The sequence below is a fragment of the Rosettibacter primus genome (assembly GCF_036860675.1).
Taxonomy (GTDB): domain Bacteria; phylum Bacteroidota; class Ignavibacteria; order Ignavibacteriales; family Melioribacteraceae; genus Rosettibacter; species Rosettibacter primus.
The window spans coordinates 1-57671 of record NZ_JAYKGK010000010.1 but is presented as its reverse complement, the minus strand read 5'-3'; the positions used below and the strand labels follow the sequence as shown (position 1 = coordinate 57671).

The window sequence follows — 57671 nt, the reverse complement described above, 5'->3', positions numbered from 1 at the left end:
GATATTAATTCCTGTTGGCATGTGGGTAAAAGTTAGAAGGGAAAGATTAAATATTCAAAAGGATAAAAAAGAATGGCCTGTAATTGATTTTAATGATATACGACATAGAAATGCATTTGTAATTTTTTCTGTTGGCACCTCAATTTTTCTCCTTGCTTCTGCAGTAGGAAGTTATGAAGCATTTCATTTTACCGAGTCAGTTGAATTTTGTGGTAAATTGTGCCACTCTGTAATGAAACCCGAATATACTGCATATCAGAATTCACCACATGCAAGAGTTGCATGCGTTGAATGTCATGTCGGCACAGGTGCAAGCTGGTATGTTCGTTCTAAATTGTCCGGATTATATCAGGTTTATGCAGTAACTCTCGGAACAGTACCCAAACCAATTGAAACACCAATAAAAAATTTAAGACCGGCAAGAGAAACATGTGAAGAATGTCATTGGCCTCAAAAGTTTTATTCAAGAAAGCTGAGAGTTGAAAAGCATTATTTGAATGATAAGAACAATACTGAATGGGATATAACATTGACAATGAAAATTGGTTCTCAGGTTAGTGCTCTTGGTCTGGAAGAAGGTATTCACTGGCATATCAATCCAAATATTAAAATCGAATATAAAGCACTTGATTCTAAACGCGAAAAAATTCCATGGGTAAAATATACTAATCTTAAAACAGGAGAAGTTTTTGTTTATGAAGATGGAAAAGGAAAAATTGATAAAAGAATTTTAGATTCATTAGAAACAAGAGTGATGGATTGCATGGACTGCCATAATCGCCCATCACATAATTATAAACCACCAGCAATTTTTATAAATGATGCAATTACAGCTAATGTTATTCCACGTGAACTTCCTCAAATAAAATTTGCTGCTATGGATGTTTTGAGTAATAATTTTTCTTCGACAGATTCCGCAATGAAAGAAATATCACATTATATTAATACATTTTATAAAGATAATTATCCGGAAATATATACAACAAAAAAAGAAATGATAGATAAAGCAATTAAAGGAATACAGGAAGGGTTTAAGAAAAATATTTTTCCTGAAATGAAAGTTAGATGGGATGTCTATCCAAATAACATTGGTCATCTTGAATTTATTGGTTGCTTTAGATGTCACAATGATAATCATAAGTCAAGTGAGGGGAAAGTAATTAAAAAGGATTGTAATTTATGTCATACAATTAATTCACAGGGACCCTCAAATAATTTGCAGATTGCTTCTATAAATTCAGAACTTGAGTTTAGACATCCTGGAAATGATGTTGGCGATAAATGGAAAAAAATGCTGTGCGTTGAATGTCACACAGGATTGAACCCTTAAGAAATTGATAAAATCAAATTGTATTAATTTTTTATATCACATAAATAAACTTATATGAAGTATTAAGAATAAACTAATAAATTTGTTTTTGTAAAAAGCAATCTTAGTTTTAGATATGAATATGGAGTTGTTTACGGGACTATTATTTTTCTATAAGATTATTTATTATCACTTCGAGAAATTTTCATCCTTTGGATAAAGTGAGACCTGAATTATTAAATATTATTTTGATTCTTCTGGCTTTTGTATTTACATCTTGTTCGTCAAGGTCAATTTTTGAAAGAATAAATTCTCCTGTAGCAGATGGCAGATACGACAGTGAATTCCCTTACACAAATGCATCTAAACAGCTCGAAGAGATTAGTGATTGCATCAGATTAATTAACAGCATAGCTTTTTATACAAGTTATGTTTTTGATTCAAGTTCTTTTATAACTGTTGAAGAATTAAAAAAAATTGATATCGAAAGAAAAGCCGTTCAAAAAGTTTATTTCAATAGAACAGCTTCTGGAACTGCAACTTTAATTTATAAAGGTCAGGATAAAATACTTTTTCTTACAGTAGCTCATGTGGTTTCATTTGAAGATACATTAATTTCTTATTTCATTAATCAGGATGGAAGCACTTCAAATTTTGTTCAAAGTATTTCGATTAAAACTCGTCAAACTAATTATATTCCTGATTTGCCATCGGGTAGTGAACTTGAAATTGTATTGATAGACAAAAATATTGATGTGGCTCTGCTGGGCAAAAAAATATTGCAAACAGAATTACTGAATGTTTCTGTATTTAATTATCCATGGGGAAAATCTTCGGAGCTTGAATGGGGAAATTTTGTTTATGTTTTTAGTTATCCAATGAATTTAAAGATGGTTACAAAAGCTCTGGTAAGTATTTCAAGCAAAGAAAAAAATACATTTTTGATTGATGCAGTATTTAACAGAGGTTCAAGCGGTGGAATTGTATTAGCCATTCGTGATGGTGCTCCAAACTTTGAACTTGTTGGTCTCGTTAAATCTGTACCAGCAGATTTTCAATATACTGTTCATCCTTTGACTAAAGATAGAAATCTCGACTTTAATCCAATGATGCCATATAAAGGAGAACTTTATGTTGAAAGAGAACAAATATTAAGAACTGGTATTACAAAAGTAATTTGTATTGAAGCAATAAAAGATTTAATAGAAATACATAAATCTTATCTTGCAAGTAAAGGATATTTTTTGCCTAAGTTTTAATTTTCGGCTAAATGAAATTTAAAAGGAGGTCAAGAAATTATGAAGCCTGATACAAATGAATATCCGACTTATTATAAGCAATATGTAGATTTAATTGATTCTGAAAATATTTTAGAAATACTGGAAACACAATTACAGGAAGTAGAAAATCTTTTCAATTCAATTGACGAAGAAAAATCTAATTTTCGATACGCAGAAAAGAAATGGAGCATAAAAGAAGTGCTTGGTCATCTTATTGATAGTGAAAGAATTTATTCATGCAGAATATTAAGAGTATCTCGAAACGACCCAAATCAACTTGTTACATTTGATGAAAATTTATTTATAGAAGAATCAAATTATTCCTCTCTTAAATTAAAAGATATTCTTAATGAATTTATACTTTTGAGAAAATCTACAATTTTGATGTTGAAAGGAATGAAAGAAGAAATGTATTCGAGAACAGGAATTATTAACGGGCAAAATATTACAGTGAGAGCATTAGCTTATATAATTGCCGGACATGCACTTCATCATTGTAATGTAATTAAAGAAAGATATCTTATATAAAAATGTCACTTTTAGTATTAGCATTTCCCGGGATTGATCAAAAAGATTATAAATGGATTCAATCCATTAGAGAAAAATATGATGAACGATATTATAATATTGTCGAACCGCATTTTACATTAGTCTTTCCATTGTTAGGTATTTCTGCAGATGAACTGAGCAGGCACGTAAAAACGGTCTCGAAAAAATTTGGGGTGTTTTATTTCGTAATACGATGTGCCCAAATAGTGAAAGATTCATTCAGTGATTATACAGATGTGTTTTTAATTCCAGAAGAAGGTTATAGAATTTTTGTAAAACTCCACGATGCACTTTATACAGGCCCAATTGAAAAACATCTTCGACTTGACATACCTTTCATTCCTCATATCGGAATAGCAAATAATATTGATGCAAAATTCTGTAAAAAAATTGCTGATGAAATAAATTCAAGAAATCTTGAAATAGTAGGCGAGATTAATAAACTGAGCATAGTAAATTATGATAATGTGAAAGTTGATGTAATTGAAAATATCTATTTGAGGAAATAAAATTATTTACTTGTGTGAATAAAAAATATTCACACAAAACGAAATTCAATTTAAAACGACTAATGTGGCAAACAATTAATACTGTAGTTAAATGAATAATAAACTATTTCTGAAAGATTGTATAAGAAAAATTGAGTGGGAAGGAATATTCTGGTTATCTGGACTCATATATTTAATATTTATAAATCCATATAAAGAACAACATTTTACACTATGCCCATTTCATAATATCGGTATTAATTTTTGTCCTGGTTGTGGTTTGGGAAAATCGATTTCATTTATTTATCATCTGGATTTCATAAATTCATTACATACTCACCCGCTTGGAATATCAGCTTTAATATTAATATCATACAGAATAATTATTTTAATTAAAAGAACAATTAATAATTTTAATCAAAAGGAGAATTTATGCCGAACGTATATGAATTAATGCCTGAAATAATGGGTGAAGAACAAATTTACATTGCTAACCTAATTAAAAATTATGACGACAAAGAGGCACAGCAATTCGCAAATATTTATCGTGCAAGAAGAAGAGATCCACAAACAATTTTACTTGTAACACTTGTAGGTTTTCTTGGGATTGCAGGAGTTCAAAGATTTCTTACTGACCAGATAGGTATGGGAATTTTGTATTTACTTACTGGGGGTATATGTTTAATTGGAACTATAATTGACCTTATCAATTACAAACGAATTGCATTTGAATATAATCAAAAACAGGCAGCACAAATTGCCTTTATGCTTAAAGGGACTCAATAAACACTCAAAGATTTTTTTGTTTTACAAATTTTATTTATTAACTTAGCAGTGTAGAGCAGATGCTCTGATATATTTTTTGCCGGGGGCAATAAAATCTATTTGAGTGTTCTGCTTTGCAGCAGTATCAGTAACATTTTTAAAGGAGTTTTACAAATGGCAGAGCGTGAAAACGGAACCGTAAAGTGGTTTAATGCTGCAAAGGGTTACGGTTTTATTGAGCGCAGTCAAGGCGGTGATGTATTCGTTCATTTCTCTTCAATTCAAGCTGAAGGATACAAAAGCCTTGAGAAGGGTCAAAAGGTTGAATTTACTGTTGGAGAAGGACCAAAAGGACCCCAGGCTCAAGATGTAAAAGTTGTCAAATAATAAAGATTTATTTGCTACAACTGAGCGGCTTTAATTGAGCCGCTTTTTTTATTTTTTCAATGTTGAACTTTTTTTATTAGAAATGCATTTTTGCATATGCAATTAAGAAAATTTTCTAAGATGAAAATTCTTTTATTAAACACTAACAATACCATCTCAGATACTTCATATCATCATAGCTGCATCTGTTGCTTCTTATTACTATATTGTTGCTGATTTCATTATCAGCCTTCAATTCTTTTTTAATAATTTTTTAATTTTTTAAGAGGAATGAAAATGGGAACTTTAAACAGGAATAATCTAATTAGTTTTGCTGAAGAACTGTTAACAAAAAGGCAAACACATTTTTGCACTGCGTCGTTAAAGACAGAAGCAATAGAGTATCTTAATGGATTAATTGATTTTTTATTCCCTCACTTTTCAAATAAAGTTTATTACACAGAAGAAGATATTATTTCAAAACTTCAACTTCTAAAGAGAGATTTAATTCAATTGATTAAGTTATTGAATGGGTTAGCCCCTGAAAATGTCGAAGAAGCAGCAGAAAAATTCATTTTAAAACTTCCTAATATACATAGTATGCTCTGGGCAGATGCAGAATTTATTTACCAGGGAGACCCAGCTGCAGAAAGTGTTGATGAAGTAATATTAGCTTATCCTGGTTTTATGGCAATTGTAATTTATAGAATTGCTCATGAACTCTATTTATTAAAAGTTCCTATTATACCTAGAATTTTGACCGAACATGCGCATCAAATTACTGGAATTGATATACACCCAGGAGCAACTATTGATTCACCATTTTTCATTGATCACGGAACTGGAATAGTAATTGGGGAAACTACAGTAATTGGAAAAAATGTTAAACTTTATCAAGGTGTTACTCTTGGTGCATTAAGTGTCGATAAAAGTTTAGCTCAAACAAAACGTCATCCTACAATTGAAGATGATGTTGTAATTTATTCTCAAGCAGTAATTCTGGGTGGCAATACAGTTATAGGCAGTAACAGCATAATTGGTGGAAATTCATGGATAACTCAAAGTATTCCACCTAATTCAATTGTCTATAACAAAAGTGAAGTGCGAGTAAGAAGAACAAAAGAATTTGAAAATACATTAGACTTTGTCATTTAATAAAAACAGGAGAAATATAATGAAAGCACAAAATGTTCTTGAATTAATTGGAAATACGCCTCACCTTAGAATAAATAAACTTTTTGGTAATAAACATGAGGTATGGGTCAAATTGGAGAGATCTAATCCTGGAGCGAGTATTAAGGATAGAATTGCTCTTTCAATGATTGAAGATGCAGAAATGAAAGGAATCTTAAAACCCGACAGTATAATTGTAGAACCTACATCTGGAAATACTGGAATTGGACTGGCAATGGTTGCTGCTGTAAAAGGTTACAAGTTAATTCTTGTTATGCCAGAATCAATGTCAATTGAAAGAAGAAAAATTATGGCAGCATTTGGAGCTGAATTTGAATTAACACCACGAGAACTTGGGATGAAAGGTGCAATTGCAAAAGCTCAGGAAATTGCTGCTAATAATCCAAAAGTATGGATACCACAACAATTTGAGAACCCTTCTAATGTTGATATTCATATTAAAACAACTGCTCAGGAAATTTTAAATGATTTCCCCGATGGTTTTGATTATTTAATTACTGGAGTTGGTACGGGTGGACATATTACAGGAGTAGCAAAAGTACTAAAGGAAAAATTTCCGCACATTAAAGTTTTTGCAGTCGAACCAGCAGCTTCGCCTGTTATTTCCGGAGGACAACCCGGTCCGCATCCAATTCAGGGTATTGGAGCCGGTTTTATCCCTAAAATATTTGATACATCGTTGATAGATGGAGTAATTCAAATTACAAAAGAAGAAGCATTCGAATTTGCACGCCGCGCAGCAAAAGATGAAGGATTATTTGTAGGAATTTCTTCAGGTGCATCTCTTGCCGCTGTAAATAAAAAATTAAGTGAGATACCAGAAGGAAAAAGAATACTGACTTTCAATTACGATACAGGCGAAAGATATTTGTCAATTGATGATTTATTTTAATCTTTTTTAAGAATTGCTCTTGCTTTAATTTAAGAAGCAAGAGCAATTTGTTATCATTAAAATCATTTGGCTTTATTATGTTTTGAACTTTTTTAATTATTCGCAAAATTTGATTTGGATTTTTTTTAATAAAATGCTATGTATTGCAGTGCTTTTTTTAGAAATTTTTTGAATAAGGACAAATTATGGAACAAATACAGGAAAAAAAGAAACTTCATGATTTTGCATTTTACTTTTTAATGGGAATCTTAGGTATTAGTGTGTTATACATTCTTGGTTATCTGGTTTACGATATGATTTTTGGATAATATTCGGAAGTTGTAAAACTTCATAATAACAGTGACTTTCATAGAATCATCAAAAAATAATACAGATACAGAAGGTAACTCTTGTATTTTATTATGTTACCACAGGCTTAATCAAACCACAATCTTGAAGGGGACTATAACCCTTCTTCCCCAAAAACAACATTTATAATTTTGTTAAGAATTGAAACGATGAACATGTTTATTAGTTTATTAATGAACTTTATTTTGATTGCAACATTCATTTATTTGATAAGAAAGAAAAATCTACTTTCATTTTTTGAAGGAGGCAAGTGGTGGCTTACCTGGCTTGCTGTAGGTATAATAACTTTGATGGATGAATTGACTTCAATTTATTATGCTCCATTTGAAGCATTCAGATTTATTGGAATGAAAGCTATCGTTTATATTGCTCTTACTTCTTTGTTAATAAGATTCCTTTCAACGAGGATGGTTGAAATTTCAGAGATACTTGAAAAACATGGTATGAGAGGAGGCGGAGTATTTTCTTTTTCTTATTTATCGCTTGGTCCTACGGTATCTTTTGTTGCCATTTCTTCTATTCTAGTTGATTATACACTTACTGCAACAATTTCTACTGTTAGCGCTGTAGAGAATGGTACTACATTTTTAGGATTTGGCTATGAAGTAAAATATATAATCATGTTTTTTGTTGTTTGGTTTATCGCAGCTATTAACATATTAGGAATTCGAGAGAATGCCAAATTTACTTTTGGAATTTTTATCTTTGCAGCTTTTGTTTTAATTAATTTACTTTTGGGAGGTTTATTCAACTTTGATAATACATCACTCGAAACTTTGAGAAATGGACTTAAACAATTTACGGGAGATTTTACAAGCGGCAGTATTTTTCATTCATACTCAAATCTTATAATAGGTGTTGGTAGTTGTATTCTTGCATATTCAGGAATCGAATCGGTTCTTCAAACTGCTTCTTTAGTCAAAAGCTGGCATGACATCAGAAAAGCTTATTTGTTTCTTGCCTTTACAGTAGGTATTGTTACTCCTCTAATTGCTCTCTTTGCATTAACATCTAAAGTTCCAGTTTTAAAGCACGAAACAGATTTAATTCCAACTTTTGCAAGTATAACAAATGGTCACTTTTTTGGTGTGGTTGTAAGTATTATGGCCTCAGTAACTCTTATAATGGCAGTAAATACGGCTATGGTAGCTTCGGCAGAATTAATTGAAAAGATTGCTGAAAAATATAATTATGCTTGGTTAATAAAATTAAACAAAAGACAAGCCTTGTATAGAATTCATATTATTAATGCTGCTTTTTATACTCTGATATTAATTGTTACAAGTGGAAGTCAAGCAATATTGGCAGAAATGTATGCTGTAGGTTTAGTTGCAAGTTTTTGTATCAATACTGGTTCATTACTGAAGTATCGCTATTCTTATGGCAGAAAAGAAATTACTGCACATACATCAAGATTGGGCACACTGATTTTATTTATTATTCTTCTCAGTACTTTTATATATATAGTTGTTCATCGTCCATATGGAACGTTGTTATGGCTTGTTATTTCAACATTTGTACTCTTAGCAGGAATAAAAATTTCAAAAACCCGCGCTCCAGAAATTCCTCGAAGAAGACTTTCAGATTCACCAATGGATATAGTATTTAGAATAGCTGAAATTCCAGAAGAAATTGTACATATTTATTTTAAACGCCCTCAAGAAGATAATAATGTAAACACATCACGAAATGAGCTAAGTATCTTTTTTTATTCGCCACGAACTGAAAAACCTGAAAATAAATACACAAGTAATTATTGGATTTCTTTACAAGACCGTACAAGTCTGATAGATATGATATATGGTTTACTCGAAACAATTTACTATGAACTTCATAACGAAAAACAAATACATATTCACTTCGGTTGGCCAATGTCGTCTTGGCTTGATAGAATTTCAATAGGAATTATGACATATAAATTAACCCGTTTGCCAAAGAAATTTCCAGACTTTCATTTCCATTTAGAATATAAACCAATAAAATAATTTAATAATGACATTATAGTTTAGAAATAAATTCTTGCTATTTTTATAAAGAGAAATATTATCATATAGTGAAAAATAATTCTGACAAGTTTAAAAATATCCTTGAGATATTAAAAGCAATGGGACTTGTATTTGGTGATATCGGTACAAGTCCAATTTATACTCTTACAGTAATTTTCCTTCTTACACCCCCAACATATCAAAATGTTTTGGGAATTCTATCTCTAGTTTTTTGGACTTTGATAGTGCTTGTAACAATTGAGTATACATTCCTCGCTATGAGTTTAAGTTCTAAAGGGGAAGGTGGTATAATTGTATTGAAAGAAATTCTTCGCAGCATTGTCAAAAAAGGAAGATCAATAATTTTTATTACTTTTCTTGGCTATATAGGTATTTCTCTTTTAATGGGAGATGGTGTAATTACACCTGCAATCAGTATTCTTTCTGCAGTAGAAGGTTTAGAATTGATTCCTGGAATTGGTCATATTGATCAAAATACTATAGTTCTAATTACAATTATCATTACAATAATTTTGTTTTCTGTTCAATCACGAGGGACAGATAAGGTTGCAATTTCATTTGGGCCAATAATGTTATTATGGTTTTTGTCTCTATTTACTTCAGGTATGATATCATTATTGCATAATCCTGTTGTAATTACAGCTATTAGCCCTCATTATGCAGTAGAATTCATGACACATAATGGTATAACGGGTTTTTTTGTATTATCAGAAGTAATATTGTGTGCAACAGGAGGCGAAGCAATTTATGCTGATATGGGACACTTAGGACGTGACCCTATTAGAAGAGCCTGGTATTTTGTATTTCTTGCTCTTGTGATAAATTATTTTGGTCAAGGGGCATTTTTGTTAAAACATAGTCATAATTACAATAATTTTAACATCCTTTTTACAATGATAAAATCTCAAGCACAAATTTTATACATACCATTTCTAATTCTTACATTAATGGCCACTATTATTGCTTCCCAGGCTATGATTTCTGCTATGTTTTCACTTGTATATCAAGGAATTCGTACTTACATCTTTCCTTTGATGCGTGTTAAATATACATCTACTCACTTGAGGTCTCAGATTTATATTGCTGCAGTAAACTGGGGATTATTATTTGCTGTAGTATTAATGATTTTAGTTTTTCGAAAATCGCAAAACCTTGCTGCAGCTTATGGATTTGCAGTAACAACCACAATGGCAATAAGCACATTCTTTATGATATGGATTTTCAAGCGGCAGCAAATTAGATTAAAAGTTTTAATAGCTTTATTTGTGTTTGTTGTAAATTTGCTCTTCTTACTTGCAGTATTTTATAAGATACCTCATGGTGGTTACTGGTCAATAATTATTGCAATGATACCTTTCTTAACTATAAGCATTTGGACAAAAGGCAATCGTGCTGTTCATAAATCTTTTCGTTCGCTGCCAATTGATACTTTTATTACAAGCTTTGATCAACTTTATTCAAAGGGAAATATTTTACCAGGCACTGCTTTGTTTTTTACTAAAGATTTAGATATGATTCCTCCTTACATGGTTCATTGTACAATTAGCAGCAATATTATTTATGAACATAATATTTTGATTTCAATTGCGACAATGGATAAACCATTTGGCACTCAAAAATTATTTGAACCCGAAATTACAGAAGGACTTTCAGGATTAGAAATTCAAATTGGATATCTTGAAAAAGTTGATGTAATGAAAATATTGAATGAATTACAAATTGACCCCAAAGTAATGTTTTATGGTGTAGATGATGTTCACACAAGAAAAGCCACTTTAAAAATTTTTTCATTAGTTAAAAGAATAACTCCTAATTTTGTTCAGTTCTTAGACCTGCCTTATCAAAAACTTCATGGTGTTATTACCCGCATCGAGATTTAAATTGGATTGAAGTTAATCCTAAAATGTTGTAAAATTTCATTGAGAATATATCGTTCTTTAACTTTTAGAGCTTTGGATTTTTGTCATTACTTTTTGATTGAGAATTTATTTTAATGAATAAATTTAACGAAGAGGTTGCTATGAAAAACGGATTAAGTTTTTTAGCAATTGTTCTCTTCTCCATTTCAACAACTATTTACTCACAGGATATTTCTCTCTGCCAATTAATTGGAAAAAATTCAAAAGAAGTAATTCAAAAATTTGGCAAGCCACTTCATCACGACAAATCAAATCCAGCAATGGAATGTATTTATTATCAAACAAAAAATTCAAGAATGGCTTTTATTGCCGATCAGGAAGGTGTTTATCAAATACAAGTTGATTTTATGTATGATTCAGAAAAAAATGCAAGAAATGCTATCGATAAATTTTTGTCTGAATGTGGGGCTAAGAGTCTGAAAGTTGATACTATTAATGTGAGTGATTTTAAAATCACTGGCTCTGGTGTTAAGGTGAGTCTATCATTATTTGAAAATACATATTCAAAAAAATACGAAGTTAAATTCAAGGCAGATCGTTCTACAATTAAATAATATTGTCTAAACCGGTCATTTTTGCACTGGTATGCCAGAATTGTATGAGAAGTTTTTTATCATAAGTTAATGGGTGAGAACGTTCTATTCTTTTATCAATGAAATATTCTCCACTTATATTTTTTACTTCGTTCGATAAGGCAAGATAGACAGATGTTTCTGCTCCTTTTTTTACCGATGCACCAGAAATATTAAATCCAGCTTTTAAAAGTTTTGTTGATATTACTCCAGGATGCAAAGCATTAACTGTTACATTTGTGTTGAACAACTTTTCTGCCAGCATTTTTGTAAATAAAATGTTTGCAAATTTGGATACTGCATAAGCATTATAAGGTGAAAAATATTTTTCACCGTTCAGATTTTCTAAATCAAAATCTGCACTTTGATGTGCTATTGAGCTTACATTGATTATTCTTCCTTGTTCAGATTTTTTGATTAGCTCAATTAAAAGATTTGTTAATAGAAAGTGAGATAGATGATTAATCTGAAAAGTTTTTTCAAAACCATCTTCTGTTAATATGCGTTCTTTCATATAAATGCCGGCATTGTTAATTAATACATCAAGGCATTCAAATTTATTTTTGATTTCATCGGTCATTTTTCTTACCTGCCTAAATGAGGAAAAATCTGCTAAAAAACTATCAATATTATTGTTGTTAGTTTGTCTTTTAATTTCTTCTACAGTCTTGTCAATTCTGTTTTTATCTTTTCCGTGAATAATTATTTTATGACCTAGATGTGCAAGCTCAATAGCAGTTTGTTTGCCAATCCCATCAGTTGACCCTGTAATTAAAATTGTTTTTCTTTCCATAAAATTCTTTATTTATGAATAAAAATATTTGGTTGCAAATCTAACCTTTAACTAATTATTCAGCAATTATAATTCTTTGCTTGAAGTAAATATTTTTTATTTATATCATAACAAGAAGATTTAATATTTACATTAGAAATAATGGGAATTCAACAATTACTTTTAATTGTATTGAGTATAATAGTTATTGGAATTACAGTTTATATCAGCTATAATCTTGTGATTTATTATCTCCAAACTTCAAACCGCGAACAATTAATAACTCAACTTAATAATTTATGTATAGCTGCCCAGCATTATTATAAAAAACCGAGAGAACAGGGAGGTGGCGGGGGGTCTTTTATTGGCTGGAATATTCCGCGGCAGTTTCTTAAAACTGAAGATGGAATTTTTAGAGCTGTAGTTAAAGATGATAAAATAAATTTTAATGCAATTGGCACTCATATTGGCTTGGATAATAAGAATGAAGTTTGTGTTGATGCAGTTGTTAATTCAAAAGAAATTAAAATAATTGTTGTTAATTAAATGAAAGTCGAAAACACTAACTATGTTAATTATCTAATTGAACTTTCGCAGAATGGAAGAAAGAGTGCATTTATTGATTTGTGTGAAATTAATCTTACTAATGTTTTTACTATTATTTATCGCTTAACAGCTGAATATGATTTAAGTAAAAAACTTACAGTTGTAACATTTCTTGAAGCATGGGAAAAAATTAAAAACTATGACTTCAAAATTTCTTTTGTATTATGGATTAAAAATATTGCCATAAGCCATGCACTTGAAAATTTAAATCGTCTTTCTATTTCAACACAGGATATTAATCCTACTGAAGACAGGCTAAAAAATCTTGAAAACATAATAATGAATCTGGATTATGAAAGAAGAATAATTTTTGTTTTGCATGACCTCGAAGGATATACATATGAAGAAATAGCTAATTTTTTGCATTCTGATTTCATAGATGAAATAAAAACAAAATTAATCGAAATAAGGAATTATTTAATAAATAAAATATGTAAATGAATTGTGAAGAAGTAAAAATACTTATACATGATTTTGTCGATGAGCTGCTTAATGATGAAGTAAAAAAACTTGTTTATGGTCATATTCAAAAATGTAATAAGTGCAGAGAAGAATATATAAAGTTAACGAGATTTTTTGACCTGCTTAAAGATATGCCATATCAGGTTAATCCTCCTCAAGATATTATCGAAACTCTGTCGAATGAACTTCTAAAGAAATCTTTGAAAGAAGTGACTGGTATTACCGAAAAATCAAAAGCAAAAGAAATAAAATTAAAACGCGAACAACAAAAACAGGATAGAAAATTAAAGACTGCTCGCGGACCAATTAGAAAAAGTGTTGTAACTCGCTCAATAGCTCCATCATTAAGTAAAGAAGTGGTATTTAAAGGAAGTTTTCAATGGATAAAATTGTTAGTGATTTTACTTCCGCTTTTTATCTTTGCTGTTGGGTATATTGTTTATGATTTTTCTTTAATTAATTCTCCATGGAAAATTAGAATACTTGAAGGCAGTTATTTAATTAACGGCCAAAAAGATTATGCGGGTCTCTGGAATAAAAATTCCATTTTAACAACCGGAGAGAATTCAACAGTAGTTGTAAATGTGCCAAATTCTTGCAGGTTGGAAATTTATTCTAATTCTAAGTTAATTTTATTAAAAGCAAAAAATAATGATAACAGAGTCAAGCTTGAGAACGGAGAAATAAAAATATCCAATTCAGTTTTAATTCCTCACTTCTCAATTGTCACAAATAAATCAAAAATAATTTATAAAGGTGGAATACTAAATCTAAAGGTTGATGATGATATGTTAAAAATATTTGTTGAATCAGGCATTTGCGAAGTTGAAGAAGAAGGAAGTAAGTTATTCGTAGATGAAGGATATGTGTGCGAACTTAGAAAAAATTTTAATATTGGTACGCCATATCGTATTGATGCTGACGATTCATTGAAAACAGAAATAGAAAAGTTTGATTATGAGCGAGGTGGAGAAAGTTCAATTGAAAGAATTATAAAATTATCGAGAGCTGAAGATGCATTGACACTCTTAGCATTAATTCCAAAAGTATCAGCTTCGTATAGAGCAGTTTTATTTCAGAAAATTGCAAATCATTATCCACCGCCAAGTAATGTAACTTATGAAGGAATAATAAAACTCAATGATGAAATGCTAAAAAGATGGTGGAGAGAAATTGAATGGCAGCTTTAATTATAAGTTAAAGTAGGAATGCTTAAAGACCTGAAAATTTTCCAGCCTTCGTTTTTATCTTTCTTAAGAATTTTAATACTTCTTTCTGAATAAATTGGGTTCATTCTTTTTTCAATAGGATCAGGCATAAGAAATGAGCCGTAAATGATGGCATAAGCTAAGTCGTTTTGAACAGATAATTCTTCAATTCTTATTTCCCATTTGCCTTCAGGATATTCTTTTCTGTATTGATAAAGTTCATTTGTTAAAGCTTCAACTCCAATTACATCATCTGAATCTGCAGCCATACCCTTGTAATTTTCGTCAATTAATGTTACAGCTGTTTCTATGTCGCCGGAATTATAAGCAGTATAAAAATGGTCAATCAACTTACGAATGGCTTCTTCTTCTGCGGTTTTGGCAATTCTTTTTTCCGATTCAGGTACTTCTTTTGTGCAAGCTGTAACAAATAGAATAAATATTAAAAATGCATATTTCATGTCACAAATAAATTTTACTTACACAATTATAATAATTATTGGAATGAAGTAACATACCTCAGCATAATGAAAATTTATGTTTCAATAGTTTTTTTCAATTCTTAATTTAAAAGCAAAATTTCTGATATTTATGAATCACTATATTATTGATGGAAATAATTTAATTGGAAAAATTCCTGAACTCAAAAAAGTTCATGAGATAGATAAACAACAAAGCCGACTTGAACTTATAAATCTTTTAAATGATTACTTTGCAGGCAAGAAAATTAAATTGTCACTACATTTTGATGGTTATGAGAAATCTCATCTTAGAATTGTAAATGGAAAAATTAAATATTCAAAAAACTTACAGGCAGATTTAATGATAAGAAAAGAAATTGATGAAGCTAAATCAAAAAGATTAATTACACTGATTACTTCTGATTTATCTCTCATAGAATATGCAAAAGTAAATGGTTGCAGGTATAAAACTTCAGAAGATTTTTATAACGAAATTAAAAATTCAAATCAAGTAGATGAAGAAGAAGAAAAAATAAAAATTCTTGAAAAGGAGAAAGATATATTTAAAGAAATTTTTGGGATTGAATAATTTACTGTGCAATTCTTACAATTCTAAAACCCACATTAGAACCTCTTGCACGATTCTCATAATAATTGCGATAATAAACTTTATTGAAAACAGCATCGTCAGTCCAGCTGCCTCCTCTAATAACATGAGAATTTCCTGATAAAGGTCCTGTTGGATTTTGTGCCGGAGATTGTGAGTAATAATTTTCATCATAATAATCCCAACAATATTCCCATACATTTCCACTCATATCATGAATTCCAAGTTCATTAGGAGATTTTAATCCTACGGAGTGAGGTGCATTATCTGAGTTGTTATAATACCATGCTACTTCAGCGATGTTTGAACTTCCACTGAACTTTGTATTTTTGCTTTGTAATCCACCTCTTGCTGCAAATTCCCATTCTGCTTCGGTGGGAAGACGATAACCATTTGCATTAAAATCGCAAACTATTTTTCCGCCTTCGTATCTGTAGCATTGCTGTAGGCCTTCAAGTATACTTCGTTGATTACAAAATTCAATTGCATCATTCCATGTGATTGATTCTACAGGATTATCATCATTCCAGAATTTTGCAGGATTATTTCCCATCGTTTCAATCCAGTTCCTCTGAGTGATTTCATATTTTGAAATATAGAATGAAGATAAATTAACATCATGCGCTGGTTTCTCAGAGTAACTGCCATCACCAAAGGTATCTCCCATTCTGAAAGTTCCACCCTGAACAAAAATCATTTGTATTTCAGTTAAATTCGATAAAGTAATTTCATAATTAGAAGTTTTATCAGGATAAATAAAAATACTTTCTTTTTTGACTGCATATTTTTCTTTGGTTACCGAAAAAATGTTTGCACCTGCAGGAATATTTACCAAATGAAATGTTCCATTATTTCCTGTAGTAATTTTTGATGAATAATTCTCAATTTGAATTGATGCTCCTTCAATACCTTTTTTAGTAATCTCATCAATAACTCTTCCGGATATGGACATTAAAATTCTTAAAATTATTTGAACATTAGTTGTATCATTATATTTCACGACGGCATTGATTACCGCTTTCAAGTATCCTTCTTTTTCTGCAATTATTTTATAGATTCCTGCATTGATATCATTCAACACAAATATTCCGGATTGATTTGTAATCAACACATTAGTCTCTGGCTCTGTTGTTATTTTTACATTTGCCAGAGGATTACCATTAATGTCAATAACAACTCCAATCAACTTTGTTTTAACTAATGAATCAGCAGGATTTGAATCCTGTTTTGAACAAGCAATAATTAATAATGATAAAATGATTGATGAAAAAACAATTCGTTGCATTGTAAAAGATTTCCATATAGTTATTACAAAGATAGACATTTCGTTAATTAATTTTGTTAAGGTTATCTGGATTAATTAAATTGTATCCGAATTATTTAATCAATTTAATTATGTATGCTCAAGTAGTATTTCCACTTCCATTTAGAAATACTTTTACTTACTCAATACCAGAAGAATTATTGGATTTGGTTCAAATTGGTGTTCGAGTGGTTGCTCCATTTGGCAAAAGAATTCTTACAGGTTTTGTTGTTGGAATAAGTGAAACTACCAATGTCAAAGAAAAGATAAAACCAATTAAGGATGTTTTAGATGTACATCCAATTTTTGATAAAGACTCGCTTAAATTTTATGAATGGATAGCTGATTATTACTTAAGCTCACTTGGCGAAGCTCTTAAAAATTCTGTCCCATATGGAACAGAAATAGAATCTAAAAGAAAAGTTGTGGCAGATAAAGAATTTTGTGCTGAACTTCTTACAAAAGAAAAAAAACAAAATACAATCAAATCAAAATTACTTGGCATTCTATCTCAAAAAGAGGTCATAAAAATTTCACAGCTGCAGAAAGAATTAAAAAATAAAAATCTTTATTCAGTACTTAGAAATCTGGAAAAATTAGGTGCTGTTACAATACTTAATGAAATTGAAAGTGCTAAAGTTAGAGTAAAAAAAGTAAAGTGTGTTAAGCTGAAGAAAAGTATAGATGAGACATATCAAAATTTACCTGCAGTTGAAAAATCATCACCCAAACAGGTTGTAATACTACTTGAACTTTTATCATCCAGAGAAGAAGTTTTCTTAAATGAATTATTAAAAAAAACAAAAACAAGCTTATCTTCGATTAATAGTTTGGTTAAAAAAGGGTTAATAGAAATTTATGAAAAGGAAATTGAAAGAACTTATAAAGAAACTTATAAAGAAGAGTTAAAAGAATTTCAATTAACAGAGGCACAAAAAAATGTTATTGATAGAGTAACTGAAGCATTCGATAAAAATAAATTCGAAACTTTTCTTTTGCATGGAGTTACAGGAAGCGGCAAAACACAAGTGTACATTGAATTAACAAAAAGAGTAATTAATAATGGGAAAAATGTTATAATACTCGTTCCTGAAATTTCACTCACACCTCAAATTACATCTCGGTTCATAAATTATTTTGGAGATACGGTTGCGGTATTTCACAGCAGAATGTCATTAGGCGAAAGATATGATACATGGCGGGGGATAATATCAGACAAATATAAAATTGTTATTGGTCCCCGCTCAGCATTATTTGCACCATTAAAAAACATTGGATTGATAGTAGTTGACGAAGAACATGACCAGAGTTATAAACAACAGGAAATTGTTCCTAAATATCATGCAAGAGATTCTGCGATTATAAGAGCAAAATTTAGTAACTGTCCTATTATACTTGGGTCTGCCACGCCTTCCATTGAAAGTATGTACAATGCAATTAATGGAAAATATGTATTGCTTGAACTTCCAGAAAGAATTGATAATGCAAAAATGCCGGTCATTAAATTAATTGATGTAGTAATTGAACAGAAAAAGAAAAGAATGGAAAGTATATTTTCAAAAATTTTACTTGAAGAAATAAGCAGCCGGATTTCGAAGAAAGAAAGTGTAATCATTTTACAAAATAGAAGAGGTTTTGCAACTCAGGTTTATTGTAATGATTGTGGAGAAGTTATTCTTTGTCCTGATTGTTCAGTTTCAATGGTTCATCATATAAATAAGAACATATTGAAATGTCACTATTGTGGAATTACATTGCCAGTCCCCAAAGCCTGTCCAGTCTGTGGTTCATTATCCTTAAAATTTTTTGGAACAGGAACCCAGCGTGTGGAAGATGAACTTGAATTTTATTTTCCAGATTTGAAAATAGAAAGAGTTGATTCCGATGCAATTGAAAGAAAAGGTAAACTTGGAGAAATACTCAATAGATTTAGAAAAGGAGAAATTAATATTTTAGTTGGAACACAGATGGTTTCGAAAGGATTGGATTTTGCAAACGTAACTTTAGTGGGAGTTATTTCAGCAGAAACTACACTCTGGATTCCTGACTTTAGAGCAGATGAAAGAACATTTCAATTATTAACACAAGTAGCAGGAAGATCAGGGAGAAGCGAAAAACAGGGGGAAGTGATTATTCAAACACAGAATTCAAGAAATTTTGTTCTTCAAAAAGTTCTGCAAAATGATTACAAAGGATTTTATGAAAAAGAAATTGTTCTAAGACAAAAAGGCGAATATCCTCCCTTTACGAGACTTGGTTTAATTGAAATTAAAGATGAAAAAGAGGAACGCGCTCGTGCTGCAATTACAGAATTATATAGTTATCTGAAGAAATATGAAAAAGTATTAAAAATTTCTCCTCCAACAGAAGCCGTAATTTATAAACTCAAAGGTTTCTACAGATTTCACATTCTTGTTAGAAGTTCGAAAAAGACTGACCCTTCCGGGAAAATACTCCGAAATGCAATATTGAATTCTTACATAGAATTTAATCAAAAGACAAAATTCAAAGATGTAAAATTGTTGATTGATATTGACCCCCAGAATATTTTGTAAAAGCAATGCGCTATCAGCAGTCTTGAATTTGAATGCTGACAGCGCAAAATTGAACTATGCACTTAAAAAGCTTAAGAAAGGAACTGCTTTTGCAATCAAGAAGAGTATAAGTCCAAATCCAATCCACATGCAGAAAATCAATACAAAATATTTTACAAGAGATTGTGACTTAAACATTTTAGCAAATCCGATACTAACAATTGCATAAAACCATATTGAAAAAATATCTAACTTGGAGAGCACAAAGTGAGTAAATGATGTTTGTTCTGTTTCAATAAATGCTGCTAAACTTGTAGAGGTAAAAAATTTATCGGTTGCAAAAGCTAATATTACCATGACTATTACCTGAATTACAAAAATGTAATAAGGAAGTCCATATGCCGACATAGCATCTTTGTAAGTTCCGTTCCCTTTCAATATTAATTTTGTGAGTAAAAAGAAAACACCCGATACAATAAAAAATGAAATAAAAGTAAATATTAAAATTCCGAATGCACTAAAAATTGTATTTGCTATTCCACCGCGTTCCATTCTTTCTCTTATAGTTTCGAGCTGTTGTTCTTTTTGAGCTTCTGTCATCTGTCCTTTTGCAACAGCATCATCAAAATTTTTTTCTAATCGAGCCATCTGCTTTTCAATTACAGAGGACTTTATTGCAGGGTTGCTCATCATCAATATGTTTGATAATATTGCAACGACAATAAAAATGATAACTGGAATTAACCAATCGCTTGTTTTTGGTCCCAATGCACTCATCTTTGAGAAAGTATTAATTGGCTCAGAGAATACACCAACCAGCTTATCAGTGTGGTTTAGTTCAAGTTCTTCTGGTTCATTCGGAGATGTTTCTGTTGCTTGATGGTTCTTAGTTTCTTCCATTAATTTGTTCCTCCTTTATTTGTTTGAGGTGTGCCTTATAAAATTAGAAAAAAAAATCATAAGTTTTTAAAAAAATCTTGTATTAGTAGAAATATTTAATTAACCTAAAGATAGAAGGAAAATAGTATCTTAATTAATTTCATCAAATAAATTGAAAATTTATTCTTAATTTTTACATGGGAATGTAATTTTTCAAATAAAATTCTACTGAAATATGAATGATGAACTAAATCCACAACCGCAGAGAACAGAGCACCCGGTAATTAATATTACTCCACTTTCAGCTGCATTCCTTGGTCTTGCACTTGTTTTTATTCTATATCAATTCGGGGGTGCAATACTGACTTTATTAATCTTTGGTCTTGATTTTGAAAAAGCTGATATCAATGCTGTTAGATTGCTTACAATGGGAGGTCAAATTCTTTTGATTCTTGTTCCAGCATTGCTTTTGAGCAAATTCATTTATGTTGATGTAACTTCAATATTGAGAGTCAGATTCCCTCATAAGAAAGAAATTGTTGTGTTCGTAATTGGATTAATAATTCTTACTCCTTTACTTCAGAATTATTTATATATTCAAAATTATTTGATCGAAAAAATTGCTCAAAGCAATCAGGTTATTAAATCAATTAAAAATATTGTTGACCAGCTTGATAAACTTCTTGAATCAACCTATTCAAACTTGATAGTAGCTCATTCTTTTTTTGAAGGATTATTCATAATTCTAATTGTTGCTGTTGTTCCTGCATTATGCGAGGAAGTATTTTTCAGAGGGTATGTTCAATCAAGTTTTGAACATAAATTCAAACCATTAATGAGTGCTCTACTGACAGCGTTTTTCTTTGGCATTTATCATTTCAATCCATATGGTTTAATTCCATTAATTGCACTTGGGACTTACTTTGGTTTTGCTGCTTATATGAGCAATTCGATTTTTGTTCCTATGACACTTCACTTCCTGAACAATTTTTTAGCTGTGATTGCTTTCTTTGCATTTGGTAGTGAAGAATTAATTACTTCAAAAGTTTCACCTAAAAATGAAATTGTACCAAACATTATCAGTTTTATTTTGCTTGGTTTATTGTTTGCGGGTTTTGTTTATTATATAAAGAAAAATTATTATCGTTTTCAAACAAAATAAAGGAACACAAAAAATGATTTGTCCAAATTGTGAATATGAGTATATTGAAGGAATTACTGTTTGTCCAGACTGTGGAACTCAACTAATACCCAAAGAAGATTTCGAAGGAAATCTTGTTCATCCATCTGATTGGATTGTAGTTTATACTTGTTCAGAATATTATGAAGCAGAGATGTTAAAAACAAATCTTGAAAGTGCAGATATTGAAGTTCTCATACTCTCTCAAAAAGATAGAAATTATCCGGCTGTGGGAAATTTATCAATAGTTAAACTTCTTGTTAAAAAAACTGAACAGGAAGAAGCTCTTGAAATTATTAATGATATAAATAGAAGAAATAAAATTAACAACGGAGATGAAAATGACGAAAATGAGTAATCTATCTACAAGAGTAATAGTTGCTCTTTTCGCAATCCCATTTATTATAATTTTATCAATTGTTGGTAAAGTTCCATTTTTAATTTTTGTGTTTTTTATTGGAGTAGTTTCTTTTTTTGAATTTTCAAACATTCTTAAAAGAAGAAGATTTTTCCCCAATCAATTAATTGGGGGTTTATCTGTCCTTGCAATTATTCTTAACAGCTATATTGAATTTCTGGAATTTGAATTTCTTTTTTTAATATTAGTAGCTCTTCTTTTGATGATAGAATTATTTAGAAATAAAGATTCTGCAATTGCAAATATTGGGGCATCATTAATTGGAATTTTTTATATAGGATTATTTTCTTCGTCTATTGTAAAAATTAGAGAATTTTACAGCGAAACACTTTTTAATTATGACCAGGGCGGATATTTAATAATTTCAATTCTTGCAGCAATCTGGATTTGTGACTCGGCTGCATATTTTATTGGAAGTGCTTTTGGTAAGCATAAGATATTTCCTCGCATAAGTCCAAATAAAAGTTGGGAAGGTTCGTTAGCTGGATTTGTATTTTCAATTCTTACAATGATTGTTGCTAAGTTTATTTTATTAGACCTTCTTACTCTGGGTAATGCAATTGTTATTGGAATTATTATTGGATTATTTGGTCAAATGGGAGATTTTGTAGAAAGTATGATTAAACGTGATGCAAATGTGAAAGATTCTTCTTCGTTAATTCCTGGTCATGGCGGAATATTTGACAGATTTGATTCTTTGATATTTAGTGCACCATTAATTTATATCTATCTTTATTACTTTGCTCAAATTTGATTTAGTTCAATAAGGAGTATGATATGAAAAATTTTAAGGAAGTTTTTTTGATAATCATTTTTGTTTATACTGCAAATATATTCGCACAGGATTTAGAATCTATCAAAAAAGATTTGAACGAACTAAAAAAGTACAAAGAGAATCTTGAACATCGTATTGATATTCTCGAAAAAAATATTGATGACATTCTTTGGTTTCACAGACTTAGTGATGTTGCAATTGTTGATAAAGTTTTTTTGACAGGACCACCATTGGCTAAAGAGAAAAATCCAACTTCTCAGGGAGCAGGCAATCCTGTCAAATTCTGGTCTTATGTCTTTATACCTAAAGAAGTTGATTATTCAAAAAAATATCCATTGATTGTTTTTCCTCATGGTGGAGTGCATGCAAGTTTTACAACTTATTATACACATATCATTAGAGAATTAATTTATCAAAAATACATTGTTGTTGCGGCAGATTATCGAGGAAGCACTGGCTACGGCAAATCATTTTATGAAAAAATTGATTATGGAGGATTAGAAATTGAAGATGTAGATGCGAGCAGAAAATTTATGATTGAAAATTATGAATTTGTTGACAGCAATCGAGTTGGTATAATCGGGTGGAGCCATGGTGGATTAATTGCACTTATGTGTGTTTTCAACCATCCTGATAATTATAAAGTATGTTTTGCTGGAGTTCCAGTAAGTGATTTAATAGCAAGAATGGGTTATAAAGATGATGAATATCGTAAATTATTTTCTGCAGATTATCATATTGGCAAAACTGCAGAAGAAGATGTAAATGAATATAAAAGAAGGTCGCCTGCCTGGAATGCTGATAAACTTAAAACGCCGCTTTTGATTCATACGAACACTAATGATGAAGATGTAAATGTGTTAGAAGTTGATCATTTAATAAAATCTTTGAAAGCTGCAAATAAAAAATTTGAATACGAAATTTTTAAAGATTTACCCGGAGGACATTCTTTTGATAGACTGGATACTAAATTAGCAAGAGAAATACGAATAAAAATTTATAAGTTTCTTGATAAATATCTAAATCCCCCGATTAAAATAAATTCATTAAAAGATATTAATAAAGCAGCTTATCTGAAAGCTAATTAAGGAAAGAACTTTATTTTTCTTATTAAGTAAAGAGAAATAATGTGACGGCATAAATAATTAAGCTAATTAATTGGCTGCACATAAAAAAATTTCATTTAAAATATAACATGTCTTGAAATTTCCATTTCTATTAATTACCTTTGCATAAAAATTTTATAAGCGTAGAAAGATAATTCCAAAAGAATATCTTTTTATTAATTACAAGCCACAAGCTATAAAAAAATTACACTGGTTTAATTTAATGTTTTTATAAAAGCTTTATTGAGTTATTTAAATGAAAAAAAATTATTACAAAATTCATAAAAGAAAATTTTCTTTACGTCAAGTTGTCTACTTGATGAGTAAAATGTTTATACCTAGTTATTATTACAAAATTTGTTTTCAATTAACTCATCAACAAAAAATCTAATATTGAAACTATTGACCTCTCTGCGGTAATCCAAATTTTTCAAAGATGTAAAATTGAAGTAAGGAGAAAATAATGGAAAGTGATTTTAATAATTTTAGAAAAGCAGATGGAAGTTTAATGGCAAATGGATTATATGATCCAAGATTTGAACATGATAATTGTGGTGTAGGGTTCGTTGCTAAACTTGATGGTATTCCTACCCATAGAATTGTAACCGATTCAATTTCTGTGTTAATTAATCTTGAACACCGCGGGGCAACGGGTGGGGATAAATCTACAGGCGATGGTGCTGGTATTATGGTTCAGCTACCCGATAAATTTTTCAGAAACGAAGTCGGTGAAATTAAAATTCCGCAGATGGGTGATTATGCAGTTGGTATGGTATTTCTTCCAAGCAATAATAAACTTTCATATAAATGTCAAAAAATTGTTGAAAAAATTACAATGGAAGAAGGTTGTGATGTTTTAGGGTGGAGACAAGTACCGACTGATAATTCCATTATAGGTGACTTAGCTAAAAAAACTGAACCTAAAATTTATCAATTATTCATACATCGTGGTAAAATTCTAAAAGATGATTTTGAAAGAAAACTTTATGTTATTAGAAGATTAGCAGAAAAAGAAATTGCCTCCTTAGAAGAGGATACAAGCCAATTTTATATCGCAAGTTTATCTTCAAATAGAATTGTATATAAAGGTTTGTTGTCGGCACATCAACTTACTACTTACTATCCTGATCTTTCTAATGAAAATTTTGTATCGTGTTATGGAGTTGTTCATCAAAGATATAGCACTAATACTTTGCCGACATGGAATCTTGCACAACCATTCAGGTTTATGGCTCATAATGGTGAAATAAATACATTGAGTGGAAATATAAATCGAATGAAGGCACGTGAGCCGTTGTTGAAATCAGAATTGTTTGGTGATGATATTGAAAAAATAAAACCAATAATTGTAGAATCAGGAAGTGATTCTGCAATATTTGATAATGTTCTCGAACTGCTCGTGCTTGCAGGCCGTTCTATTCCACATGCTATGATGATGATGGTTCCGGAAGCATATGGACCAAAAATTCAAATGAGTGAAGATAAAAGAGCTTTTTATGATTTTCATTCTTCAATTATGGAACCATGGGATGGACCAGCTGCTATTGTATTTTGTGATTCGAGATTTCTTGGTGGTATCCTGGATAGAAATGGTCTTAGACCAGCAAGATATACTATAACTCGTGATGGTCTTGTTGTTCTTGCATCTGAAAGTGGTGTGCTTGATATTCCACCAGAAGACATGATTAAAAGAAGTCGCCTGTCGCCAGGTAAAATGTTACTTGTTGATTTTATGCAAAATAGAGTTGTGCCAGATAAAGAAATAAAAGCTAAAATATCAAGACAAAAACCATATAGAAGGTGGATAAAAGATAATATAATTACACTAAGAGGATTATATAATCCATCTTCTGCTCCAACAGAAAAAGAAGAAATTTTGATTAAAAAACAGAAAGTATTTGGTTATACTGATGAAGAATTAAAATTAATTATTACTCCGATGGCATCCCGCAGTCAGGAAGCTGTAGGTGCTATGGGAAACGATACTCCTCTTGCAATTTTATCGAATAGACCAAATTTACTTTTTTATTACTTTAAACAAAGATTTGCTCAGGTTACAAATCCACCAATTGACCCTCTTAGAGAAGAATTAGTAATGTCTCTTGAAAGTTTTGCAGGTGGAGAAGGAAATTTATTGGCAGAAGCTCCAGAAAACTTTAGAGGTTTCAAATTCTCTCATCCTGTTTTAACTACTGATGACCTTAAAAAAATTGAACAGGCAAACCACCCAAGTGTAAAAGTAAAATATATTGACATGCTTTTCGATAAACACGGCGGCGATAATGCAATGGAGTTTGCCCTTGATTCAATTTTTCAAAGTGCTGAAAAATATATAGAGGAAGGAACAACATTGATTATTCTTTCCGACAGAAATGTTAATGAAGAAAAAGTTCCAATTCCTTCTTTATTGGCTGTTGCAGGATTACATCACTACTTGATTAGAAAGGGTTTGAGAACAAAAGCAAGTATAATTGTTGACTCCGGCGAAGTAAGAGAAGTAATGAACTTTGCTCTGCTTATTAGTTATGGTGCCGATGCAATTTGTCCTTATCTTGCTTTAAATACTGTAAGGTATCTTGCTGAAAATAATTTATTAGAACAAAAATTAAAACCAGAAGAAGCAATTGACTCATACATAATTGCAGTTAAAAAAGGTTTGCTTAAAACAATGAGCAGATTGGGAATCTCTACTTTGCACAGTTATTTTGCAGCTCAAACTTTTGAAGCTATTGGTATTAGTAAAGAAGTAATTGATAAATATTTTACTGGAACAATATCCCGGCTTGGTGGAATTGGATTATATGAAATTCAAAAAGAAGCCATAATAAGACATAACTATGGTTATCCAGAAAAGGCAATTCCAACAGATAATTTACTTGAACCGGGTGGTGAATATAGCATTCGTGTTGGAGGTGAAAAACATTTCTGGAATCATGACTCTATTGCTAAACTTCAGCTTGCTACAAGAACTAATGATTATGAAATATTTAAAGAATATACTAAGATTGTTAATGAAGGTGAAGATAGCCCGGTGACGATTCGAAGAATGCTAAAGTTTAAGAAACGTAATCCAATACCAATTGAAGAAGTAGAACCAGTTGAAAGCATAATTAAAAGATTTGTTGTATCTGCAATGTCCTTTGGTTCGATAAGTAAAGAAGCTCATGAAACAATTGCAATAGCAATGAATAGATTAGGTGCTCGAAGTAATTCAGGCGAGGGTGGAGAAGATATGGAAAGAAATAAAATTGATGAAAATGGTGATACAGCAAGATCCAAAGTTAAACAGGTTGCTTCGGGACGGTTCGGTGTTACGCCTGAATATCTATTAAGTGCGGATGAACTTCAAATAAAAATTGCTCAAGGTGCAAAACCCGGTGAAGGAGGTCAATTACCAGGTCATAAAGTTACGCCAGAGATTGCTAAGGTTCGTCATACAATTCCAGGAGTTACTTTAATTTCTCCACCACCTCATCACGATATTTATTCAATTGAAGATCTTGCACAATTAATTTATGACTTAAAATGCATTAATCCTGATGCTAAAGTCTCTGTTAAACTTGTATCTGAATCAGGTGTTGGAACAGTAGCTGCTGGTGTAGCTAAAGCGAAAGCAGATATTGTTTTAATATCCGGTTACGAAGGTGGAACAGGAGCTTCTCCTTTAACATCAATCAAACATACTGGAATTCCATGGGAAATTGGACTTGCAGAAACTCATCAAACCTTAATTTATAATAATTTGAGAGATAAAATTCGTGTTCAGGTGGATGGTCAAATCAAAACTGGAAGAGATATTGCTATTGCAGCTTTACTTGGTGCAGAAGAATTTGGATTTGCAACTTCTGTTTTAATTACTATTGGTTGTGTAATGTTAAGAAAATGTCATCTGAATACTTGTTCTGTTGGAGTAGCAACACAAGACCCAAACTTAAGAGCAAAATTTTCTGGTAAACCTGAATACATTGAAAGATATTTCAGATTTCTTGCACAGGACTTAAGAGAAATTATGGCTGAATTAGGTTTTAGAACAATAGATGAAATGGTAGGTCATACAGAAATTCTCGAGTATGATCCACCAAAAGAACTATGGAAAGCACAAAAGTTTGATTTAACTCCTTTACTAAATTCAATGGTTGATACGGCTGGTAAATGCTGCATGGTTAATGTACCAAATAAAGTTGATGTTTTTGATGAGCAAATAATTGAATTAGTGAAACCGGCTTTAGAAGAACAAAAACCTGTAGAACTTGAAATGCCAATTAGAAATATTCACAGAACTGTAGGTGCAAGATTAAGCGGTGAAATTGTGAAACGTTATGGTGCTAAAGGTCTACCTGATGATACAATTAAATTGAATTTTAAAGGCTCAGCAGGCCAAAGTTTTGGTGCTTTTCTTGCCCCGGGTATTACTTTAAAAGTTGAAGGTGATGTAAATGATTATATGGGCAAAGGAATTTCAGGCGGAAGAATTATAATCGTTCCTCCTGAAAATGCAGGATTTACACCGCACGAAAATATTATATGTGGTAATGTGGCTCTTTATGGTGCAACTGGAGGTGAAGTCTATATCAATGGTAGAGCAGGTGAAAGATTTGCAGTTCGTAATAGTGGTGCAAAAGCAGTTGTAGAAGGAGTTGGAGACCATGGCTGTGAATATATGACTGGCGGAATTGTAGTTTGCATCGGTTCTACAGGGAAAAATTTTGCAGCTGGAATGAGTGGCGGCATTGCTTATGTATTTGATGAAAATCAATTGTTCGATACAAGATGTAATCTCGATATGGTTGACCTCGAAAGTGTATGGAATAAGCAGGATAAAATATTTTTGCGTTCCATGATTGAAAGACATTATTATTTTACAAATAGTCCAAAAGCCAAAATGATTCTTGAAAAATGGGAATCAAGTTTGCCAATGTTTGTTAAAGTAATGCCGATTGATTATCGTAAGTCACTTGAAAGAATGAAACTCAGCGAACATGCTGACGTAGAAACAGTATCTGCTACAGAGGAGGTTTATAATGGCTAAAGCAACAGGATTTATTGAATACCAAAGAGAAAATCCTCAAAAATTACCTGTTCAGGAAAGAATAAGGAATTTTAAGGAATTCGAAATTCTTCTTCCTGAAGAAAAAACAATGATACAGGCGGCAAGATGCATGGATTGTAGTATACCTTATTGCCATTCTTATGGATGTCCTTGCAATAATCGAATTCCAGATTGGAATGATATGGTCTATAAAAATCATTGGAAGAAAGCATTAGACTTGCTTCACTCTACAATAAATTTTCCAGAGTTTACAGGGAGAGTGTGCCCTGCACCTTGTGAATATGCCTGCACTTTGTCAATCAATCAACAACCTGTTTCAATCAAACATATTGAACTCCAGATAGTAGAAAAAGGATGGCGGGAAGGATGGATTGTGCCTCAAGTAGCATCAATTAAAACAGGTAAAAAAGTTGCTGTCATCGGTTCTGGTCCTGCAGGTTTAGCTGCTGCGCAGCAACTTGCAAGATATGGACATCAAGTTGTTGTATTTGAAAAAAGTGACCGCATCGGAGGTTTATTACGATATGGAATCCCTGATTTCAAATTAGAAAAATGGATAATCGACAGACGCTTAGAACAATTAAAAGCAGAAGGTGTAGTTTTTGAAACAGGCGTTAATGTCGGTGTTGATATTTCCGCTAACTACTTAAATAGAACATATGATGCTATTGTAATAGCCGCAGGTGCTACAATTCCGAGAGATTTAAATATTCCTGGCAGAGAACTTAAAGGAATTCACTTTGCAATGGAATATTTAACTCAACAAAATAAACTTAATGCTGGTGATTATATTCCTGAAGATAAAATAATTACAGCTAAGGATAAACATGTTGTTGTCATAGGCGGCGGTGATACTGGTTCGGATTGTGTTGGAACAGCAAGACGTCAAGGAGCAAAAGAAATTACTCAAGTGGAAATTTTACCTAAGCCGCCGGAAAAAAGAACCCTTTACAATGCATGGCCTACTTGGCCTAAAATTTTGTTTACCTCAACTTCGCACGAAGAAGGATGCAATCGATTATGGTCATTATCCGCAAAATCATTTGAAGGGGAAGATGGACAGGTAAAAGCAATTAATTTCAGTGAACTGAGGTGGAGTGAACCAGATAAATTTGGAAGAGCCAACTTTGAGGAAGTACCAAATTCGAATATTAAAATAAAAGCTGATTTGGTTCTTTTAGCAATGGGATTCTTGCACGTCGAACATGGAAATTTAGTAAATGATTTGAATATGAAAATTGATAATCGCGGAAATATTGTTGTGGATAAAAATTACAAAACATCAGTCGATAAATTTTTTGCAACCGGAGATTCTATTATTGGAGCTTCACTCGTAGTTAGAGCAATAAGTCACGGAAGAAAAGTTGCAGCTGAAGTTAATAAGTATTTAACAAATGTATGATATAGAATGTGGAATTAGGAATTAGGAATGTGGAGTTAGGAATTTGAAATGAAGAATTAGGAATTAGGAATTTGAAATGAAGAATTAAGAATGTGGAATTAGGAATGTGAAATTAAGAGTGTGGAATGAAGAATTGATATGAATGGCAATTAATATTGATTTATGAATTTTAGTTAAAAAAATTTTTATTGTAGTAAATCATCTAGGGCGCTTATAAAATTTTATCGAGGGAATTTTTTTAAGTACATTTTGAAAACAATCCTTAATGATGAAAATTAATTTTTTGCTTGGATTTTATTTCAATAATTTTTAATTAATATCATAAAAAATATCTCATTAGGGCAAAAGTCAGGGCAATAAGAAGTTCACTCTATGTTAAACATAAAGTGTATTTCATTAATAATATTTATTTGGGCAATAAATATATTTGCTCAACAAACTTCTCCTCTTACTTTTAGTGAAATAATGTTCTATCCCTCTGAAACAAATGGAGAGTTTGTAGAGATTTATAATACTTCTTCAACGGAAACAATTGATATTGCAAATTATAAGTTCAAGTATTACACATCATCGAACAATAATCTTATTCCCCTTATTGGCGGAACGAAATTGGGACCAGGTAAATTTGCTGTAATACTTCAAGGCAATTATGATTTCAATAATGGAATTTATAAAACATTAATTCCCTCTGATGTAATTGTATTGAAAGTTAGTTCCAATAACTTTGGTTCTTCCGGTATGGCTAACACAACAAGCAGAACTGTATATTTGATTGACCCAAGCGGACAAACTGTAGATACTTACACTTATTCTGCAGATAATTCTGCCAGTATTTCTGATGAGAAGATAATTTTGAATAAAGATAATTCTTCTTCTAACTGGAAAAATTCTCTTAGAACTCATGGAACACCAGGTTTTAAAAATTCAGTATCGCCAACAGATTATGATTTACAAATTAAGTTTCTCAACATTAATCCATCGACCCCTCGAGCAGAAGATTCATTGAAAATTACTTTTGTAGTTATTAATAAAGGCAGATTAACAGCTAATAATTTTTCTGTAAGCATTTTTAATGATGTAAATCGTGATTCTATAGAGCAAGCAGGAGAAAATATTTTTTATCAAGATTATTCTGAATTAATAAACGGTGATTCAATTGTAATTCAAAAATCTTTTTATACAGAAACACCGGGCAATTACTCATTTATAGCCGGTATAAATTTTTTAATCGATGAGGTTTTAACGAATAATAGAACAATTGCAAATGTAACAGTTGCAGAAAAATTAGCTTTGTATAATGATATTGTTGTTAACGAAATAATGTATGCACCAATTAATGATGAACCCGAATGGATTGAACTTTATAATCGTTCCAATAGAAAAATTAATTTGAGAAATTGGAAAATTGCTGATAACTCTTCTTCAGTTGTAATTTCTAATAATGACTTATTTATCGATTCGAATCAATTTTTAATTATCAGCAAAGATGCATCGATTAATAATTTTTATAATATCACTTCTCAATTAGTAACAAAATTATTTCCCACATTAAACAATACAGCCGATGATGTAATCTTAAAAGACAACGAAGGAAGAACTATCGACAGTGTAAGATATAACCCTTCTTGGGGAGGAAGTTCAGGCAAATCACTCGAAAGAATTTCAGCTGATGAAAGTAGTGTGTTTGCTTCTAATTGGGGAACATCTATAAGCAAAGAAAAAGCAACTCCAGGCAGGATTAATTCTTTAACAAAAAAAGATTATGATATTTCTATAAAAAATTTTTATGCAAAATCTCAATATGCAATTGTTAATAAGGAATTGTTATTTATTGCAGAAATTGAAAACAAAGGAAAAAATGCTGCTCAAAATGTAATCTTAAAATTATTTAAGGATGTTAATGCAAATTCTGTTGGGGATGAATCTGAACTTTTGCAGATGCAAACCATACAATCAATTTCATCTAATGAAACAGTGCAATTAGAATTAACTACTGATTCAATAACAAAAGGAGAAAATAATTTTATTTTAATCGTTGATTATCCATTAGATGAATTCATAGATGATAATACATTTACTTATAAAATTAATGGCATTGAGTTTACAGAAAATATTTATGATGTAGTTATAAACGAAATCATGTATGCACCGAGTGGTGATGAGCCAGAATGGATTGAATTATTCAATCGTTCGAATCATAATATTAATCTAAAGAATTGGAAAGTTGGTGATAGTTCAACTCTAATTGAAATTACAACAAAAGATTATGAATTAAAGTCAAAAGAATTTTTAGTTATCAGCAGAGATTCATTAATAGTTAATTATTATACATCGATTAAAAAATTAATAATATGTTCTTTGCCTACAATGAATAACAGTGGAGATGCTGTAGTAATAAAAGATGAATACAATCGAACAATAGACAGCACAAGATATTATTTAGATTGGGGAGGGAATAATGGAAAATCACTTGAGAGAAAGAATGTAGATTTAAGCAGCATTGATAAAGATAATTGGAGCAGTTCAACAAGTAAATATAATGCAACGCCGGGTAAATTAAATTCAATTTCAGAGAAAGATTATGATGCATCAGTTTTATCATTTTATAGTAAATCAAGATATGCAGAGGCAGGTAAAAGTATAGTATTATCAGCAATTATAAAAAATGTTGGTAAAAAGAAAGCAGAGAATGTTGAGGTTCAGCTTTTCAGAGATGATAAATTAATTGAGAAAAAAGAAATATCAGTAATAGAAACAGAACAAGAATTACAAATAGAATTTGCAGTTGAAAATGTTGCTATTGGGAAAAATCAATTTAGTTTATCAATTAATTATTCATTAGATGAATATGATGAGAACGATAAAGCTTTCTTGGATATAGATGGAGTAGAAATAAAAGTAGAGAGAGGGGATATAGTAATAAATGAAATCATGTATGCGCCAATATCACCAGAGCCAGAATGGATAGAGTTTTATAATCGAAGTGAAAAAGAAATTGATATAAAGAATTATCAGATAGAGAATGAAGTAAGCAAAAATGTAATAATAAAGACAAGCAAAATTATTCAGCCAAAAGAATATGTAACAATTGCAAAGGATACGAACATATATTTGATTTATCCTGAGATAAGAAATGTAATCATTAGTAATATTCCGATTTTGAATAACAATGGAGGAATGATAGTAATAAGTGATTCATTAGGAAGAACGATTGATTCAGTATATTACAAATCGAGCTGGGGAGGAAAAGGAGGAAAATCGCTGGAAAGAATTGATGCATTTTTATCATCATCAGATTCTGCAAACTGGAAAAGTTCAATAGATATTAAAGGAACTCCAAATAAAAAGAATTCGGTTACACCGTTTAATTATGATATTGAAATTACATGCGATGGAATCACTCCATTAATTGCAATAATAGAAGACACAATCATTATAAAATTTAAGATTAAGAACAAAGGTAAATCTGCTGCTGATAATTTTTCATTCCAATTATTTAATGATATTAATTGTGATTCAATTGGAGTTGATAGTGAATTAATACAAACTATAGATTATACTTTGCATTTGACAAATTTGAATCCAGGCGATTCGATATTGATTAATCATAAAATGATAGCATCTTCAATTGGTGATAATTGTCTTATTGCAAAGATTGTTTTTAATAAAGATGAAAATGTTCCCAATAACAAAGTTTATTTGAAATATCGAGTTCGGGAAAAACCGCAGCAATATAATGATATCGTAATAAACGAAATCATGTATGCACCGAGTGGTGATGAGCCAGAATGGATTGAATTATTCAATCGTTCGAATCATAATATTAATCTAAAGAATTGGAAAGTTGGTGATAGTTCAACTCTAATTGAAATTACAACAAAAGATTATGAATTAAAGTCAAAAGAATTTTTAGTTATCAGCAGAGATTCATCGGTAGTTAATTATTATACATCGATTAAAAAATTAATAATATGTTCTTTGCCTACAATGAATAACAGCGGAGATGCTGTAGTAATAAAAGATGAATACAATCGAACAATAGACAGCACAAGATATTATTTAGATTGGGGAGGGAATAATGGAAAATCACTTGAGAGAAAGAATGTAGATTTAAGCAGCATTGATAAAGATAATTGGAGCAGTTCAACAAGTAAATATAATGCAACGCCGGGTAAATTAAATTCAATTTCAGAGAAAGATTATGATGCATCAGTTTTATCATTTTATAGTAAATCAAGATATGCAGAGGCAGGTAAAAGTATAGTATTATCAGCAATTATAAAAAATGTTGGTAAAAAGAAAGCAGAGAATGTTGAGGTTCAGCTTTTCAGAGATGATAAATTAATTGAGAAAAAAGAAATATCAGTAATAGAAACAGAACAAGAATTACAAATAGAATTTGCAGTTGAAAATGTTGCTATTGGGAAAAATCAATTTAGTTTATCAATTAATTATTCATTAGATGAATATGATGAGAACGATAAAGCTTTCTTGGATATAGATGGAGTAGAAATAAAAGTAGAGAGAGGGGATATAGTAATAAATGAAATCATGTATGCGCCAATATCACCAGAGCCAGAATGGATAGAGTTTTATAATCGAAGTGAAAAAGAAATTGATATAAAGAATTATCAGATAGAGAATGAAGTAAGCAAAAATGTAATAATAAAGACAAGCAAAATTATTCAGCCAAAAGAATATGTAACAATTGCAAAGGATACGAACATATATTTGATTTATCCTGAGATAAGAAATGTAATCATTAGTAATATTCCGATTTTGAATAACAATGGAGGAATGATAGTAATAAGTGATTCATTAGGAAGAACGATTGATTCAGTATATTACAAATCGAGCTGGGGAGGAAAAGGAGGAAAATCGCTGGAAAGAATTGATGCATTTTTATCATCGTCAGATTCTGCAAGTTGGAAAAGCTCAACACTCGAAAAAGGTGGAACACCGAACAAAAATAATTCTGTTTCAAAAAAGGATTATGATGTTGCAATTGTTAATTACTCAATCCAGCCGGAAGTGCCAGTTATAGGAAAATCAGTTAAATTAATAATTGATATTGCAAACTATGGAAAGAACTTAACTGATGTTGTTTTAATAGTTCATGAAATTAAAGATAATCTTCGAGAGACACTTAAGGAAGTTCAAATTGACAATTTCGTGTCAAATGCAAATCTAAAACTTGAGATTGACGATTTTATTCCTCAATTAATTTCAAAAAGAAAATTTGAAATTATCCTAAATCTGCTAAATATAAATGAATTAGATGAAGATACTACAAACAACAGTATAAATTTTACAGTTTATCCAAGTTATAATCCAAATTCAGTTTTAGTAAATGAGATAATGTATAATCCAATCAACAGCGAACCTGAATGGATAGAAATATTCAACACATCAAATTATGATATTGATTTAGAAGGATGGTCAATAACTGATGTGTTAACAAATCCAACAAAGACAAAAATAAAAAGTGGCAAAATTCTTAAAAATTCTTTATCAGTTATATCCAAAGATTCATCGATTATAAATTTTCATAAAATTATTCCTTCTGAGTTAATTATCAATCAATTTGCTAATTTGAATAATGATGCAGATGGTATAGTGTTAAAAGATGCATATGAAGTAACAATTGATTCACTAATGTATCAGAAAGGCTTGGGAGGAGAGAACGGCAAATCATTGGAACGAAAGTCACTTTTGATTTCATCATTAGAAAAAAACAATTGGGGTTCTTCATTAGATATTGAATTAAGTACTCCGGGAAGATTAAACAGCATTTCAAGAAAAGCTAACGATATTGCAATAAAAAATATATCAACCGAGCCTGCATATCCGAGTCCTGGTGAAGATGTAAATCTATCAGTCACGGTTTTGAATTGTGGATTGAATACAGCACAAAATTTTACAGTTCAATTTTATTTTAAGAAAGAAAATACTTATCATTTTTTTGATGAAGCACATGGCAACAATTTATCAGCTGATGATTCAATTACAATTTTATCTAAGAAAAGACTGAGGTTGGAAAATGACTTAAAAATTTATTGCAAAATTTATATGAACAACGATGAAGATACACTCAATAATTTTTTAGAAAAGGAAATTCGATTAAGTAGTTTGCAATATTCAATATTAATTAATGAAATAATGTATAATCCATTCGAAGGGGAATCTGAATGGATTGAAATAGTAAATGTTTCTAATCATCCAATTAATTTGAAAAACTGGTATATATCTGATTTGATGCCTTCACCAATTAAATCAATAATTACAAAAAAAGAAGAATATTTGCAGCCAAATGAATATGCTGTGTTAGCAAGTGATACTGCAAAGTTTCCATATTATCCTCCGAAAAAATTTTTTCAAACAAAATTTGGAACATTAAATAATACATCTGATGGAATCATTATCTATGATTTTAAAGGGAGAATGATTGATAGCGTTTTTTATAATTCAAAGTGGGGTTACAAAAAAGGTAATTCACTTGAAAGAATTTCTTTGGCGGCATCATCAACAGATAGTATAAATTGGTCATTGTCATTAAGTAAAGATGGAGCTACTCCGGGTTATGAAAATTCTATAAATAATATATTGACTTACAAAAAGAATTCAATTGTAATAAATGAAATAATGTATGAACCAGATGCAGGCAATTCCGAATTTATCGAATTCTTTAATACTACGAGTGATACAATTCAAATTGGAGGAATGAATTTAATATTTGGGAAAAATGGTAAAACTAAATTGTCGGATACATATTTATTAATTAAGCCAAACTCATTTTTCATTATTGCGAATGATTCTTCTGTTTACAAAAATTATTCTTCATTGAAATATGATGATTTAGTAATAATCAATAGTTCTTTATCTCTTTCAAACGATGGCTGTGAATTGATATTGAAAGATATTAGAGGCAATACGATTGATTCAGTTTATTATTTACCTGACTGGCACAATAGAAATTTATTGAATACAAAAAACAAATCACTGGAAAGAATTAATCCATATTTAGATTCGAATGATAAGACAAACTGGAGTACATCAGTAAGCAAAGAAGGGGCAACGCCATTAAAACAAAATTCAATTTATACAGCAGTTGTTAACTCAGAATCAAAAGTTACAATTTTACCAAATCCTTTTTCGCCTGATAATGATGGATATGAAGATTTTACAACGATTAATTTTGATTTATCATTCAAAATATCTCAGGTTAGAATTCGTGTTTTCGACAGTCAGGGAAGATTAGTCAGAACTCTCACACACAACATGCCCGCTGCTTCTCATAATTCAATAATATTTGATGGACTTGATGACAATGGCAGACCATTAAGAATCGGGATTTATATTTTGCTAATAGAAATTACAAATGAAAAAGGAAATACAGAAGCAATAAAGAAACCGATTGTTATAGCAAGGAAGTTGTGAAAGTACCTTATTACAAAATTGCAAAATTGCAAAATTGCCCACTCCTAAGGCGGGCAAGCAAGATTGCAGGTTAAAGTTAAAGGGTAGGAATGATGGAAAAATGGAATAATGGAAAAATGGAATAATGGAATAATGGGGGGCGAGCTTATTATTCTTTAATTTGTTTTCCATTTTCTATCTGCGATAATCCGCGTTATATGCGTGAAAATTATTTTTTTTGATAGCTTACAAATGCTAATTGTTTATTGTTTACAACTCGAAAAAATATTTTTGAAAATTAAAGTTATTTTTTTATGTTACTTCAGAAATTGAGGGTAAATATGTGAACACAAGCCAGAGTAATAAAGCAAATAAACCAAAACTCCTCGATAAAGTAAGACTTACACTGCGGGCAAATCATTACAGCAGAAAGACTGAAGAAGCATACATCGGCTGGATAAAAAGATATATACTTTTCCACAACAAAAGACATCCGAATGAAATGGGGAAAGATGAGATTCAGAAATTCATAAATCATCTTGCAGTAGATCAAAATGTTTCCGCCTCAACACAGAACCAAGCATTACAGGCAATATTGTATCTGTATAAAAATGTTTTGGATAAAGAAGTTGGTTGGCTGGATGATATAAAACACGCAACAAGAATAAAACATTTGCCCGTAGTATTTTCAAGGAATGAAACAGCAAAGATTTTTGAACATTTAAATGGAGTACCAAAACTGGTTGTTTCACTTTTATATGGCAGTGGATTAAGATTGTCTGAAGCTTTAAGTCTCAGAATAAAAGATATTGATTTCGAATATAAACAGATTATTGTTAGAGATGGTAAGGGAGAAAAAGACAGGCATACAGTTTTACCATCATCAATAATTCCAGAACTAAAAAAACATTTGAATGAAGTTTATAAACAACACAAAAAAGATTTAAGCAAAGGAAAAGGTGAAACCATACTTCCGTATGCATTGGATAAAAAATATCCAAATGCTGCAAAAGAATTCGGGTGGCAATATGCATTTCCGGCAGACAAGTTTATAAAGCACAATGATAGCGGTAAAATTATAAGATGGCATATTCACGAAAGCACTATTCAAAGAGCTGTGAAAGATGCAATCAAGAAAGCAGGTATAATAAAACAAGGTAGTCCACATACATTTCGCCACAGTTTTGCTACTCATTTACTTGAAAACGGCCATGACATTAGAACTATTCAAGAACTTCTCGGTCATAGTTCGGTAAAAACAACAATGATTTATACACACGTTTTGAATAGAGGACTTGGAGTTAAGAGTCCGTTAGACTAAAATGTATGAAGAATAATATTATGCAAATGCTATTTTTAAATATTAAGAATATTACGCAAAAACAAAGCCATTGGAATAATATCCTGCAACTGCACGCAGGATATCATTCCTTAATCAATAAATTTGTGCAGTATAATTAATAGTTATACCGCTTAGTTAGATTCAATATGATTTGTTTTTTGAATTGCCAATTTCAATATCCTAAACGAACCTCTAATTACAAAAGTAAACACAATCGCTCCAGTTATTAAATCCGGTATTTTAGAATCTAAAATGCTGACTAAAAATCCGGCAGTAATAACACCCCCATTTACAATAATATCGTTAGAAGTAAAAATCATACTTGCCTGCATATGTGCTTCATTATTCTTTGCCTTTTGAAGCAGATAAAGGGAAAAAATATTTCCAATCAAGGCAAGAACTGAAACTATAATCATTGTTTGAAAATCCGGTATTTCTTCAAAATCTATGAATCTTCTTATTACTTCAATGAAGCCGATAACCGCTAAAGAAAATTGGAAATAACCTGCTAATTTTGCTACTAATTTTTTCCGCGAAACAGCTTTGCCTACCGCTAAAAGACTCATACCGTAAACTGCCGCATCTGCAAACATATCAAGCGAATCTGCAACAAGCCCCATTGATTTTGAAATAATCCCGGTTGTCATTTCAATGACAAAAAACCCGAAGTTGATTATTAGAACAGTCCATAAAAGTTTTACTTGATTTGATTCTTCAATTTTTAAGTGAGCATATTCATTAGTCTCAATGCTTTTAATCAACTTTGAATCTAAGTTTAATTCACCGATTTGTTCCGAGATTACTTCATTATCTCCGTTATGCAAAACAGTTAGTGTTCTGTTTGGAATATCAAAATCCATTCTCAAGATGCCATTAATATTTTCTAATTTCATTCTTACCAACTGTTCTTCAGACGGGCAATCCATCTTAGAAATTTTATAGATAGATTTTTCCATTATATCGCTCCTTCTCCTCTTTCATTTGTTCTTATCTTTACAACATTGCTAACTTCAGTAACAAAAATTTTTCCATCACCTGGATTGCCGGTGTGAGCATTTTTCTGAATTGTGTTTACAACTAATTCAACCATCTCATCCGGAACCACAACTTCTATTTTATTCTTTGGCACAAATTCAAAAATTCCTTCCTCACCGTTTTCCTTTTTCCCTTTGCTTTTACCAAATCCTTTAGTATCAGAAATTGTTATTCCGGGAAGCCCGTCAATTTTATGAAGTGCACTTACTACTTTTATTAACATAAACGGCTGAACAATTGCTTTTATCTCTTTCATATTTTTTTCCTTTTTTTTTTAAGATTATTGATTTTCTCTATTTCTTAATTTCATTCTTAAACGCCTTGCTCTTTGCGCTATGCTTCTCACATTTTCCATTTACCATCAAACATCTTCCATCTAAAGTCCCCCTTTGGGGGATTTAGGGGGCTTTTCTTCTATCTGTTTTGGCGGACACTTGACATCACCATAAGAACAAAAGACGCAGCATTCACCTTCTTTTGGTTTTAATATTTTTCCACAAGAGTTGCATTCATAAAAATGAACACAAGCATCTATCGGCATTTCTTCTTCTTTTTCATAACCGCAATAAGGACATTTTATTTTTGATTTTGTTACTATGTTTTTCATAATCTATTTCCCATCTACTATCTCTCATTTTAACTACCGAAGATAGTCCTAAAGTCTCCCCTTCGGGGAGATTTAGAGGGGCTTCTCTTCTTTTCTCTTTTCAAACCACATATAAAACGTTGGAAGAACAAACAACGTTAATATTGTTGATGTTATCAATCCGCCGATAACAACAGTAGCAAGTGGTCTTTGAACCTCTGCACCGGCTCCCGTTGATATTGCCATTGGAATAAAACCGAGCGATGCTACAAGCGCTGTCATTAACACCGGGCGCAATCTTGTTGCCGCTCCTTCTATTACTGCATCTTCCAGCGGCTTTCCTTCTTGCCGTAAATGATTAATAAATGAAACCATCACAACTCCGTTTAAGACTGCAACTCCAAATAATGCAATAAATCCCACACCGGCAGAAATACTAAAGTGCATTCCTCTTATCAACAATGAAAAAATACCGCCGACAATTGCAAAAGGAATTCCGGTATAAATCAGTAAAGCATTTCTTATCGAACCAAAAGAAATGAACAACAGTAGGAAGATTAAGAAGAGTGATAAGGGAACAACTATTGCCAGTCTTTCTCTTGCGCTTGCAAGCTGTTCAAATGTTCCGCCCCATTCTAAATAATATCCGGCTGGTAGTTTTACTTTATCGTAAATAGTTCTTTCAGCTTCTTCAACGAAACTTCCAATGTCTCTTCCTCTTACATTCAATTCCACTACGATTCTTCTCTGGCTATGCTCACGGCTTATTTGAGCCGGTCCTTCTTCAACAAAAACATCCGCAATTTGACTAAGTGGAATACCCGAACCATTAGGAGTAGGAACTAAGATGTTTTTTATTACATCAATGCTGTTTCTTGATTCCTCTTTGAAGCGCACAACTAAATCAAATCTTCTTTCACCTTCAAAAACTTCACCGGCAGATTTTCCGCCAATGGCTGTTTCTATAATTTGATTTACATCCGCTACATTTATTCCATATCGTGCAATCTTTCCTCTATCAACTTTTATCTGTAATTGCGGTAAACCTGTAACCTGTTCAACCTTCACATCAGCCGCACCTTCAATTTTGGTTACTACTTTTGCAATTTCTTCAGCTTTTTCTTTTAAAGTCTGTAAATCTTCACCAAAAAGCTTAATAGCAATATCTGAGCGGACTCCGGCAATCAATTCAGCAACTCTTAGTTGAATCGGCTGCGAAAAACTAAAAACCATTCCGGGAAGTTTTGAAAGCTGCTCACTCATTGCAGTAACAAGTTCTTCTTTATTTCTTCCGGTTGTCCAGTCATCTTTTGGTTTCAGTTCCACATATATGTCGCTCATCTCTACACCCATCGGATCAGTGCCGATTTCTGCACGCCCTGTTTTTGAAACTACGTAATTCACTTCCGGAAATTTCAATATTTCTTTCTCAATTAAAGATGTTGTATTTACAGCGGTTGTTAATGATACACTTGGTAATCGCAACGCTTGTAAAGCAATCGAACCTTCATCAAGCTGGGGAATAAATTCACTTCCTAAGAATGGAAAAATTACTAGACTAACAATGACAAATGCAGCAGCAATTCCAGTCACGAAAATTCTTTTATGAAGAATCTTTTTTAATATCGGAACATATTTCTTTTTTGACCAAGTAATAATTGGACTTTCTTTTTCAGTCACTTTTCCTTTTCTAAACATCAAAGCACTCATCACCGGCACGTAAGTTAAGCTTAGAATCAATGCACCTATTAAAGCATAAGTTACAGTGTATGCCATCGGCTTGAACATTTTTCCTTCAATTCCGGTAAGCGTCATTATAGGGAAGTAAACAATAATAATAATTCCCACTGCGAACACAACCGGTCTTCCAACTTCTAAAGCAGATTCCAATAATGTTTCCTCTGCGCTTACTCCATTTCTCTTTTCGTGAAGCTTTCGTATTGCATTCTCGACCATTACTACAGCGCCGTCAACAATCAATCCGAAATCCAAAGCGCCAAGCGACATTAAATTTCCTGACACGCCGGTTGCAACCATCATTATCACGGCAAACAACATTGAAAGAGGAATTACGGAAGCAACTATAAATCCACCGCGTAAATTGTAAAGAAGAAGAACAAGAATAAGAATAACAAGTATGCCGCCTTCAATTAAATTTGTCTGGACTGTTTTTATTGTTTTATTAACTAATTCCGCTCTGTCATAAAAAGGTTCAATCGTAACACTGTCCGGCAAAGCCCTTTGAACAGTTTCAATTTTTTCCTTAACTCTATCAACTACTACACGGCTGTTCTCACCTTTAAGCATCATTGTAATTCCGGCAACAACTTCACCTTCACCGTTCATTGTAACAGCGCCTTGCCGTATAGCCGAGCCAAGCTGAACATCAGCTACGTTGTGAACGTAAATCGGAGTGCCGTTCTCTAATGTCTTTACGATAATGTTATTTATATCATCAATACTTTGAACTAAGCCGGAACCGCGAACCAAATATTGTTCATTAGCGTGTTCAATGTAAGCGCCGCCGGTGTTTGCATTGTTTTCAGCAACAGCATTAAACACATCTCGTAAGGTGAGATTATAGCTTAAAAGTTTTTGCGGATCTACCAACACCTGGTATTGCTTTTCAATTCCGCCAAAGCTGTTCACTTCGTTAATTCCCGGAACAGTTAGTAACTGTCTTTTGGCGATCCAATCCTGGAGAGTTCTCATTTCCATCAAAGTAGTAGAATCTTGCTTTGCTTTTTTGTCTTTAGGTCTGATAATGTATTGATAAATTTCACCAAGACCTGTGCTGATTGGTCCAAGTTCCGGTTTACCAAATTCCGGTGGAATATCTTTTGCTGCTTTTTGAAGCCGCTCGAATACAAGCTGTCGTGCAAAGTAAATATCTACATTGTCGTGAAAGACTACTGTTACTAATGATAAGCCGAACTTAGATACAGAACGGATTTCTTCAACATCCGGTATTCCGTTCATTGCAACTTCAATTGGGAAAGTTATGTATCGCTCAACTTCCAACGGCGCAAGCGTAGGAGAATTGGTAAGAATCTGAACCTGAATATTTGTTACATCGGGAACAGCATCTATGGGCAATATTCTGAATGCAGCTATACCGCCAGCAATAAGCAAAATAACTGCAAACAAAACGAGCAGCTTTTGCTTTAATGAAAATCTTAATATTCTTTCAATCATAATTATTCTTCCTCTCCAAATGTTTCTTTTAATAATTCAGACTTTAGGAAGAAAACTCCTTTGGTTACAATCTTTTCACCTTTCTTTATGCCGCTTACTACTTCTCTCATTCCAGCAAACTCAATACCTGTTTCAACATTGCGTCTTGAAAAAGTCGAATCGTTCTCAACTACAAATACATAAGATTCATTTCCTTCTTTTACAATTGCATCAGTTGGAACAATGATTCCTTTTGTATTGCTGCTTATCGGTATGAACAATTCGCCAAACATATTTGGCTTAAGTTTGCCGTTTGTATTTTGAAGCGAAGCTCTGACTTTTATTGTCCTTGAATGCTCATCAATAGTTTGTCCAATTAGAATTACCTCTCCTTTGAACTTTTCATTTGGATATGCCGGTGTAGTAAACTCAACTTTCGGTTTTCCCGTAACTTTAGTTAGGTCTTTTTCATAAATCTGTCCTTCAGCCCAAAGATTAGATATATTCATTATTTTAAAAGCAGTTGTGTTCGCTTCAACCAATTGACCAATCACTACATTTCTTTCTACTATTATTCCACCAATAGGCGCTTTAATTGGAAGCACACCCGCAATGTGTTCAGAATCTTTGCTTGTCTCTATATCACTATGTTCTAAACCTATGGAATGAATTCTTTTATCTTCTGCATTGTATTCAGCCAAAGCTTTTTCATACTCGGCTTTAGATTCAAGAAATGATTTTTGTGAACCAACATTTTGTTCAAGTAAGGTTTGCTGTCTTTCATAAGCAGCTTTGGTAAAATCAAGCATAGCTTTGGCTTGCAGATAATCTGCTATTATCTCACCTATCTCAAGTCCTTCAACGTGCATTAATATTTGTCCTTCTTTTACATAGTCGCCTTCTTTAACATATACTTCGAGCACTCTTCCCTGAACTAATGAACTTACCTGTGCTTCATAATCCTGGTTAGTAATTACTTTGGCTGGTGCTTTCAGCATTCCGCTGATTGTTCCTTCTTTTACCTCATCAAAGGCAAGGTCAATTTTGCTTCTTGCTTCTGAAGAAAGCACCACCTCACTTACTTCGTGCGATTCTTTTTCCTTCATTTCACTTTCTGTATTCTCTGTTTTATTATCACCGCATCCGACAAAAATTACAGCTACAAAAATGATTGCTGCTATGAATTCAGTCCTTAATTTTTTAATCAACATTTTAACTCCTTTATTAAAAATATTTTTTATAATCTGTGGAAATCAGTTTAATCTGTGTCATCTGTGTTCTATTTCAAAAGATTTTGTCCAACCGTTTCTTCAAGTGTAAATATTGAACGGTAGTAGTTGAACAACACATTCGTATAATTGCTGTATGCACCTATCAATGTTTGTCTTGCCTGTAAAAATTCTATATAAGTTATTTCTCCGGCATCGTAACTTGCTGATGCGGAACGGTAGACTTCTTCCGCCTGCGGTAGAATATCACTTATATAAAGATTCACCTGTCTTAGTTCGTTCTCATAATTGTTGAAAGCGCTTCTCAATCTCAGATAAACATCATTCTTTATTAATTGCAGTTCCGATTCCGCAATATTTACGTTTGCTGTAGCTTCCTGAATTTGTCCTCGGTTCTCAAACAAGAACCAAAGTGGAACGGATATTCCAAATGAAGCTCCATAAAAACCATTATCACCATCCCGTGTTTGTTTGAAATAGCCAAGATTAAAATTTGGCAGCAATGAAGACCACGCAAGTGATTTATTAATTGAGGATATGCTTACATTCAGTTCCGAAATTTTAATTTGTTGATTAACGGATAGTGCTAAGTTATACAACTCTTCAAAAGTGAATTTATTCAATGGTAAATAAGTCAGACTATCAGCGAGAGTAAAAATTTCGTCGGTTCGCTTTCCATATCCCAATGAAAAATTCAACAATGCAAAAGCAGTTCGTAATTCATTCCTTGCAACCTCTAAATTGTTTTTTGCTTCTGTGAACTGGACTTTTGCCGTCAATCTTTCAAGATTAGTCCCTTCACCAACATTGTATCGTATCTCTGCCTTTTTAGAAAAATCTTCAGCTATTTTTAGATTTTCCTCTGCTATCTCTAATAGTTTTTTCTTTGAAAGGACATTATAATATGCAGATTTTATTTGTGCTATTATAACAACTTCAGTCTGTTTCAATCTATAAAAAGCAATTTCTTCTTCTTTACTGAATCTGGAACCTCTTAGAAAATAATTTGAAGGAAACTCAAAAGACTGACTTACTTCAAATGTTCTTTCACTAAAATTTCTCAAACTCTTATTTACCGGAGTGTATTCATAACTAACGCCAACTTCCGGTGCCGGTAATGAAATACCGCTCCAAAATCTTCCTTTAGCTGCTGAAATATTTTCCCGTGCAGATATTATTCTCGGATTATTCTTCAGTCCAATTTCTATTGCTTCATCTAAAGTTAATTCCTTATTCATTCCTTGCTGACCATTTAGAATGCTCACCGAAAAAATTAGAATGAACAAAGCAAATAATTGCCTCATACTAACTCCAATAATTTTTTAAAAAACGATTATTCGCCTTTGGCGAAGATGTAATTATCCCACAGCGGAATAATTAGTAAGTGGAAAAAGAGAAAAGATTAAATCAGAAATGTTCTGTTAAAAAGGTAAACTTCAGTTGTTTTTTGTGGTGTGTAGAATTGTTCAGAATCTAATATTGAAAATGCTTTTGTTGATTGTTTCGTTTCATCAATGCAATGGTAGCAAATTGATTTATCAACCTGCAGCTTATAAATATCTTGTGAAGAATCTTTGGTAACTTTGGCTGTAGCTGTCTTTACAATTTCACAATAATCGTGTGAACCGTGATTATCCCCATCATAGTTAAGCAAACCAGCTTCGGAATGAAGAAATGTAAAAACAATCACTGAAAGAATGATTGCTGCAATAATTTTTGTTGCTTTATTTATGTAATGTATCAGCATACTATTCTGCATATTCTTTACAATGCTTCGACGCTTCATTTACAATTTTATTTATATGCTCATCATCTAAAGAATAATAAACCATTTTGCCTTCTTTTCTATGACTAACAAGTCTGTTATTTTTTAACAACCTTAATTGATGAGAGATAGCTGAAACAGAAACTCCGGTTAAAGCAGCAATATCACAAACACACAATTCATCTTCAGCAAGAGAAAGTAAGATTTTTAATCTTGTAAAATCACTAAGATTCTTAAAAGTTTCGGAAAGTTCAGTTATCAAAGAATCATCCGGCATTCGTTTCTTAACAGACTTTACTTTCTTTTCGTCAATAAAATCGATTTCACAAACTGGTGTTATTGTATCTTTTTTCATAGCTCAAATATAACAAACATTTGAGCAAATGTGCAAATAATATAATCTCATCAAAATAATTTATTTTATACTCATACTAGCTCAAGTATTAAAATCTGGTCACTCAGTATTTCTTTTTCGCCGCCAACTGTGCTTGATTAAATTATCTAAGTAAAAAAGGTTGTATGTTTTATTTTAAATTGTTCAACTTGTAAAAATTATTAAAGCACAATTGGCTTAGGTTTGGTATAATCAATATTGTTAAAATGTGGTCGTGCTGTCGCACCACCACTTGGGGAAAAGTTTTTATTCGTTTCTTCAAGGTAAATGAAAAAATCAAATAGAAGAAAATATTAAATTAATATTTTAGCAAATATAAATTAGTTTTAACCACGCGATGTTTTAAAGAGTAATGTAAAAAAGCGGTATAACAAGTGGCTCAAGGCGACAGCGTATTCGCATTCGGCATTTTGGAAATTTTAATGTTAGTCATTCCGTTTCAAGTATCTTGTTCAAAGTAGTCGTACTATGAAAGTTTTTTGTAATTATATAAATTATTAACAAGTTCGGCATTGTAGTTCTGGGCTGCGCCTTAGCCACAACGTCGTTAGGCAGTTAAACAAAAGTTGCTATTGTATATAAGAATAAAGGAAAATAAATCTGTTGCTACCAATCTTTATTAAAATGAAAGAACTCAATAACCTTGTATTTATAATAATTATTATTTTTTTAATTCAATCCTGTGAAATGAATAAAACTGATGATGACAGATTTTACAAAGGTAAATACATTGATGAAATTATAATTGTAAATGAAGCAGATACATCAAATATTGTAATAGAGCAGTTTGAATCATTGCCCTTATCAAAAGATAGTATTCCATATTCATTTAAAGAGGAAAATAACAATTCCGATTTAATAACCTTGAGATTATTTGTATCATATGGAAGTTATAGCCAAACACCAAAAGTTATTAAAGAAGCAAATATGACAATGGATACAATCTATATATGGTATGCAAGTCGAGAAAAAATTTATAAAACTTTTTATAAAAATAATTCTATTATAGAATCAATTGATGCACCTAAATTAGAATTTATAACAATTGATAGCATAGTAATTCAAAAGAGTATAAATAAAGTAGTAAACATATTTTCAAGATTTAAAAAGTATATATAAAAACTGCCTAACAAGCGGTTCAAGCTGACTGCTTCTTTCGCATTAGGCTTTTGTACGATTTATAAGTTTGTAGTTCCGTATACAGTTTCTTGTTCAAAGTAGTTCTAATAAAAATGTTTTTAATAATCATTGGCATTTGTGTTCTAAGCTAAATTCTTGTTATGGGCAGCAGCTTAACCGCAACGCCGTTATACGCTTGAGTAAGTATTATATAAAATAAAACATTTGGTAAAATTATGGATACTACAAAAGTTATAATAGAAAATTTACCACATACTCCTTGGTTCATAGTGTGGGTTCCAATAATTATTGCAGTTATATCATTAGTAACTTCTATTATTTCGCTTTATTGGACAAGAGTTCAATATGAAAAAAGTAGCCGTCCATTTGTATGGGCTTCAAATTATGGTGTGGTTGACCATTTAAAAAATACTATAATCCCAATTCCTTGGCGTGTTGCTTTCCGCGTAAAGAATACTCCAGCTAAAATTATAAAAATGACAGTTGTTGTTAAAAATGATTCGAATGAATTAATCAATTACCGACAAGATAATCTTATAAGATTTCCTGATAAAACTTCCGAATGGACTTTTGATATTGGTAAACATGATTTTAATAAATTAATGAATCTCCCAGATGCAGAAAAAGTAAGGTTACTTAGAATTGTTTCAATACATTATTCTTCTATTGATGGAGGTAAAATTTATAAATTTTTATTGAAACAAAATTTTAATCCTGCTGAAAATCAATGGAAAGATATTTATGAAGAAGCAAATTGATAAAATATTTGCAAATAATAATTTAATAAATTCATAAATGGGCATAACCGCTTAAAAAAGTAAAAAGTCAATAGGACGTAAAAATATAATGGGATAGAAATCCCGAAAGTTCTTTGAATTACCGAAGACCAAATGCCTATATGATATCGAGTGAGCTGCTGGAGAAAAAGAATGATAAATCAATGGCAACCAAACCGCTTATGGGGCTTAAGAGTATCCCAGATATATTTTAGGCATGCGCATTACTTCCCATTCCAGCGCAAAGAGTCTGCTAAAGAGCTACTAGTTAGACGTCGGGGCTTGTAATGCGCGGCCATTGAACAGATTTCTTATGTTCGAGATCAATACCTTTGAATTTGTTATTAAAGTCTGATTTATTCTTTAAGACGAAATAGACGATACGTGCAATTTCTTTGGAGATAATGGCTTTAGCAACCTGCTTTTTCTTTTTTCTGAGCTTTGAGTTATGGTAACGTTTAATAACAGGATAATATTGCAGGGCGTGCACAGCGGCATCGGAGAAAACAATCTTAAGGTATTTGTTGCCATCTTTAGATGAACGTTGTTTTGATTTACCAGCAGAGTTACGAGCAGAAGGAGTAAAGCGGCAGTAAGAGAAGAAATTTTTCTCTGATGCAAAACGGTTAATATCGCCAACTTCCAAAAGGATAGTGAAGGCATTCATTTTACCGATACCGGGAATCCAGAGTAGACGCTGGATATCATCATTTGGGATAAGAGTTGGATAAATAGATTTTTCTAAAGTAAGCATTTGTTCTTTGAGTAATTTAGCCTGGATATCAAACTGCTGATATTGAAGCTTGTAGAAATCATTGAGCATAGAAGGATCATTAATATTAAACTTCTCAAGCATACGGTGCATAAAGTTAAGACAGCTAGTTCTTTTAACTGAAAGTCTAAGTCTTGCTCTGAGAGTATCGCGAAGAGTCCGGATATCATCGGATATTTTGTAAGCCTCAGGAATAAAATTAAGACGAAGGAGCTGAGCAAGTATATGCGAATCTACTTTATCGGTTTTAACCTTAGCATAAGCGATGGCTTTTACGTACTTGGCGTGAGCAAGTTTGAGATCAATGCCTTGAGAAGAAAGCAGATCATTGATCCAGTACCATCCGCCGATAGTCTCAACGGTGGCAATATGTTCTTTTCCAAGGGATGAAAAGTAATTAAGAATTTCGAAGCTGTTATTGTTTAGTTTAGCTTCTTTAATAATTTTACCATCACTATCAACTGTAGTGATGTAAGAAAAGAGTTTATGCTGGTCGATACCAGAGTAAAACATAGGACCTCCAAAAAGTTGTTACAAAATAAACTAAAAACTTTTTGGAAATATCCAGCAATTCAAAGCGACTACTTCTTACGAAGCTGTTGTTTGATGAAGTTATTGGCATTCGTTTTCAAAGTTAATTTGTTCTGCAAGTTAGATTTAGTTAACAAAATAGATTTAAAAACAAAAAGTTTGTTTGCAATTGTAGCATTCTCGTACTGAGCAGCGCTTTATTTGCAACGTCGTTATATGGCATAATTTAATAAAAAGGGTTTTATGGTAAAGAGTAAAACTTCATCTGGGATTATGAATTTTTTTCTATTTTATTCCTTTGTGTGTTCATACTAGGAATAATGGAATATTGGAATGGTGGAATATTGGGAGCGAGTCCATTTTTCTTTCATCTCTTTTTCTGAGCCTTTCACATATTATATCTGCGGTAATCTGCATTATCTGCGTGAAAAATATTTCTCGCTGATTTCGCGGATTTACGCAGATTATTATGTGTATTAATCTGCGATAATCTCTGTGTAGTTTTTTATTACACGGAGTTCCTCTGAGTAATTGTCATTGAGAACCGCTGAGTAGAATCGAAAAAAATGTTTTTTGAATTTTAAAATTATTTTTTTACATTATTTCAGAATTGAGGGAAAATATGTGAACACAAGCCAGAGTAATATAGCAAACAAACCAAAACTCCTCGATAAAGTAAGGCTTACTCTGCGGGCAAATCATTACAGCAGAAAGACTGAAGAAGCATGCAACGTCTGGATAAATAAATTTAACAGTTTAATAATGGCACTTGCTAAGAAAGTAATAAAAAAATAAAAATAACAATGATATGCATATATGTACTAAATGCAGGTTTAGGAGTTAAGAACCTGATAGACAGCATAATTTAGGTAGGAGTAATAGCAAGCGAGAAAATGAGAATTTTAAATAAAAATAAACAAAATGCTGGTAGATATCATTTTTAAGACAACGTATCTGCTGGCGGGTTAAATAATAGTTATACAAGAGAAAAGGTATAGGTATGGATAAGAATTCCAAAGAAATATTTTTTACAGTTCTTTGCGGCTTTCTCTCATGTATGATATTTGGTATGGTGTTTTATGGTTTAAATATATTTCATCTCCACGATACTAGATTCCAAATTGTACTTCTTGGTTTATTCGGATCTCTTATTTATGCCGTTATGAATTATAGAAACAAGAAAGAACTTATCTATGTAGCCATTCTGTTCTTAATTACAACTGCTATAGTAAGAGCAAAATCTGTATCGTTGCACACTCTTTTAATGGATTTTATACTAATCGTTGCAGTATTTCTGTCCATTTATTACTATAAATTATTTATTGATAAGAATAATAACATTCCCTTATTCTTGAGAGCTCTTGTGTTAATGCTCTTATTTGGTCTCACCAATGTGCTTGGTGTAATTATACTAATGATTATTCATAACGTAGAAATATCTGCAACTTATTTATTGTTTTATTCAAGAGTTCCCGCCTTAATTGGGTTAGCTCTTGGAATTGGTTTTGATATTTATGAAAAATATAAAGAAAAATTACTCGTTGTATAACAAGCGTCTCAAGCGGAAAGCTGTAGTCGGCCGTGGCATTTGTAGTTAAACATTGTTGCAAGGATTAAGAAAGGATTTTAAATAATATAAACAGTAAATCATTGCATTTGTAGCGTACACCTTGTGTGTCCTCTTAACCGCTACGTCGTTATATGGCTTAACAAATAATATAGGGGGTAATGCAAAAGAAAAAAATAATAAAAACCGGAGCGGGGCGGCTCCGGTATAAAGGGCAAACAAATAATTTAACCTTCTATTACTACTGTCTTGCAAATTGTAGAAACAGATTTGTTTGCAATGTAAATATACCATTCCGCCATAAAATTATTAAATAATTTATGGAGTTATGTTATAAAAAAGTTGATTCTAATTGTGTTTATTTTAATTCAATCATTTGCTTATGGTGCAAATGTCTATTTCGATTTGCCATCAAATAATCAATCTTTTCAAATTGATGCAAATGGAAATGCTGGTGTTAGTTATCATATACTAACTGTATCATTATTTTTTGTAACTGATTGGTATGGTGCAAGAGTTCAATATCCTGATGGTCACTGGGGTTCTTGGCAAACGGGTCAGAGTGGCGGCTGGGTATTTTCGCAAGCTGGTACATATCATCTTCAAGGTGCTGTACATGTTGTTAGTGATCTAAATGGAGGGAACGATTACTTCATGTATTCGAACATTCTTACTTTTTATGTTACACTCCCACCACAACCTCTAACAAATGTATCAATATTCGGTGATTTTTCGCTTTATTTAGGAAGTACTGGATATTGGAATGCTACTTTAACAAATGGGATTGCTCCATTTACCTATAATTGGCAAATAATGTATCTTGGTAGCATTTCATCATATTCAATAGGAAGCAAATCATTAACAACCACAGATAAAATAGGCTCTGGTGGAATTATAATTAACGCCCCACCCAGTGAGTATTGGTTTTCTGTTGGTACAAATTCACCAACTTTCAGTCGCACCAATACTGGCTCAGATCCGCGAGATTTTAAATTAAGATGTATTGTTACAGATGCAAGCAACACAACTAAAACCTCAAATGAGTGGTATGTAGATGTACTTTCTGAATATCCACCTCAAATGAGTATTGTGCAAAATAATTCTAACATCCCAAAGGCTTCATTGGCAAAAGAATCTTTATTTGAATCAGTTCCAACAGAGTATTTACTTAAACAAAACTATCCAAATCCGTTTAACCCAACCACTACTATTGAGTATCAATTGCCAACAGACGGATTTGTTTCGCTAAAGATATTTGATTTACTCGGAAGTGAAATAAAAACTCTTGTCAATGATTTTAAAACCAAAGGTAGATATTCAATAACATTTGATGCTTCAAATCTTGCAAGTGGATTATATATTTATCAAATAAAATCGAATAATTTTAGTTCGATTAAGAAAATGATATTATCAAAATAATTTGATTAGTTATAAAATATTAATTAGGGCAAGCTTTCGAGCTTGTCCTTCAAAATGCGAGTCCACGATGTGCTCAATAAAAAATAATATTAAAATTAATTTTATTTCTTTCGTTTTTACATTTATAGTTTTTGGATGTGAAAGTTCAAATGAGCCTTTTGATTTCGCTAATGAATACATGTCATTAAACATTGGTGATATTAGGCAATATTGTATGCCATATTCAAATAATCCTGAAATACATACTGTTTGGAAAATAGTCGGTAAAACCTATCGATCTGATGGTCAAGAAGTTTTTTTAACTGAGTGGTATTATTATAGTTATGACCCTAATAATAAATATGTTTCATATTATTTCATTCGAGATGGTTTTCTTTATTTTACAGAACTCGAAAAATCATCTAACTATCCTGAAAATCCATATTCCGAACAAAGATTAGCCAAAATACTTCCGGAAGATGGAGATATTTGGATGCAAACGGTTGGATATCTAAATCCAGATTCGTCAAAGGATTATTTGACTGCAAAACATTTAAATGAATTTAATACGCCTGCTAGCAAGTTTAAGGATGTTTTTGCTATCATATCTTCAAAAGGTACATCTGATACTGAGATATCAGAAATTTATTATGCAAAATATTTTGGCCATATAGGATATTCAGTAATAGGTGATAGTAGTTCATTTTTACTTGTCAATTACATGAGTATAAAAGGAAGGGAAGTTGGAAATTATGTTGAGATGGAAAATTCAAAATCAATTTACAAAAAAGATAATTTTAAAATACCAAATCCGTTTATTGCTTTTTAAAAATCACAAATCAGAAGGTGATTGTTTATGAAAAAAATAATCTTTTTATTATTTGTTTTTTCAATTAATATTTGTTTAGCGCAAGAAAATAAATCCCCCTCTTTATTTTCAAATCTGGATGTAGGAGTTTATGGTGGAATTAATATTAGCAATGATTCAAAAACTGGTGGCGCCTTTCTTCTAGAAATTAAGACAAAATTAACACATAATTTTAATGTGAATTCATCGCTCGGATATTTAAAAACATTCGCCAACGCATCCTATACTGTAAAATCTTATTCAATATATGTGATTAATGATATTCAATTTTACTATGCAAATCAATATTATGTTAATGAAGAAGGCTATGATTTAATTCCTTTTTATGTGGGAATGCAATATATTCTTAAGAATAACACTGTATCACCATATTTATTATTTAATGTTGGATACAATTTTATCATTGATACTAAATATTATAAATCACCTACTCTGTCAACATCCTATTCATCACTGGAAGATATACCAAGTGAATATAAAACAAAACCTATTGAAGATAATCTTTCTAAATCGTTTGGAATACTTATTGGATTAGGTTCTGAATTAAAAATTTCTTCAAAATTAGGATTAGATATTAGATATTTCTATAAATATGATACTCAAATAATTAATACGCATCAATTAACTATGGGGATAATCTTCTAATATTAGTTAAAGTAGAAACGATTATAAAATGCCATATAACCCGCAAATCAAAGCGACTGCTTTAAAGGTTGCGGCATTGTAGTAGTTTTAGCGTTGAGTTGTAAAAGATAATTGCTTTTCGTGTTTAGTAGATAAAATGAATTTATAAATAATTATCGGCAAAGCTTTTCAGTGTTGCATTGTAGTTCTGGGCAGCGCTTTATTTGCAACATCGTTATATGCTTAACAGTTAGAGGAGTAAAATTATGAGTGACACACCAAAAATCAATTGGACTGGTGAATCTGGTCAACAATATTTGTACTATATTTATCCCATCAATTCTTCTTTTAAGGAAGAAGGAGGTAATTATATTTTTGCAAAAGAGACAACACCAAACCATTGGTTACCTGTTTATATTGGTCAAACAAAAAATTTGAACCAACGTCTCGAAAATCACGAGAAAGAAAAATGTGCCATAAGAAATGGCGCAACTCATATTCACGCTCATTTGAATAATAATGAAAGTTCTCGCTTATCAGAAGAAAAAGACCTTATTCTGAAATGGCAACCTGTTTGTAATGAACAATTGGCTCGATAGTTTTATTTAATAATATTTTATAGGAAGTCCACCATTTGTAAAAAGAATTTGTGGCTTCTATAATTTTTTCTGGGCTGCAATATTTTATTTTTTTATTCTCTCAAGAATTTCAGCCCGAATGTCTGTTTGTGTTTTTTGTTTTCTAATTTTATTTTCATCTGGTTTTTTGTTGGTAAATATGAAAACGCATATAACCTGCAAATCAAGCCGAACGCTTCAGCCGGTCTTTGCATTGGTAGTTCAAGCTTGTTCTGTTTTTTATTCATTGTTATTACAAAATAACACTTTTTAGTTAATCAAAACATTGTCGCCATAAACCGTTCAGCGACGGCTTATCGGCAAACGTCGTTAGGTACTTAGTCATTTATTATAGGGGTTAAACTTTATGAAACTCATATCAAAAATAATTTTACTTCTTAGCTCTGGTGGTTTAATTTATTCTTTAATGAGTTTTGAAGGAAGAACAACCTCCCAAAGTCTATTTGATTTTGCTGGTCCTCAAATTTTTGCGGGACATTATTATCCTTTAGAATATAAAATAATTGCTACTGTGTGTGTCTTGTTAATTATCTCAGTTTTATTGTTCAAAAATAAAAATCACAATTAAGAGAATTTTATTGTGCGATATTTTATTACAAACTTGACGATATGGCTCAATAAGAATAATAAGTTTGGCGAAATCCTGGCTTTATCGGATAATTCTTCTTGGCACATCGATTTTCAAAGGAAACTTAAAACTTCTCTTTGGATTTTGGCTGACGAAATAAAAGTTTCTCAAAAAAATATGGATTATTATTTAACAAATTCCTCAAGCCGTAAGTGTTTTCGCGCTTGCCTGCGGCAAGTAGGTTTGGCATTTGTTCAGTTTAAAAGTTTATAGTTCCGTTTCGGCTTTGTTATTCGGCGTAGTTTGTAAATGAAAGTTTCCGCTTTTGGCGGACAAATGTTCTAATTAAAAAGTTATTTTATAATTGTAGCATTGCTGCTCTGGGCTTTGGCTTAGACACAATGCTGTTTTATTACTAAAGATGAGCAAACCAAAAAAACATCATTATTTATCAAAATTTTATTTAGCGGGATTCACTCTGTCCGGTGATAATGAGGGAGTTCTATTTTGTTACGATGTAAAAAATAAGACTGTTAGACCTTCTAAGCCAATAAATGAATGTTATGTAAAGTATTTTAACAAAATTGAATCAAATGAGATTGATCCCAATATTTTGGAAAAAGAATTATCAAAAGTTGAAGGTTCTATTTCATTGATTTTTAAATACATCCACGAAAAGAAAGAATTACCTAAAAATGAAAAGTTTAGTGAATTACTTTATTATATAGCACTAATTGGAGTAAGAAATCCAGTTATTAGAGAAAGTTTTCAAGAGTTTAAGGAAAATGTCGCATCCAAAATTTTTAGTCTTATGTTAAGCGACAGAAAAATATGGTATAGTGAAATGGAAAGAATAAATCGAGAAACAGATAATAAATTTAAAGATATCACATATGAAGAAATGAAAAAGTTTAACAAAGAAAAAAAATGGAAATTAGTTGAACTTAATTATAGTACGATTGATTGGGAATTTAAAGCGGTATATAGAATTTATCAATTACTGCATCAGAGATCTTGGATATTGTTAATAAATGATGATGACTCTAATCATTTTGTTACAAGTGACAGACCTGTAAAATTAATACCCAATGATTTCAGTCATTTTAAGTTTGGTGTTGGTTTTGGCAGCAGAAATACAGAACTATATTTCCCATTATCAAAGTCTTTGCTCCTTAGGGGAAGTTATAAGTTACCATCTACTATAATGCCTGTTCGAGCAGATATGGTTGCCACATTAAATACATTGCAGTTTTTTTATACGTCACGTTATATTTATTCACCAACTTCGGATTTTAAAATATATGGAAAAGATAAATCTATCATAAACGTTAGCGCAATATAACCAGCAATTCAAAGCGACTACTTCTTACGAAGCTGTTGTTTGATGAAGTTATTGG

At 31.4% G+C, this 57671-nt stretch carries 49 protein-coding genes (1 of these 49 running past the window's edge); 36 read left to right on the top strand and 13 right to left on the bottom strand.

Translation table 11 applies throughout. The features are described 5' to 3' along the window. From VJY32_RS11915 to VJY32_RS11855, 13 genes are all read left to right on the top strand, one after another. Positions 1 to 1330: the 3' portion of a cytochrome c3 family protein gene (locus tag VJY32_RS11915; protein WP_353678142.1), read on the top strand. Its footprint begins 182 nt before the window's first position; the window shows 1330 of its 1512 coding nt (coding positions 183-1512); its start codon lies off the left edge, out of view; the stop codon is at positions 1328 to 1330. Positions 1331 to 1530: 200 nt separating this feature from the next. After that, entirely contained in the window at positions 1531 to 2568 is a 1038-nt protein-coding gene (locus tag VJY32_RS11910; protein WP_353678194.1) for a S1 family peptidase, read from the top strand. Positions 2569 to 2607: 39 nt separating this feature from the next. Continuing rightward, positions 2608 to 3117, top strand: a complete 510-nt coding sequence (locus tag VJY32_RS11905; RefSeq protein WP_353678141.1) for a DinB family protein — start codon at positions 2608 to 2610, stop codon at positions 3115 to 3117. Between the two features lie 2 nt (positions 3118 to 3119). Beyond that, the gene (locus tag VJY32_RS11900) at positions 3120 to 3647 is read left to right on the top strand and encodes a 2'-5' RNA ligase family protein (protein ID WP_353678140.1); all 528 of its coding nucleotides are present in this window, start codon (positions 3120 to 3122) and stop codon (positions 3645 to 3647) included. 91 nt (positions 3648 to 3738) lie between these two features. Then, a complete protein-coding gene (locus VJY32_RS11895) occupies positions 3739 to 4080 on the top strand; it encodes a DUF2752 domain-containing protein (RefSeq protein ID WP_353678139.1) in 342 nt (113 codons plus the stop codon). Continuing rightward, on the top strand, positions 4059 to 4412 hold the full coding sequence (locus tag VJY32_RS11890; protein ID WP_353678138.1) for a TM2 domain-containing protein: 354 nt from the start codon (positions 4059 to 4061) through the stop codon (positions 4410 to 4412). The genes VJY32_RS11895 and VJY32_RS11890 overlap by 22 nt, the downstream gene beginning before the upstream one ends. A 153-nt stretch (positions 4413 to 4565) precedes the next feature. Next, positions 4566 to 4778, top strand: coding sequence for a cold-shock protein (locus VJY32_RS11885; protein WP_353678137.1), 213 nt, complete (start codon positions 4566 to 4568; stop codon positions 4776 to 4778). A 276-nt stretch (positions 4779 to 5054) separates the two neighbouring features. Then, positions 5055 to 5912, top strand: coding sequence for a serine O-acetyltransferase EpsC (gene epsC, locus VJY32_RS11880; protein WP_353678136.1), 858 nt, complete (start codon positions 5055 to 5057; stop codon positions 5910 to 5912). Between the two features lie 19 nt (positions 5913 to 5931). Further along, on the top strand, positions 5932 to 6843 hold the full coding sequence (cysK, locus tag VJY32_RS11875; protein WP_353678135.1) for a cysteine synthase A: 912 nt from the start codon (positions 5932 to 5934) through the stop codon (positions 6841 to 6843). 185 nt (positions 6844 to 7028) lie between these two features. Further along, complete coding sequence (locus VJY32_RS11870) at positions 7029 to 7151, top strand: hypothetical protein (protein WP_353678134.1); 123 nt, start codon at positions 7029 to 7031, stop codon at positions 7149 to 7151. A 189-nt stretch (positions 7152 to 7340) separates the two neighbouring features. Continuing rightward, positions 7341 to 9176, top strand: coding sequence for an APC family permease (locus VJY32_RS11865; protein WP_353678133.1), 1836 nt, complete (start codon positions 7341 to 7343; stop codon positions 9174 to 9176). 65 nt (positions 9177 to 9241) lie between these two features. Beyond that, positions 9242 to 11077: a KUP/HAK/KT family potassium transporter gene (locus VJY32_RS11860; protein WP_353678193.1), complete on the top strand. Its 1836-nt coding sequence runs from the start codon at positions 9242 to 9244 to the stop codon at positions 11075 to 11077. A gap of 140 nt (positions 11078 to 11217) precedes the next feature. Beyond that, the gene (locus VJY32_RS11855) at positions 11218 to 11670 is read left to right on the top strand and encodes a hypothetical protein (protein ID WP_353678132.1); all 453 of its coding nucleotides are present in this window, start codon (positions 11218 to 11220) and stop codon (positions 11668 to 11670) included. Here the strand turns inward: VJY32_RS11855 and VJY32_RS11850 are convergent. Beyond that, the gene (locus VJY32_RS11850; protein WP_353678131.1) at positions 11663 to 12481 is read right to left on the bottom strand and encodes an SDR family oxidoreductase; all 819 of its coding nucleotides are present in this window, start codon (positions 12479 to 12481) and stop codon (positions 11663 to 11665) included. The genes VJY32_RS11855 and VJY32_RS11850 overlap by 8 nt on opposite strands. Positions 12482 to 12622: 141 nt before the next feature. On the opposite strand from VJY32_RS11850, the gene VJY32_RS11845 reads away from it, so the two are divergent. Genes VJY32_RS11845 through VJY32_RS11835 form a run of 3 tightly spaced genes read left to right on the top strand, consistent with a single transcriptional unit; the run spans position 12623 to position 14718 of the window. Next, positions 12623 to 13006 (top strand): hypothetical protein, encoded by a 384-nt coding sequence (locus tag VJY32_RS11845; protein ID WP_353678130.1) that lies wholly within the window; start codon positions 12623 to 12625, stop codon positions 13004 to 13006. Continuing rightward, positions 13007 to 13507 carry an RNA polymerase sigma factor gene (locus tag VJY32_RS11840; RefSeq protein ID WP_353678129.1) on the top strand — a complete coding sequence of 167 codons (501 nt, stop codon included), beginning with the start codon at positions 13007 to 13009 and terminating at the stop codon, positions 13505 to 13507. Continuing rightward, on the top strand, positions 13504 to 14718 hold the full coding sequence (locus VJY32_RS11835; RefSeq protein WP_353678128.1) for a FecR domain-containing protein: 1215 nt from the start codon (positions 13504 to 13506) through the stop codon (positions 14716 to 14718). Before VJY32_RS11840 ends, VJY32_RS11835 begins: the two co-directional genes overlap by 4 nt. On the opposite strand, the gene VJY32_RS11830 is transcribed toward VJY32_RS11835, so the two are convergent. Further along, on the bottom strand, positions 14715 to 15197 hold the full coding sequence (locus VJY32_RS11830) for a YybH family protein (RefSeq protein WP_353678127.1): 483 nt from the start codon (positions 15195 to 15197) through the stop codon (positions 14715 to 14717). The genes VJY32_RS11835 and VJY32_RS11830 overlap by 4 nt on opposite strands. A 130-nt stretch (positions 15198 to 15327) precedes the next feature. Between VJY32_RS11830 and VJY32_RS11825 the strand changes: the two genes are divergently transcribed. Next, positions 15328 to 15786, top strand: a complete 459-nt coding sequence (locus VJY32_RS11825; protein ID WP_353678126.1) for an NYN domain-containing protein — start codon at positions 15328 to 15330, stop codon at positions 15784 to 15786. Position 15787: 1 nt separating this feature from the next. Here the strand turns inward: VJY32_RS11825 and VJY32_RS11820 are convergent, their stop codons facing one another. Beyond that, the gene (locus tag VJY32_RS11820; RefSeq protein ID WP_353678125.1) at positions 15788 to 17089 is read right to left on the bottom strand and encodes an SUMF1/EgtB/PvdO family nonheme iron enzyme; all 1302 of its coding nucleotides are present in this window, start codon (positions 17087 to 17089) and stop codon (positions 15788 to 15790) included. Positions 17090 to 17169: 80 nt separating this feature from the next. Here VJY32_RS11820 and priA point away from each other — a divergent pair, with 80 nt between their 5' ends. Continuing rightward, entirely contained in the window at positions 17170 to 19662 is a 2493-nt protein-coding gene (priA, locus tag VJY32_RS11815; protein WP_353678124.1) for a primosomal protein N', read from the top strand. 54 nt (positions 19663 to 19716) lie between these two features. Here priA and VJY32_RS11810 read toward each other — a convergent pair whose 3' ends face one another. After that, positions 19717 to 20541, bottom strand: a complete 825-nt coding sequence (locus VJY32_RS11810) for a Yip1 family protein (protein ID WP_353678123.1) — start codon at positions 20539 to 20541, stop codon at positions 19717 to 19719. Positions 20542 to 20755: 214 nt separating this feature from the next. Here VJY32_RS11810 and VJY32_RS11805 point away from each other — a divergent pair, with 214 nt between their 5' ends. The 8 genes from VJY32_RS11805 (at position 20756) to VJY32_RS11770 (ending at position 39188) form a co-directional block, all read left to right on the top strand. Next, entirely contained in the window at positions 20756 to 21682 is a 927-nt protein-coding gene (locus VJY32_RS11805) for a CPBP family glutamic-type intramembrane protease (RefSeq protein WP_353678122.1), read from the top strand. Positions 21683 to 21695: 13 nt separating this feature from the next. Beyond that, a complete protein-coding gene (locus VJY32_RS11800; RefSeq protein ID WP_353678121.1) occupies positions 21696 to 22058 on the top strand; it encodes a putative signal transducing protein in 363 nt (120 codons plus the stop codon). Beyond that, a complete protein-coding gene (locus tag VJY32_RS11795; RefSeq protein ID WP_353678120.1) occupies positions 22042 to 22872 on the top strand; it encodes a phosphatidate cytidylyltransferase in 831 nt (276 codons plus the stop codon). Before VJY32_RS11800 ends, VJY32_RS11795 begins: the two co-directional genes overlap by 17 nt. A gap of 23 nt (positions 22873 to 22895) precedes the next feature. Next, on the top strand, positions 22896 to 23981 hold the full coding sequence (locus tag VJY32_RS11790; protein WP_353678119.1) for an alpha/beta hydrolase family protein: 1086 nt from the start codon (positions 22896 to 22898) through the stop codon (positions 23979 to 23981). 481 nt (positions 23982 to 24462) lie between these two features. Beyond that, positions 24463 to 29028 (top strand): glutamate synthase large subunit, encoded by a 4566-nt coding sequence (gene gltB, locus VJY32_RS11785; protein ID WP_353678118.1) that lies wholly within the window; start codon positions 24463 to 24465, stop codon positions 29026 to 29028. Continuing rightward, the gene (locus VJY32_RS11780) at positions 29021 to 30451 is read left to right on the top strand and encodes a glutamate synthase subunit beta (protein ID WP_353678117.1); all 1431 of its coding nucleotides are present in this window, start codon (positions 29021 to 29023) and stop codon (positions 30449 to 30451) included. The genes gltB and VJY32_RS11780 overlap by 8 nt, the downstream gene beginning before the upstream one ends. Positions 30452 to 30823: 372 nt before the next feature. Then, positions 30824 to 37888 (top strand): lamin tail domain-containing protein, encoded by a 7065-nt coding sequence (locus VJY32_RS11775; protein WP_353678116.1) that lies wholly within the window; start codon positions 30824 to 30826, stop codon positions 37886 to 37888. Positions 37889 to 38210: 322 nt separating this feature from the next. Beyond that, positions 38211 to 39188, top strand: a complete 978-nt coding sequence (locus tag VJY32_RS11770) for an integron integrase (RefSeq protein ID WP_353678115.1) — start codon at positions 38211 to 38213, stop codon at positions 39186 to 39188. 152 nt (positions 39189 to 39340) lie between these two features. On the opposite strand, the gene VJY32_RS11765 is transcribed toward VJY32_RS11770, so the two are convergent. The 8 genes from VJY32_RS11765 to VJY32_RS11730 all read right to left on the bottom strand — a co-directional run bounded on the left by VJY32_RS11765 (position 39341) and on the right by VJY32_RS11730 (position 47353). Next, positions 39341 to 40165, bottom strand: coding sequence for a cation efflux transmembrane domain-containing protein (locus VJY32_RS11765; protein ID WP_353678114.1), 825 nt, complete (start codon positions 40163 to 40165; stop codon positions 39341 to 39343). Next, positions 40165 to 40500: a P-II family nitrogen regulator gene (locus VJY32_RS11760; RefSeq protein ID WP_353678113.1), complete on the bottom strand. Its 336-nt coding sequence runs from the start codon at positions 40498 to 40500 to the stop codon at positions 40165 to 40167. The genes VJY32_RS11765 and VJY32_RS11760 overlap by 1 nt, the downstream gene beginning before the upstream one ends. Positions 40501 to 40620: 120 nt before the next feature. Then, a complete protein-coding gene (locus VJY32_RS11755) occupies positions 40621 to 40851 on the bottom strand; it encodes a GDCCVxC domain-containing (seleno)protein (RefSeq protein WP_353678112.1) in 231 nt (76 codons plus the stop codon). A gap of 72 nt (positions 40852 to 40923) precedes the next feature. After that, positions 40924 to 44025, bottom strand: coding sequence for an efflux RND transporter permease subunit (locus VJY32_RS11750; protein ID WP_353678111.1), 3102 nt, complete (start codon positions 44023 to 44025; stop codon positions 40924 to 40926). Between the two features lie 2 nt (positions 44026 to 44027). Then, positions 44028 to 45215 carry an efflux RND transporter periplasmic adaptor subunit gene (locus VJY32_RS11745; RefSeq protein ID WP_353678110.1) on the bottom strand — a complete coding sequence of 396 codons (1188 nt, stop codon included), beginning with the start codon at positions 45213 to 45215 and terminating at the stop codon, positions 44028 to 44030. Positions 45216 to 45283: 68 nt separating this feature from the next. Further along, on the bottom strand, positions 45284 to 46537 hold the full coding sequence (locus tag VJY32_RS11740) for a TolC family protein (protein ID WP_353678109.1): 1254 nt from the start codon (positions 46535 to 46537) through the stop codon (positions 45284 to 45286). 98 nt (positions 46538 to 46635) lie between these two features. Beyond that, the gene (locus VJY32_RS11735; protein WP_304043315.1) at positions 46636 to 46980 is read right to left on the bottom strand and encodes a hypothetical protein; all 345 of its coding nucleotides are present in this window, start codon (positions 46978 to 46980) and stop codon (positions 46636 to 46638) included. 1 nt (position 46981) lies between these two features. Beyond that, a complete protein-coding gene (locus VJY32_RS11730; RefSeq protein WP_353678108.1) occupies positions 46982 to 47353 on the bottom strand; it encodes an ArsR/SmtB family transcription factor in 372 nt (123 codons plus the stop codon). Positions 47354 to 48079: 726 nt separating this feature from the next. Here VJY32_RS11730 and VJY32_RS11725 point away from each other — a divergent pair. After that, complete coding sequence (locus tag VJY32_RS11725) at positions 48080 to 48511, top strand: hypothetical protein (RefSeq protein ID WP_353678107.1); 432 nt, start codon at positions 48080 to 48082, stop codon at positions 48509 to 48511. 236 nt (positions 48512 to 48747) lie between these two features. After that, positions 48748 to 49290 carry a hypothetical protein gene (locus VJY32_RS11720; protein ID WP_353678106.1) on the top strand — a complete coding sequence of 181 codons (543 nt, stop codon included), beginning with the start codon at positions 48748 to 48750 and terminating at the stop codon, positions 49288 to 49290. Positions 49291 to 49576: 286 nt separating this feature from the next. Here the strand turns inward: VJY32_RS11720 and VJY32_RS11715 are convergent, their stop codons facing one another. Continuing rightward, a complete protein-coding gene (locus VJY32_RS11715) occupies positions 49577 to 50593 on the bottom strand; it encodes an IS110 family RNA-guided transposase (protein WP_353678105.1) in 1017 nt (338 codons plus the stop codon). Between the two features lie 642 nt (positions 50594 to 51235). On the opposite strand from VJY32_RS11715, the gene VJY32_RS11710 reads away from it, so the two are divergent. From VJY32_RS11710 to VJY32_RS11675, 8 genes are all read left to right on the top strand, one after another. Next, positions 51236 to 51406 (top strand): hypothetical protein, encoded by a 171-nt coding sequence (locus VJY32_RS11710; protein WP_353678104.1) that lies wholly within the window; start codon positions 51236 to 51238, stop codon positions 51404 to 51406. 205 nt (positions 51407 to 51611) lie between these two features. Continuing rightward, positions 51612 to 52160 (top strand): hypothetical protein, encoded by a 549-nt coding sequence (locus VJY32_RS11705; protein ID WP_353678103.1) that lies wholly within the window; start codon positions 51612 to 51614, stop codon positions 52158 to 52160. Positions 52161 to 52520: 360 nt separating this feature from the next. Beyond that, a complete protein-coding gene (locus VJY32_RS11700) occupies positions 52521 to 53597 on the top strand; it encodes a T9SS type A sorting domain-containing protein (protein ID WP_353678102.1) in 1077 nt (358 codons plus the stop codon). A gap of 67 nt (positions 53598 to 53664) precedes the next feature. Then, on the top strand, positions 53665 to 54405 hold the full coding sequence (locus VJY32_RS11695; RefSeq protein WP_353678101.1) for a hypothetical protein: 741 nt from the start codon (positions 53665 to 53667) through the stop codon (positions 54403 to 54405). A 27-nt stretch (positions 54406 to 54432) separates the two neighbouring features. Then, complete coding sequence (locus tag VJY32_RS11690) at positions 54433 to 55089, top strand: outer membrane beta-barrel protein (RefSeq protein WP_353678100.1); 657 nt, start codon at positions 54433 to 54435, stop codon at positions 55087 to 55089. A 245-nt stretch (positions 55090 to 55334) separates the two neighbouring features. Beyond that, positions 55335 to 55667, top strand: a complete 333-nt coding sequence (locus tag VJY32_RS11685) for a GIY-YIG nuclease family protein (RefSeq protein WP_353678099.1) — start codon at positions 55335 to 55337, stop codon at positions 55665 to 55667. A 385-nt stretch (positions 55668 to 56052) separates the two neighbouring features. Further along, entirely contained in the window at positions 56053 to 56274 is a 222-nt protein-coding gene (locus tag VJY32_RS11680; protein WP_353678098.1) for a hypothetical protein, read from the top strand. A 421-nt stretch (positions 56275 to 56695) separates the two neighbouring features. Continuing rightward, positions 56696 to 57616 (top strand): DUF4238 domain-containing protein, encoded by a 921-nt coding sequence (locus tag VJY32_RS11675; protein ID WP_353678097.1) that lies wholly within the window; start codon positions 56696 to 56698, stop codon positions 57614 to 57616. The last annotated feature ends 55 nt before the right edge of the window (positions 57617 to 57671 follow it).

Coding starts and splice junctions, on each gene's coding strand:
- VJY32_RS11890 (WP_353678138.1), top strand. CDS start 4,059: ATGCCGAACGTATATGAATTAATGCCTGAAATAATGGGTGAAGAACAA.
- VJY32_RS11690 (WP_353678100.1), top strand. CDS start 54,433: ATGAAAAAAATAATCTTTTTATTATTTGTTTTTTCAATTAATATTTGT.
- VJY32_RS11745 (WP_353678110.1), bottom strand. CDS start 45,215: ATGTTGATTAAAAAATTAAGGACTGAATTCATAGCAGCAATCATTTTT.
- VJY32_RS11905 (WP_353678141.1), top strand. CDS start 2,608: ATGAAGCCTGATACAAATGAATATCCGACTTATTATAAGCAATATGTA.
- VJY32_RS11685 (WP_353678099.1), top strand. CDS start 55,335: ATGAGTGACACACCAAAAATCAATTGGACTGGTGAATCTGGTCAACAA.
- VJY32_RS11865 (WP_353678133.1), top strand. CDS start 7,341: ATGAACATGTTTATTAGTTTATTAATGAACTTTATTTTGATTGCAACA.
- gltB (WP_353678118.1), top strand. CDS start 24,463: ATGGAAAGTGATTTTAATAATTTTAGAAAAGCAGATGGAAGTTTAATG.
- VJY32_RS11720 (WP_353678106.1), top strand. CDS start 48,748: ATGGATACTACAAAAGTTATAATAGAAAATTTACCACATACTCCTTGG.
- VJY32_RS11820 (WP_353678125.1), bottom strand. CDS start 17,089: ATGCAACGAATTGTTTTTTCATCAATCATTTTATCATTATTAATTATT.
- VJY32_RS11850 (WP_353678131.1), bottom strand. CDS start 12,481: ATGGAAAGAAAAACAATTTTAATTACAGGGTCAACTGATGGGATTGGC.
- VJY32_RS11840 (WP_353678129.1), top strand. CDS start 13,007: ATGAAAGTCGAAAACACTAACTATGTTAATTATCTAATTGAACTTTCG.
- VJY32_RS11735 (WP_304043315.1), bottom strand. CDS start 46,980: ATGCTGATACATTACATAAATAAAGCAACAAAAATTATTGCAGCAATC.
- VJY32_RS11800 (WP_353678121.1), top strand. CDS start 21,696: ATGATTTGTCCAAATTGTGAATATGAGTATATTGAAGGAATTACTGTT.
- VJY32_RS11715 (WP_353678105.1), bottom strand. CDS start 50,593: ATGTTTTACTCTGGTATCGACCAGCATAAACTCTTTTCTTACATCACT.
- VJY32_RS11795 (WP_353678120.1), top strand. CDS start 22,042: ATGACGAAAATGAGTAATCTATCTACAAGAGTAATAGTTGCTCTTTTC.
- VJY32_RS11760 (WP_353678113.1), bottom strand. CDS start 40,500: ATGAAAGAGATAAAAGCAATTGTTCAGCCGTTTATGTTAATAAAAGTA.
- VJY32_RS11825 (WP_353678126.1), top strand. CDS start 15,328: ATGAATCACTATATTATTGATGGAAATAATTTAATTGGAAAAATTCCT.
- VJY32_RS11830 (WP_353678127.1), bottom strand. CDS start 15,197: ATGAAATATGCATTTTTAATATTTATTCTATTTGTTACAGCTTGCACA.
- VJY32_RS11755 (WP_353678112.1), bottom strand. CDS start 40,851: ATGAAAAACATAGTAACAAAATCAAAAATAAAATGTCCTTATTGCGGT.
- VJY32_RS11750 (WP_353678111.1), bottom strand. CDS start 44,025: ATGATTGAAAGAATATTAAGATTTTCATTAAAGCAAAAGCTGCTCGTT.
- VJY32_RS11900 (WP_353678140.1), top strand. CDS start 3,120: ATGTCACTTTTAGTATTAGCATTTCCCGGGATTGATCAAAAAGATTAT.
- VJY32_RS11695 (WP_353678101.1), top strand. CDS start 53,665: ATGTGCTCAATAAAAAATAATATTAAAATTAATTTTATTTCTTTCGTT.
- VJY32_RS11775 (WP_353678116.1), top strand. CDS start 30,824: ATGTTAAACATAAAGTGTATTTCATTAATAATATTTATTTGGGCAATA.
- VJY32_RS11725 (WP_353678107.1), top strand. CDS start 48,080: ATGAATAAAACTGATGATGACAGATTTTACAAAGGTAAATACATTGAT.
- VJY32_RS11675 (WP_353678097.1), top strand. CDS start 56,696: ATGAGCAAACCAAAAAAACATCATTATTTATCAAAATTTTATTTAGCG.
- VJY32_RS11870 (WP_353678134.1), top strand. CDS start 7,029: ATGGAACAAATACAGGAAAAAAAGAAACTTCATGATTTTGCATTTTAC.
- VJY32_RS11730 (WP_353678108.1), bottom strand. CDS start 47,353: ATGAAAAAAGATACAATAACACCAGTTTGTGAAATCGATTTTATTGAC.
- VJY32_RS11790 (WP_353678119.1), top strand. CDS start 22,896: ATGAAAAATTTTAAGGAAGTTTTTTTGATAATCATTTTTGTTTATACT.
- VJY32_RS11705 (WP_353678103.1), top strand. CDS start 51,612: ATGGATAAGAATTCCAAAGAAATATTTTTTACAGTTCTTTGCGGCTTT.
- VJY32_RS11885 (WP_353678137.1), top strand. CDS start 4,566: ATGGCAGAGCGTGAAAACGGAACCGTAAAGTGGTTTAATGCTGCAAAG.
- epsC (WP_353678136.1), top strand. CDS start 5,055: ATGGGAACTTTAAACAGGAATAATCTAATTAGTTTTGCTGAAGAACTG.
- VJY32_RS11855 (WP_353678132.1), top strand. CDS start 11,218: ATGAAAAACGGATTAAGTTTTTTAGCAATTGTTCTCTTCTCCATTTCA.
- VJY32_RS11740 (WP_353678109.1), bottom strand. CDS start 46,537: ATGAGGCAATTATTTGCTTTGTTCATTCTAATTTTTTCGGTGAGCATT.
- VJY32_RS11810 (WP_353678123.1), bottom strand. CDS start 20,541: ATGGAAGAAACTAAGAACCATCAAGCAACAGAAACATCTCCGAATGAA.
- cysK (WP_353678135.1), top strand. CDS start 5,932: ATGAAAGCACAAAATGTTCTTGAATTAATTGGAAATACGCCTCACCTT.
- VJY32_RS11805 (WP_353678122.1), top strand. CDS start 20,756: ATGAATGATGAACTAAATCCACAACCGCAGAGAACAGAGCACCCGGTA.
- VJY32_RS11765 (WP_353678114.1), bottom strand. CDS start 40,165: ATGGAAAAATCTATCTATAAAATTTCTAAGATGGATTGCCCGTCTGAA.
- VJY32_RS11835 (WP_353678128.1), top strand. CDS start 13,504: ATGAATTGTGAAGAAGTAAAAATACTTATACATGATTTTGTCGATGAG.
- VJY32_RS11895 (WP_353678139.1), top strand. CDS start 3,739: ATGAATAATAAACTATTTCTGAAAGATTGTATAAGAAAAATTGAGTGG.
- VJY32_RS11780 (WP_353678117.1), top strand. CDS start 29,021: ATGGCTAAAGCAACAGGATTTATTGAATACCAAAGAGAAAATCCTCAA.
- VJY32_RS11845 (WP_353678130.1), top strand. CDS start 12,623: ATGGGAATTCAACAATTACTTTTAATTGTATTGAGTATAATAGTTATT.
- VJY32_RS11680 (WP_353678098.1), top strand. CDS start 56,053: ATGAAACTCATATCAAAAATAATTTTACTTCTTAGCTCTGGTGGTTTA.